Consider the following 57,671-nt stretch of genomic DNA (forward strand, 5'->3'; position numbering starts at 1 on the left):
ATTGCCATTGCATTTTTACTTCCTGCAGCTATATCAATCCTATCAATAAAGTCATCTCTAAAGGCAACACCAGAATAACCTAATAAATTAAAATTATCTTGATCATAACCTGCAGCAGTAATAGTTTCAGTAGAATCTCCTGGTATCGTTATTGTTCCATATATATCACTATTTAAAAATCTTGTTTTTGAGTTTATTAAGACTCTTTGAGGAATCCATGCATTTATGGTAGAATTTTTTCCCTTTTCTAATGTAGTTCTGAATTTCCATATTCCAGGTTTTATATTATTCATAGCTATTCTTATCATCTGATCTCCAGTAAAAACTTCTGGGACAAATTCTGTATAAAGAATATGAGTTTCCTCTAACACAAATGAAAGCTCTTCAGCAAATTCTATACTTCCAGAAGTACTTAAAACACCTGATTCCTCCCCTGAAGGTGATATTATATTTACATTAACTATATCTGGAACATTAGCCCATATATCTAATATTATATTTTTATCTTCCTCTGCTATATTAAGCTCAATAACTTCACTATCTCCTACATTCTCAATAACAGATAATGAATGACCTCCAGCATCTCCTTCATTTCCTGTTCCAGTAACTATTACTATCCCAACATTACTAGAAATAGTCTTTATATATTTGTCTAATATAGAATTGCCTCTATGATTACCAAAATTACTTTCAATAGGTAACAAAATAACCATTGGCTTAGAATTAGTTAGCACATAATCCTTTAAATATTCTAAAGAAGGAAATATTGTAGTCAAATTATAAACTGGCACCTTAATATCAAATTTTTTTTTAAGAGCTGTATCTTCATTCAACTTTATTATCCCATACCTACATTTCGAAGCTATTCCATATATTTGATTCGCATTATAATCCATTCCTCCAACTAATGATGCCATATGAGTTCCGTGTCCAACTTCATCTCTACTCGGAACTATATCATATGGATTATCTCCACTCCTATATGCATTAATTGCTCTATTAATATCATCTGATGTATATATAGTTCCATAAGGAATATTATTATTTTCATTTTCTTTTGTATTTACTCCTTGATCCCAAATAAACTCAATTCTAGTTTTTCCAGTTTCATCCATAAAGGTGTTATTTAGATAATCTATTCCTGTATCAATAATACTAACAATAACCCCTTCTCCTTTTAAGTTAATAGAATCACTACCTTGAATATATTCAAAATCTGTTGCCACTAATGGAGTAATTTCTTGCAAGGTATAGGGATCAAGAATTTTGAAAAATGATATACTATCAAAATTACCATTATTTCTTATTATTAAATTTTTAATATATTTAAATTCATTGCTAATTCCTATTTCAGTATTTTTAACTGTAAGAATAGCATATTTATCATTAATTTTACTTACATATAAATCCGGCACACCTTTTATTTCAGATTCAATATCTCCTTCATATTGAATTAAATATTTATTATAATCACCGCTTGTATAAACAAACTCCGGAATATCATCAGATTTTTTCAACTAAACAAATCTCCTCTCTTTTCAAAAGTGTCATATATGCCTTTATCCATTACCACAATGATTTGTTGTCTATTCTTCCCTTGTCTACTACCACTCTCTAACCTATATACTCCCCCAATAAATTCAAATGTATTTTTTATATTTAAATATCCAAAACCATTTTCTCTATTAGGATAAGTGTCATTATTCTTTCTATTGGCTCCATAAATCAAGTAACTTCTTACTTTAGTTGAGAACATCTGAATATCATTTTTATCTACTATACCCCATTGAAGCATTAATGAACATACACCTGCAACAATTGCTGTAGCAACCGAACTACCGCTTACTGCTTGTATATTACCTCCTGGTGTTGTAGTTAATATATTTACTCCCCCTGTTGTAATATCAGGATTAATTGATCCATCAACATTATATCCTCTTCCTGATTCCGCCACTGAGGTATCATTATTACTATTATAATAAGCTACGGTTACCACATTTACAGCAGTAGATGGAATTGTTAATGTATTATATGGATTTGGTTTTAAAAACTTTGTTCCTTGTGGCAATAGTTTGCTTGGATACAACCAAATATGAAATGAACAATTTAAAACATAATCGCCTCTTAATCTAATAGTCCATATTCCCTTTTTTATATTATCAAACCTAAGCATTATAACCTGATTTCCAGTATATATATCAGGATCATAATAATTAACTCTAAGTGATGTATTTATAAGTATATATCTTACCATTTTCTCTTTATTAACTTGAGAACTTATATATTTAGATTCCTCACCAGATGGCGATATAACATTGATAGCCATTTTGCTAGGTCTTGATACCCAAACTAACATAGTAAAATACTTCATTTCTTTTGCTATATTTAATTCTATTTTATTTTCTTCTCCTGTGTATTTAATGATATCTGAATAATGACCCTCACTACCTCCTTCATTTCCTGTTCCTGCTACAATTACTATACCTCTTCTATCTGATATATTCGTTAAATACCTAGATATAATATTGTTAGCATTATGGGCCCCTATAGTAGTTCCAACTCCTATAAATATCACTATTGGTTTCCTTACCTTTAGAGCATATGCATTTAAAAACTCAATTCCAGATAACACCTCACCAGAATTGTAAACAGGAACTACAGGTACTCCATTCTCTCTTAATTGTTTCTCAAAATTAGGAGAAGGTATTAATTTTACTACTGCATAATTAGAATTATTAGCTATCCCCCTTATTTCGCTCTTATACCCTCTTGCACCGATTATCCCAGCCATCTTAGTTCCATGCCCATTTTCGTCCTTACTTGGAACAATATCATATGGGTTTTCTCCATTTCTACTTCTTTGAATTGCTTTGTTTATATCATTATTGGAAAATTCTGTTCCTACATAATAATTTGAGTTTTCAACTTGAACTGTCTGATCCCATATAACTTCTATTCTAGAGGTACCATCCTCTCTAATAAATTCTGGGTTTAAATAATCAATACCTGAGTCTATCATCCCAACTAAAACTCCAGTGCCATCTAAATTCAAATAAGGATTTACTTTAATTGAACTTATTTCATCAATTGATTCTGGCGAAATGTCCTGCAATACATAAGGGCTTCTTACTTCTATATAAATAATAGCTGGAACATCTAACTTTAATCTTTCTATATCTACCTCATTTACAGACACTACAGCCAAAGTATCAGTAATGGTATTACCATCTGCATAATCCACTTTATCTATTTGATCTTTAAATTTTCCTCTATATTCTACTAAGTACCCCTCAGTATTTTCATCTAAGTATGGGTTATAATAATTAACTCTTATATTTATCCCCCTTTACTAACTAAATATTTTTTCGGATTATCACGCACAACCATTACAAGTATATTAATTAAGAAATTCTATTATTCTATACAAAAGAAAGAGCTGTTACAAAACTCATAATAGTTTTTATAACAACTCTTTTTTATCTAATATACTATTTTAATTTAATTAATAACTCTTCTATATCTAATCCATGAACCATACAAGCCTCTTGTAATGTTTCTCCTTGAGAAGCTGGACATCCAAGGCAATGCATTCCTGCAGACATTAATACACTTTCTGCATTTGGGTTTATTTTTAATATATCAGCAATAATTGTATCCTTTGTAATTTCAGTACTTTCTTTACTTTCAGGGAAGAACATATTCATATCTTCCTCTACTGTTGAAATTCCACCAATTCCAAAATTCTCAACTAATACATTTGCTACATTTGGAGAAAGGAATGCAGGTAATGTTGGTCCTAAGTGAATTTCTTTTACTCCAAGATATAATAATGATAGTAATACAATTACAGCCTTTTGTTCATACCAAGCTATATTATAGATAATTGGTAATTCATTAATATCAGCTAGTCCAAATACTTCTTTTAACTTAAGAGCAATTAATGCTAATGAGTAGGAATCATTACATTGACCAGCATCTAATACTCTTGGAATACCACCAATATCTCCTAAGTTTAATTTGTTGTATTTATATTTTGCACAACCTGCAGTTAAAATAACTGTGTCCATCGGAAGTGATTTTGCAAAATCAGTATAGTAGTTTCTCTTAGAAGCTCTACCGTCACAACCAGCCATAACTACGAATTTCTTAATTGCTCCTGATTTTACTGCTTCTACTACAGTGTCAGCAAGTGCAAATACCTGTTCATGAGCAAATCCACCTATGATTTCACCTGTTTCGATTTCTGTTGGAGCTGCACATGTTTTTGCTAATTCAATAATTTCAGAGAAATCTTTCTTAGATCCAGCTTCACCTTCGATGTGTTTACATCCTGGGAATCCTGCTGCACCTGTTGTAAACATCTTATCTTTGTATGAGTCTTTTGGTGTTACTATACAGTTTGTTGTCATTAAGATTGGTCCATTGAAGCTTTCGAATTCTTCTTTTTGCTTCCACCAAGCGTTACCATAGTTACCTACTAAATGAGAGTATTTCTTTAATTGTGGATAGTAGTGTGCTGGTAACATTTCTGAGTGGGTATAAACATCAACTCCTGTACCTTCTGTTTGAATTAATAGCTGTTCAATATCTGCTAAATCGTGACCAGATACTAATATACCTGGATTTTTACCAACACCTATATTAACCTTTGTAATTTCTGGATTTCCATAAGTAGATGTATTAGCCTTATCAAGTAATGCCATACCATCAACGCCTACCTTACCTGTTTCTAATGTTAATGCTACTAAATCATCTACTGTTAAGGAATCATCTAATAATTTTGATAATGTTTCTTGCATAAATGCATCTATTTCTTCATTATCATATCCTAATGCATTTGCATGCTTAGAATATGCAGATAAACCTTTTAATCCGTAAGTTATTAATTCTCTTAAAGAACGAACATCTTCATCCTTAGTTGCTAACACACCAACTTCTTCAGATTCTGCTTTTTCCTTTAACATTGCATTTACTTCTTTACCATCATTGTTTCCTAAAACTATATTTTTAAGTGTGTTTAAAAATCCATTATTTTCATTTTCTTTTACATCCCAAGTTGCTACTTCAGATAATCCTTCTTTATTTGAAAGCTTCTCTAATAATTCATTTTTCTTTAAAAGTGTTTCTTTTACTCTTTCATAAAATACTTCATCATCAAAATTTGCATTTGTAATTGTTGTAAATAAATTTAAAGTTACATAATGATTTATATCCTTAGATACTTCTTTTCCTTCTTTACGTAATCTTGTTGTAACTTCTGATAAACCTTTTGTTACATATATTAATAAATCTTGCATATTAGCTAAATCAGCGCTTTTACCACACACCCCAACTTTTGTACATCCTTTATTTTGAGCTGTTTCTTGACATTGCATACAGAACATATTTTGATTCATATTCTTATCTCCTTTACTTGTGTATTTATTATCTGAGTTAATAATACATTGAAATAAAAAATGAGTCTGTAACAAACGTTACAAACTCATTTTTTAATATATAAGAAAATAATTTTATATTTTCCTTACCTTTAGTATGAGTGGAGTGGATATTTGTTTTGATGTGACTTGGAGCTTGCGACGGAACAATCAAAATAAATATCTACCTACTTTTTTTATTTAAAGAGTTCCTCTTCTAATGCCTCTAAATTCAATATATTTATTGATGACCGATCAAATTCTATTAATTTATCTTCTCTTAATTTTATTAATTCTCTTGAAAGTGATGGTCTTGGAATTCCTAAATATGATGCTATATCCTCTTTACTGCTCTTTAATTTAACAAGATCATTTTGCTGACTTTTTTGTAATTCCAATATAAAATTTATTACCTTTTCTCTTACACTTTTAAATGCTAAACTTTTTACTTTATTATTTAACATAAAAACTTTATCACTTAGTAATGATACAAAGTTCTCTAGTATTTTTTCTTCTCTTAAACATAATCTTAATATTTCATTTTTATTAACAAATAAAATTTTACTATCGGTTGTAGATATAATTGTAGCTGGATATGTACTCTCTTTTGAAAAAACTAGAGCTTCTCCAAAGACATCACCACACTTTAACCTCTTTACAATTATACTGTTACCACTTGGATAAATTCTTTGTATTTCTATAATTCCCTCTAAAATTAATCCTATGCTACTACAATCTTCCTCCTCGTTTGCAATTACACTACCTCTTTTATACTCTTCAAAGGAATATTTAACAGATTCTAATATTTTCCCTATTTCTTCTGCTTTTAATCCAATAAAAAATTCATTCTTCTCAAGTAAATCTATATTCAATATATCACTCCTATAAATAATTATTCTTTTTTAATAAAGACAATTTTAAAATTTTCCTTTATAATATCATTATATAAAACAAAGGAGGAATTTGAAATGGGTTGTGGATGTTTAACAAAAGCTAATAATGGTAATGATGGAAAAGCCATCGTTGATTTAGTAAGAAGTAAGGGTAAAGATAATTTTCCTTTAAGATATCTTTATAAAATAGATTGCTCATGCGGCAATACATTTACAATGAAAACTTTAGTAGATAAATGTGTTCATTGTAACATGACATACGGTGTTACACCATGTGGACAAAACGATAAAAATAACGTTAAATCAGCTGGTATTAACTACTAAAAAGAAAATTATTATCCTATACATAAAAAAGATGAGGAGCTTATCCTCATCTTTATATTTATCTTTATCTTATTTTTAAAGCTTCCTCATATTCAATATATGAATTTCTATCTACTATATTTCTTAAAATAAGAACTTGGACAAATGCAACTACAACATCCATAATTACATGTTGTTTAATAAATAATGTAGATAAAATAATTAAATATCCTACAATAATTACTGTTGATTTTAAAATTTTATTTTCTGAAACTCTACAAACCCATATACTACAAATTAATGCCAAGGCTACATGAAGGCTTGGACAACAATTCACCGGTCTATCATTTGCATATATATTTCTTATCATGTTTGAAAATACATCATCCCCAACAATAATTGGGCGGCTTACACTAGTTTGAAAAAATATAAATATTACTAGAGCTGATAACATAGTTAACACTATACACTTAGCAAACTTATAAAATTCCTCATTATTTTTCGCATAAATATATATAAACGAAAACAAAACAAGTGCATACCACATATAGTACGGAATTACAAAATACTTAATAAGAGGTATTTTACTATCCAACGTTGTTGCTAAAGATACACTTGGTATATTTAATCCATTTACAAGTTCATAACCTATTATAGTAATTAGATATGCTATTACTAAAAATATAGCTTTTCTATCTTTTATAAATCTTTTGGCTATATCTATAATCATATATTATCTCTCCTCTTAAAATAAACATAATAATTCATCCTTTTACCACTACTAATTATACCACCTTGTCCAAATTTATTATCTTAATTTTATATTAATATTTCCTTAGTTATGTATATCTGATAAAATTTAATTAAACATTCAAATTTAGGAGGATTTATGAAAGTTGGGATTATTGGAATAGGTGACATATGCAAAAAAGCCTATCTTCCACTTATAACATTAATGGATGATTTAGAAATTGTATTGTGTACAAGAAATACCACTACATTACAAGAAACTAAATCAAAATATAAAATAAATAAGGCAGTTTCTAGTGTAGATGATTTAATTAATGAAGGAATAGAGTGCGCTTTTATTCACAGCTCTACAGACTCACACTATGATCTTTGTAAAAAGCTTTTATCTAGTGGAATCCATGTTTACGTAGATAAACCTATAAGCTATAACTTAGATCAAGCTTTAGAATTAAAGGATTTAGCTATAAAAAACAATTTAATACTTAAGGTAGGTTTTAATAGACGTTTTGCTCCTATGATAAGTTCATTGAAAAATTTAGGGGAAGCAAATATAGTGCTAATCCAAAAGAATCGAGTAAATTTACCTGGACAGCCAAGAATTTTTGTATATGATGATTTTATTCACGTTGTAGATACCCTAAGATTTTTAATGAATGGAGCTTATGATAATTTTACTGTAGATGCAAGAATAGAGGATAATTTATTACAAAGCATTACTTTAAAACTATCTAATTCTAAAACTACAGCTATTGGTATAATGAATAGAATAAATGGAATTACCGAAGAAATAGTTGAATATATGGCTCCTGGTAAAAAAGCCATTGTTCGAAATTTAACTCATACAACTCTTCTAGAAAACAATAGTACCTCAATAAAAGAATTTGGGGACTGGGAAAACACTCTTAACAAAAGAGGTTTTAATTCAATTATTTCATCATTTATTGATGATGTTAAAACTAAGAATCTCAATTATGATATGCTAGAAGATTCAATAATTACACATAAACTTTGCGAAAAAATATTAAAAGAAATCCCTAGAAATTAATCTAGGGATTTTACTTTTAATTATCTTTAACAAGGTTAATATACACTCTTCCCTATCCCACACAAGCTAAAACCATATATAAACCTCATTATTATTTTCTTATTACACCAATTGCTTTTCCTAAAATATAAAACTCTTCATCTGGTGTAACAACTATAGGCTCATAATCATCATTTTCTGGTAACAATGTTATTGTAGTCTTAGTTAAACTTAATGTTTTTAATGTTGCACTTCCTTCTATATTTACAGCTACTATATCTCCATTCATAGGAGCTTGGGTTTGCTCAATTACAACAAGGTCACCATCATTTATGTTGGCCTTTATCATAGAGTTTCCCTTTACTTTTAATATAAACTTCTTGTTTCCACCCTTAACCCAATACTTAGGTAAAGTGAAAGTATCTTGTTGCTCTGGAGATATAAGAATTGGCTCCCCTGCTGCTATATTGTTGAAAACAGGAATTTGTTCTAATTCATCATCTGAGTACTTTTCATCTAACTCTCCTAAGACCTTTTCCTCAAAACCTGTATTTTCAATAGAAAAATCAAAGTTTCTTCTATGTTTTAAATCAAAAAACTTGTATTTTTCTTTTATATTAAACTCTTCATTAATTACTTGTTTATTATTTTTTTCTACTACATCCACTTTAAAATTGTATATCTTTTTATTATTACCAAATACCTTTTTAGCGTAAACTCTTCCTTTCTTTACAAGTTCAGAATAAATATTTTCTCCCTTATCTACGTCAATTCCTAAGGTAATTGTTCCATAAGACTTGTCCTTATATAAAGCTAATAAAAATTCTAACTCTAATTTAGATAGTCCCTCTACATTATCTATAAAAAGATGAACATATCCACTATCTTCCTTATTTATATTTTCAATAGCTAATCTTATTCTATCCTCTTCATCCACTAATCCCTTTTCTTTAAGAGTTCTATTATAGTAACTATATAGAATGAACATTTCTGCCCTTGATGGAGAATTCTTTCTTAGCTTTAATGGTCCTCCCATTAAAGTCATAAACTCTTCAGCCTTCTTTATATTATTATTCTTCATATACTTTATTTCATTTAAAATTAAATATAAATTATCATTATTTAATTTATTGCATCTTTTAAAGCACCCTATTTTTATCCCTTCTTTAAGGATATCTAATCTCTCATTTTGCTTTGCTAAAATAGAACCATTGGAATACCTTAATATAAGCTCATTTAAAGTAATAAACTCAGGCTCCACATTTGATGATAATAAGGATATATATTTATAATTGTTATCAAGTTTAACTTTATTAAATCTGCTTTTTATTTTATCTAATAAGCCTTTTTCCTTTTGAACAAATAAAATTTTATCCTCTTTTTCAAAGGCAAAATTATTAACTAAATTTAATATTCTATGTAAAAACGCTTCAGTTTTTCCTGTATTGCTTCTTCCTTTAACTATACTATTTTTGCAAGGTTTGCCCTCTATAAATTTATTTTGTATCTTAAGTAATTTCATATATTCTGTCCTCTTCTAAAAAAAATCTTATATTTATATAATAAAGGAAAATGATTATCTTTTCAAAATTATTTTCACCTTCAACTTATCTTTCTCTTCTTTCCCTTAAAGAAAAAATACTTCCTAAGAAAATAGTTAAACAAATAATACTTGTAACAGATATTACTATAGCCATAAATTTAGCCAAGTTAGATACAGGGCTTATATCCCCAAACCCTATTGTTGTGAATGTTACTATAGTATAGTAAAACAAATCAAAATTATTAGGATTTGAAGAAAAAGCTCCTTTATCTATTATATTAGTTAAAGAAACCCCTAAAAATAGGTTTATAACTATCATGGTAACTATGGACATTGCTGCAATAAATACTTGAAAAAATCCACCTCTATCTTTTCTATCGAACTTTATATACCTTGGATTTCTCATTATTTTTAGTAACAACTTCATATTCAAAAAGTAGCTTATTATAATTCCCAATGCACCAGATAAAGTATATTTATTTAATTCATTTGGAAAAACTATAAGTATCATCACATAAGAGGATATTATAAAATAGGTAAGTAAAAAGTCTCCCTTTATACTTTTATCCACTCCCATACTCATATACCTATGAAGGTTAGAACTTAATAAAAGTATATATCCCATTAAATAATGCACAATTATAACTCCTACTATAATAATAGTAGTTTTAAAAATCACATCTACTTCTATTGAAAAATGTAATTTAACATACTTTAATACAACGTTATATATGGAAAGTAAATTAAATATTTCTGTAATAATTATCATTCCACCTTGAGTTATCCTTACAAGGAAATCCCCCTCAGTCCATAGACTTTTATAAGTAAGATTAATTCTCTTAATTCCATACTTTAAATATTCTTTAGTCCTATCCACATTATCAAAAGCTGTTAAAATAAATATAATTATTGTTAATATAGTAATTATTACAATCACATGCCTCACCTCCATGTGCAAAGTTACACATGATATAATATGTGGGGATGCCTTAAAATATTTCTTTTATATGTTTTATCATCTTTTCTTTGTTATCTTCATATTGCTTTTTTCTATTCCCATTTGCACCAGAAGGATGAGGGAATCCTTTTAAAACATATTTTTCATCTATTCTTCCTTCTTTTATAAATTTATCTAACACCTCTTCTACAGCTTTTCCTAGTGGAATAATTAAAATCTTACCTAAATTTGATAATTCATCTAAAAAAATATTCTCTATATAGTTCATAAGAATTGGAGTTTTTAGAATCTTTGGGGTGTGCCCTGTATAATTCTTACCATCTACAAAAACTGAATAAGGTATAAGGGAAATTGTATGTAGAAGATAGTCTTTATCTTTAAAAAGCTCACTGCAACTATTTATTCCTAATGCATCATTTAAATATATTCCATCTAACATACTTATTATATTATTTCTTAGACTCCCACTAAATCTAGCTGCCACCTTGCAATTATAACTTATTTCTTCTATAGATACTCCCTTTTCTATTCCTTTTCTTGCTTCTACAATTGCTGCATTCATCTGTTGAAATCCTGGTGTTATTCCTACAATAAATACCTTGGCCTTTGGGTTTATATACTCATTATGAGGAGCATAGTATATTTCAACCTTTCCTTCTTTTTGGATTAAGAAATCATTTATTAACAATTCTTCTTTTGAATATTTGCTTTTAATAGGTAACTCTTTTATAGCATCAATATAGTCTTTTAAAAATTTTCTCATATATTATCCTCCTATTGTTTATACTCTTTAATAATATAATTTCCATTAAATAAAAAAGCATTTATAAAATTTGAATAAGATTATGTAACATATTATTTAGTATAGAATAATATGTATTATAGATTTAAATTTAACTTCATTAATAATAAAATATATTAATATTTCCCAATTAGTTTCTCCAACATCTACTACTCTCAAGATTTTTGTGGGATAAATATAAATTATCCCACATTTAACAATCATGTATATGTTTACAGTATATATAATCTTATGATACTCTATTTATACAAATATCATTTAGGGGGACTTATATATGAGACTTATTGTAAACGGGGATGACTTTGGTTATAGTATTGGACAAAATTTAGGTATTTTAGAATGTTTTAAAAATGGGGTTATGACATCTACCTCATTAATGGTAAATATGCCTGGATTTAATCACGCTATTGAATTAATGAAAAATAACAGTGAATTAAAGGTGGGAATCCATTTAGTTATGACTGTTGGTAGCCCAATCTCTACAGGTCTTAAGGAAATAGTAAACAAGGATGGTATCTTTGATAGAGATATGGCTAAAATTGAAACTGCCAATATTGAAGAAATAAGAAAGGAATATAGAGCTCAAGTAGATAAATTCTTATCAACAGGATTTACTCCAGTTCATATAGATTTTCACTACGCTGTAACTAATGAACAATACCAAGTTGCTATGGAAATCGCTAAAGAACTAAATATTCCTGTAAGAGGAATGGATAAAGTTTGGGAAGATAAACTTGATGAAAATAATATAAAACACTCTAAAAACTTTAACTGTGACTTTTATAATGAAGGTGTATCTTTAGAAAATCTAATTTCAATTCTTGAAAATAATTTAGATAAGGACTATATGGAGCTAATGAGTCATCCAGCTTATGTTGATTCAACTATTCTTAGAAATAGTAGCTATAATACCAAAAGAGCTTTTGAACTAGAAATTCTTACAAGCAATGAAATAAAAGAATACATAAAAAATAATGATAATATAGAATTGATTTCTTATAAAGATTTATAAGAAACATAAAAAAACTGCCCTAAGGCAGTTTTTTTGTTTGTTAATTACTATTACTCTCTAAGTAAATTATGAATTACTTGTGTAGCATCCATATATTTAGCTATAGACTTACCACTATGTAATCTATTTACTATTCTAGCTAAGAATTCTGACATATCTACTCTTTCAAACCACTTAGCTTCTAGTAATTGTTCTGGTATATATGTTAAGTTAGTTGAATAAATCTTTGATATAGTACCATCTTGATAGTACTTATTGAACTTCTCTAAACCTTCTGTAAAGAAAGCAAATGTAGCAGCTACATATACATTTCTAGCATTTCTCTTCTTTAATTCTCTAGCTATGTCAAGAACAGATTCTCCTGAAGCTATCATATCATCAACTATTAATACGTCTTTTCCTGCAACGTCTCTTCCCATATATTCATGTTGAACTATTGGATTCTTTCCATTTATAACAGTTGAATGGTCTCTTCTCTTATAAAATAAACCTACATCTACACCTAATACACTTGAATAATAAATTGCTCTATCCATGGCTCCTGTATCAGGACTTATAACTAGTAACTTCTCTTTATCTAATTCTAAATCTTTTTCTTGTGATACAAGTGTTTTAACTATATCATATGTAGGATAGAAGTTTTCAAATGATAATAAAGGTACTGCATTTTGAATATTAGGGTCATGAACGTCAAATGTGATTATTTCATCTACCCCTAATCTTTCAAGCTCTTGAAGTGCTAAAGCACAATCTAAAGATTCTCTTCCTTTTCTTCTATGTTGTCTTGATTCATAAAGTAATGGCATGATTACTGTTATTCTTGCAGCCTTACCTCTTATTGCAGCAACAGTTCTCTTGATATCTTGGAAATGTTCGTCTGGTCCCATGTTATGCTCAAATCCAAACATTTTATATGTACAACTATAGTTTCCGATATCACATAAAATATAAATATCTTTACCTCTTACAGTTTCAGATATCTTAACTTTACCTTCACCATTAGCAAATCTTACTTCATTTAAAGGTATGATATAAGAGTCTTTGTTATCTCTCTCTTCTTGTATAAATTTATTTACAGCATCTCCTAGTTCGACACAGCTTTTTAGTGCTATTATGCCAAGATCATGATTCAATTCACTCATTGATTTCTCTCCTTTTCATTTAAATCCCAAATATATTATATATCAAAAAATGCTGTAATGGAAATAATTATGTACGAAATTTTGACAAATTATCCTACAATAACTCCAAATCCCAATACTACAATAGCTAATACCCCAATCATTATCATTAATGGTAGTATAAATTTCAACCATTTATCATAGGTTATATTAACCATGGCCAGAGAAGCTAATATTAACCCTGTAGGGGTTATAAATCCCATTAATCCTTGCCCAAATTCATAGGCTGAAACAATTATATCCCTATTTACTCCCACAATATCTGCAAGAGGTGCCATTATTGGTATAGATAATACTGCGAGTCCTGATGAAGAAGCTATAAAAAATCCTAAAATAATATAAACAAAGAAAATTACAGTTGAGAATACCACCCCACTCATACCAGAAATCCCTTTACTTAAATAAAATAGAATGGTATCACTAATCATTCCCTTTTCCATAATTATAGTTACTCCACGTGCTAATCCAATGATTAATGCTACACCTAATAAATCTGAAGCTCCTACTACAAATTCATTTACAAACTCTTTTTCTTTTAATCCCGCAAATAAATACATAATAAAAGTTACACCTAAAAATAAAGCAGTCATCTCTTGGAACCACCAGCCAAGTTCCTTTACTCCATAAATCATAATTCCAAAAGATAATACAAATATTATAAGCATGGCCTTTCTACCGAAGGTAAATTTAGGAGTATCTTCTTTGCTACTAATCAAATATTGTTTATCTATTTCTTCCTTCTGGCTATATATTAGTGATTTACTTGGGTCCTTCTTTACCTTTTCTGCATACCTAATTACATATATAATACATGTTAATAATCCTAAAACAAGTAAAGAAATCCTTACAAATATTCCATCTGTAAAATTTATTCCTGCTGTATTTGATGCTATTACTGTTGCAAAAGGATTTACTGTAGAAGCCATAGACCCCATTGCTGAGCCTAAATATACAGCCGCAATAGCTACTAAAGCATCGTATCCTGATGCTAAAAAAACTGGTATAACTATTGGGTAAAAAGCTATTATCTCCTCTGCTAATCCAAAAGTTGTACCCCCAATACCTATTAGAATTGTAATAAGAACAATTAACCACTTTTCTTTTCCCTTTAATATTTTTGAAAGACTATTAATACCTGCTGTAAATGCCCCAGACTTATTTACTACCCCTACAATACCTCCTATAACTAAAACAAATGTAATAATGTCTATAGAGTCATATAACCCTTCAACTGGAGCTTTAAAAAATGATACTATCCCATTAATTATAGATTTATTTTCTTTTTCTATCCCCTTATAACTCCCAGGAATAGCTACTGGCTTTGTTATTGATCCATCCTTAAACATTCCTATATTAATTTTTATCCCAAGCTCATCTAAGGTCTTTTGTGTACCTTCTAACTCCACCTGTCCCCCAAAAGGATCCTCAACTACAAATTTTCCACCCTCCATAACATAACTTAAGGTACTGTACTTTCCTGAAGGTATTACGTATGTTAATAAAAGAACAATTAGCATTACAGCCAATATAACTGTATATGCTGTTGGAAACGAAAACTTCTTTTTCCTTTTCATAAAATCACCTTTTCTTTTGTTTAATATTCACATATATTATGTACAAAAAAACAGGTTCATATTTATGAACCTGTTAGTCATCACTACATACACAAAATGAATGTTGAAGTGCTACATATTCCTCTTTTGATAAGCTTTTTAAATACTCATCAAAATGATCCTCTGAGCAAAAGTTTCCTATTTTGTTAGAAAAGTAATCTTCCTTCAATCTCTTATTGCAATATAAACACTTTTTCATCCTACTTCCTCCATATTATTTTTTCTTTTATTTTCTACATTATCAAAACAAGTATTCACTATTAAATATATATTAAAGTTCAGTTTTTCTTTATATTTTTTAATAGAATTATAATATCTCCCTATATATTTATTAAAATGTAAAAGAATGATTATAATCTACAATTTACAGTAATTTTATTATAAAATATTGTACCATAGTAGTTTTTTACAAAGGAGAAACAACATTGAATAAACAAATTACTAAAGAAGAACTATCAAAAATTTACGGAAAGATTAGTCCTTTTGAACTAAAAGATAAACTTATATCCCTTGCTAAAGAAAATAATAAAAATATACTAGATGCTGGTAGGGGAAATCCTAATTGGACAGCCTCAACTCCTAGACAAGCCTTCTTTACCTTTGGGCAATTTGCAGTAAAAGAAACACAAAGAACTTGGCAAAAAGAAGATCTTGCAGGAATGATACAAAAGAATGGAATATACCAAAGACTAACAGAGTTTATCAGTGAAAATCACAGTTTACCTGGAATAGAATTATTAAATGAAATAATTAATTATGGAATAAATACCTTAGGTTTTAAAGAAGATGATTGGGTATTTGAATTAACTGATGGAATAATTGGAGATAACTACCCTTTTCCAGATAGAATTTTAATACATATTGAGAAGATTGTTCATGACTATTTAATGAAGGAGTTATGTACAAATAAAGAATTTAATACACCTTTTGATGTATTTAGTGTTGAAGGTGGAACTGCAGCAATGTGCTATATATTTGATTCATTAGTAGCTAATTCCCTTTTAAATCCTGGTGATAAAATAGCTTTAATGACACCTATATTTACTCCTTATTTAGAGATTCCACATTTACCTCACTATAATTTTGATGTTATTAACATTCATGCAAATGAAGTAGATAATGAGGGAAATCCTACATGGCAATATCCTAAGGAAGAACTAGAAAAGCTTAAGGATAAAAACATAAAGGTAGTCTTTGTAGTTAATCCAAATAATCCTGCATCTATTGCTCTAAGCAAGGAGTGTAAAGATAACTTAAAAACTATAGTAGAAAATCATAATCCAAACTTAATGATTATAACTGATGATGTTTATTGTACCTTTGTTGACAATTTTTCATCATTAATAGTAGATATTCCTTATAATACATTAGCAGTATATTCTTTATCTAAATACTTTGGGGTTACTGGTTGGAGACTTGGAGCTATTATGCTAAACCAAGATAACATATTTAATAAGTTAATTAAAGAACTTCCTAAAGAAACTAAAGAAAGACTACATGAAAGATATAAACATCTTTCATTAAAGCCTGAAAATCTTTCCTTTATGGATAGAATGGTGGCAGATAGTAGACAAGTTGCTCTTAATCATACAGCAGGACTTTCTACCCCTCAACAAGTACAAATGGCATTCTTCTGTGCCTTTGCCTTAATGGATAAGGAAGATAAATATAAAAAACTAACTAAGGATATATGTAAAAATCGTAAGAGATTATTATTTGATGGTTTAGAAATAGAAATAAAAAATCACCCCCATGATGCTGCATACTATACTGAAATTAATCTGCTTGATTTAGCAAAATGTAAGTATGGGGAAGATTTTAGTAGATATATAGAGAAAAACTTCAAACCTTTAGATATGATTTATAACCTTGCTAATAATTACTCAATAATATTACTTAATGGGGATGGATTTGCATCATCCCAATGGTCACTAAGAGTATCCTTAGCAAACTTAAGAGATGATTCTTATTTTATTATAGGTAAATCCCTTAAAAATATGATTGATGATTTATCTTATGAATGGAAAAATAAACTTGAATTATCTATGTAAATAAACTCAAGCATTACGCTTGAGTTTTTTACTATTCCTTCACCCAGTATGCACTACAATCATTTGAACGTTCAATAAATCCATACTCTATTAATGCTCTTCTAATTGTTACATAATCATCGTATACTCTCTTTAATATTTTATTAATATCTTTCTCTGTATATTTTCTTCCCTTAACAAAATTCTTAGTAACTTCCCCAAGAATTATAATCTTCTTCTTCTCCTTAGATGGATAAGTTTTTATACCACCTGTTTCATCCATATAGTTCTTTATAACTGTTTCTCTTTCCTTCTCTGTTATATTATATCTATCATCTATAGTTGTTGCTGTTTTATGGGCATCGCAAAGTTGTTCATTATCTAACTTTGTAATCTTTTTATTTGTATTACTAGATAATAGCTCCATCATAGCAAGAAATAATCTAGCTTGCTTTTCCTTTTCTCTTAACTTATATCTATGATTTCTTATAGTAGACTGGGCTACCCCCATCTTTATAGCAATTTCTTTATCAGATAATCCATTAGCCATTAATATTATTAAATCTCTTTGTACCTCAGAAATACCAATAAAATTATTATTCATATTTAACAAGTATTGCAACATAGAGCCATGCTTATCTCCTATATGAATTTCAGTTGCCTTTTTTGCATCATATAGATTTTCATTCAAATTATATATTCTTCCTTTTTCAAACTCATCTTCGCAAACAAGGCATCTATAACAATTTTCTTCTTCCATATACCCTTTTTTAACCTCTTCAATTGATGCCTCCCAAAATAATTCTTCTCTACCCTTATTCATAACAATTCTTCCTTTCAAATTTAATCCTTTAGTTATAATTATAGTTATTTTTATATTTTTGTCTATATATTTATAAACCTTTTTTCGCTTAGTTTATTATTTTTAAATTTTACAATTTCATAAAACAAAAAAGGAAATTGATATTTCAACTTCCTTTTTTGCACACAATATTAAAAAATAACTCTTATATATTAAACTTAGCCACTAATTCAGTTAACTTTTGTGCTGACTCAGCCTGTGTCTGAGCTGTCACTGCAACTTGCTCCATAGCCTCAGTTGCTTCTGAAATATAATCCTTTATAGAAGATACATTTTCAGCAGAATTTTGTGCCATTCCTGCTACTTCCTCTACAGCAGAATTTATATCTTTAGTTGTTTTATTTATTTCTGTACTCATAGATGCAATATCACTACTCATTTTATTCATGAATATTCCATCCTCTTCATAATCATTTCCTAATTCTAATAATTTATATCCTTCTTTAGAAACATCTTCACTTATAAAAGTAAGCAGCTTATTACTACTACCAGCAATTTTATTAAATGCTTCACGTACATCCTTTATAGTAGTTTGTACATCTTTAACAGCCTCACTTGATTGTTCTGCTAACGTTCTTACCTCGTCAGCTACAACAGCAAAACCTTTTCCTTGTTCACCTGCTCTAGCTGCTTCTATAGCTGCATTCAAGGCTAACAGATTTGTTTGTTCTGCTATTTCATTTATAGTATTAGCCATTACCATTATTTCATCGACCACTTTTGCCTTATTCATGGCTTCAATAATTTCTTCTTTAACACTTAAAAATACTTTCTCATTATTATCTAATAATGCCTTTGTACTTACTTTAGTATCGTAGGCCTTCTTACTTATTTTTTCTGCATTTCCTCTTCCTTCATTAGCCTTTTCTTCTAATACTATAGTCCTTGAAGATACTTCTGATATTGAAGCATATAACTCTTCTGCAGTTGCACTAGTTTCTTGAACCGTAGAATTAATATTGTTTGCCGAAGCACTTATTTCCTCAAGTTGTGATGTCATTTCTTCAACAGTAGCATATAATTCCTCGCTACCTGCACTCATATCCTCTGTGCTTTCAATTAAAACTTTTAATAATTCTTTTATATTATCTTGAGCTTTATTTAAAGAATTTGCTATAGTACCAAACTCATTCTTTCTCTCTATATTTATTTCTTCTGATAAATTATACTCTGCCATTCTATTTGATAATAATCCAATCTTCTTTAGGTATCCTCTTATTTCTTTAATAATTAGAAAAGAACATACTATAGAAAAAATAATTGCTAAAATTAAATACGTATTAGATATGAAAACACTTCTTTTATATCTCACTTTACTCTCTTCTACAGATTGAACTGCCCAAGTTTCATTCATATCTACAATTTTATTTAAATCCCATGTATAAGCTTCTTTTTGCCTATTTAACTCTGGTATTAACGCCTTAGCACCTTCTTTGTCCCCCCTCATAATTAGTGCTACTATATCATCAACAACCTTATTATACTCACCAAAAGAATTTAAAAATATATTAGTGTATAGGGTGTCCTCATAATCTCCAGAAATTGTTTCTTTATACTTTTCAATATAGTCATTGCATTTAACCCTATTTTCTTCAATAGTATTTATTATTTTCTCTTTATCTCCACTATTTTCATCATTACATAAAAAATTAGTTATTAAATAATTTTCTAATGCTATTTCACTAACCTTACCTATATATAATATTCCCTGTGTATCTTCGTTATATAAAGTTAATAATTCATCATTTGATACTTTCATATTATAAGTATTAAATATTGTTAAAGAAAACATCAATAATATTATTACAGAAAAAACCGCAATTAACTTTTTTGATATGTTAGTATTTCTTATTATGTTCATATTATTCCTCCTAATATATTTTTTTCATATGTAACCATTTTTAAACATAAGCATTTGTCATTATATCAAATTGATATAAATAATCAAATATCATTCTATTAAATCATTCTCGTTTTTTTCACATTTTTTTATTATTTATTTAATTATCACCCATTTATTTTAATAATTTACCATCTTATCATTATCTTCTACTTTGAACATAATTTTTTTGTTTTATTTGTAATTATTTTTTTCAACAAATAAACACTATATTTATATTAATTTTGATATAATTCACTTGAGGTGTTGATATGAAAAATTTAAAGATTTATTTTACTTCAGATATGCATGGCTTTGTATATCCAACAGACTATACTAATAATGATGATAAGCATATAGGAATGCTAAATGTAATTAACTCTTTCACAAAGGACGAAAACACTTTAATAATTGATGGAGGCGATACTATTCAAGGTTCTCCATTTACAACCTTCATATCTAAAAAAGATTTTGAAGTTCATCCAATTGGGAAAGTTTTAAACCAAGGTAAATATGATTTTGTTACATTAGGGAATCATGATTTTAACTATGGATATGATTATCTTGCTAAATACCTAAATACACTAGATGCAACTTGTGTTTGTGCTAATGTAGAAGATAAAACAGGTAAACTTCCTATCCTTCCATATGCAATTAAAACACTAGGAAATGGATTAAAAATAGGTATATTAGGTTTTACAACAGATTTTATAAATATCTGGGAACAGCCACAAAACCTAACAAACTTTAATATAAATGATACCTATACTTCAGTAAAAAAAGTATTTGATGAAGTAAGATCTCAAGTTGATATTTTACTTGGAGTTTATCATGGTGGTTTTGAAAAAGATCTAGATACCGAGAAGATTTTAAGCACAAGTAATGAGAATATAGCTTATAAGATTTGTGAGGACTTTAACTTTGATATCCTATTAACTGGACATCAACATATGGATATTGGTGGACAATATATTAATGGAACTTATATAGTCCAAACACCACAAAATGCATTTAGGTTTATAGAATTAAACTTAGAGTATGAAGAAAAAATTATTTCAATTAAATCAGAATTAAAGACTGCAGAAATAAATCCAAATAAAGAAATGTTCAATGAATTATTACCTTATGAAAAAGAAGTTCAAAAGTGGTTAGATAGCCCTGTAGGATTTTTAGATATTCCACTTAATCCTTCTACTCACATAGAAATGGCTTTATCAGGCTCAAATCTTGCTAACTTTATAAATAGAATTCAATTAGATGCAAGTGATGCTGATATAGCATGTACATCCTTTGCTAATAGCATAAAAGGATTTAATACTGATGTAACTGTTCGTGATATTGTTTCAACTTACGTTTATCCAAACACTTTAGTTGTATATGAAGTTACTGGAGAAATATTAAAGAAAGCCTTATCAAGAAGCGCTGAATATTTTTATTATGACGGAAAAGAAGTAAGAATTTCAGACTCATTCTTAAAGCCAAAGGTTGAACATTATAACTATGATTATTTTTCAAATATAGAATATACATTTACTTTAAATTCTAATGGAAGAAATAGTGTAGATGCTGTTAAATTTAACGGAAAAGAAATAAGTGATAATGATAAATTCACATTAGTTATGAATAATTACAGAGCTAGTGGTGCTGGTGGATATGAATTCTTTAAGGATTGTAAAATCATAAAAGAAATTCAAATAGAAATGCCAGAGATTATAATAAATTATTTTGAAAAGCACAAAAAAGTTATTGTAGATAAAACCAAATACATCCATGTTAAGCTAAATAAATAATTTTAGAATAGAATGAAGGAGTTGTAGCAAGCTTTATTCTATGAATATTTATATAAACATATATTTATATAAATGTATATTTATATATTTATTGTACAAAGGACCCTATTAAATAGATTTTTTATTCTCTACTTAATAAGGTCCATTTTAATATAAATATGTATGTATAAGATTAAATTACAGCTCTACTATCTTCAGCATAGTTAATTGCTTCCACTGCACTCCAAAATATTTTGTCTTCTCCAATCTTATCCTTAAATCCTGACTTTTCTATTGTATCCTTAACTCCTTCCTGTAATCCACATAAAAGAAGTCTACAATCATTGGATATAAGTTCCTCCATTATTTCTTCCAGTGCTTGAATCCCTGTAATATCTATTAAAGGAACTCCTCTCATAGATAGTATTAAAACCTTAGCATCCTCTAATGATTCAATTTCTGATCTAAGCTTGTCCACAGTACCAAAGAATAATGGCCCAGTAAAATAAATTACCTTTGTTCTTCCTAAGAAATTATTTTTACTTATATTTCTATTTAATTTGTTCTCATCAACGTCACTAATAAAGATATCTGCATTTGATATTTTCACCATAAACAATAGACTCGCAAAAATTACTCCTATTAATATAGCTTGTGTTAAATCAAAAACTATTGTTGCCATCATGGTTATAAAGAATTTCATAATAGATCCCTTAAATCTTTTAGTGAACATATATTTAATATTTTCCCACTCATTCATTCTCCAAGCAGTAACCATCAAAACTCCTGCTAATGCTGATAGAGGAATTTTTGACATTATAGGTGCTAAAACAAACATTGATATTAATAAAAATATAGAGTGGAAAATACTAACCAACCTAGTTTGAGCACCTGATTTTATAGCTACACTTGTTCTTGCTATTGCAGCTGTAGCAGGTACCCCTCCAAAGAAAGGTATAATCATATTTCCAATCCCTTGAGCAACAAGTTCTCTATTAGGATCAAAGGATTCTCCCTTCATTTTCTTACCAACTTCACCACAAAGTAAACTTTCAATCATGGCTAAAGCAGCTATACTAATAGCAGGAACCACTAATCCCTTAATAGATTCTAAATTAATACCTGCAAAAGTTAATCTATCATCTAAAATCAATTTTTGTGGGATATCTCCTATAACATCAACTGGTAAATTAAATAACATATTAACTATTAAAGCTACTATAAGTCCAATTAAGGATGATGGAACTTTTGCATTCCACTTTTTAGGCCATAGAATCATTATAGCTACTACAAGTAATCCAATTAGTATTGCATACATATTAGGATTTATAGGTCCTCTTACAAAGTTAAATACCTTTATAATTGCACTATCAGAAGTTTTTGTAGTTACTCCAAAAAAGTTATCTAGTTGTCCAATTGCAATAGTTAATGCGATACCAGATGTAAAACCTGTAATTACTGGTAGTGGAATATAAGATACCACTTTTCCTAACTTAAATACACCTGCAACTATTAGAATAAGACCTGCTATTAAACTAGCTACCCATATTCCTTCTAATCCATATTGTTGTCCAAGCAATATTAATATTGCACTCATAGCTCCAGTTGGTCCTGAAATTTGAAAGGAACCTCCAGAAAGAGCACCAATTACTAAACCAGAGATTATTGCTGTTATAATTCCAGCACCAGCTGATGCTCCACAACTTACACCAAAGGCTAATGCTAAAGGAAGTGCAACTGCTGTAACAGTTATCCCTGCCATTAGGTCCTTTTTAAACTTTCCTCCATTGTAGTTCTTAAACTCTTTGATTAAATCATTTTTGTAATTAGTAAACATTTTTTGCCCCATTTCTTATACTTTTTTTAAAACACATCAACTATTCTATACCTTAATGTAAATAAAGACAAGTTTTACATAGAAGAATAAAAAAAGTGGGAGATATTTATTTTGCTTGTTCTCAAAACAAATATCTCCCACTACTACTAAAAGTAAGAAAATTATAAAGCTATTATTCTTGATTTTATATATGTTACTATACGGCTTGAGTTTCAAGATCAATAACTAGCTTTTTGCATTGTTGGCAAACATAAGCTTCACTTCTAGGTCTTCCAAAAGCTGAATTAGTCTTTAACTTTATGCCCCCTGTTGACCATATACCTGCTACTAGCTTCTTATCTTCTGCTTGCCATTTTAGTGCATATCTATCACCAAAAAGATTTCCCTTTACCATTTCATTACCACAACTTGAACAAACCATCTTTTTTCCTCCCATAATATATAAAAAGTTAATCACTTAATATATATTATTTATGTCCCCTAATAATAACATCTAATTTCTTGCTTTTAAGTGAATGGCTAGTCCATGATTACAATATTACCTATATAGCACTTGATACTACATCTATTTCATATTTACTAAAATCTTTCTTTATTAGCATAATCTTTACTTCCCTTTTTTCTCCTGGCTTTATATCAGTTTCATTTGTAAATGAACTCTCAATAGTAACCCCACTACCATCGTATAACTTATAATTAAATTGGATGTAATCTATTGTTTCACCTGAAGTATTCTCAAACACCCCTACGATTTCACTTGAATACTCCCCTTTTTTAACTTCCCAGTTAACCTTCTTTGCCATCTCATTATATAATTCATCTTTAGATTTTTTGTCATCTTCCATTTGATTTATTGTGTCAGAGGCTGACTTTGCCATTCCCCCCATTAATGCTGTACATCCTCCAACTAAAACAATAAGTGTTATTACCACCCCAATTAGAATCTTCTTCATTATTATTCCTCCTTTAAAACCAAAAATGATACTTGTCCATTTTCTTGGACTAGTATCATTATAAAAATAATAAAAGTTTTATTGGTATGCTGTCAGCATACACCTATTGAAATATATTTAACATCATGCCAGCAAAGATTATAATTAATATAGTATAAATAGTAAATCCTACTTTTCTCATACTTTTATTATTCCCTTTTAACAAAGGTAACATAGATTGTATATTATTATAGTTTCCATAAAGAAAAGTTAACCCTAATAATGCTATAACCATACTGATATCACCAATAATATAAGAAAAACTTTTTGTACCTATATCAATAAAAATAGCAAGTACTAAAAATATGTACCATAATGATGCAGCTAAAATATAAGAAGGCTTTCCTCTTCTAAATCCAGGTAAGTTTCTAATAAACACTTTACTCTTTCTATATTTTATTTGTTTGCCACTACATAACTCTAGATCTTCCTTAAGTTCAAGGCATGTTTTATATCTTTCATTAGGAGAAATCTTAACACATTTTTCAATTATATTAGCTAATTTTTCATCATTCTTTTTATCCCTTGGTAGTTTTCCTGTTGTTAAAACATTCATTAAAACACCAATGGAATAAATATCACTTCTACTATCTGTTTGGTTAAACCCAAATTGCTCTGGGGATGCATATCCTTCTGTTCCTAATATCTGAGTATCCCTATTTTCATCACTTTTATGTATTCTTGACACATCAAAATCTATTAACTTAACTATACCATTATTATCTACAATAATATTAGATGGCTTTATATCCCTATGTATTATTGGACTATTTAAATTATGTAAAACCTCTAATATTTCGCAAATCTTTATACTATATTCTATAACCTTATCCTCTGATAATACTCCTTCCCCCTGGATTTCCTCTAGAGTTTTACCATTAATAAATTCTTCAATTACATAAAGTATCCCCTCATCCTCAATAACTTCATAAACCTTTGGAATACCTATATTATCAATATTCTGTAATTCTTTAAAAACCTCTATTTTATAATTTGACAATATCTTTTTTACATATATCTTATTATCCACTATATTCTGAACTAACTCTATCTTACTTTTATCTGATTCATTTATTACCGTTAGTTCTTTATATAAGGATAATTTATAACCAACATTATAATTCATCTCCATGTCCCACCTAAACTTTCACTTAACTATAATATACTATATAATATTATTATCTCATTTTTTATTTAAGGATGGAATAACTATGAATGATAAAAAGACTTCTGAATTATTAAATACTCTTAATTCTATAGATAATTATAAAAGTTTAAAAACATATATTTCTAAAGATTTAGATGTTAAGGAACTAACTATTTCTGAATACTTAGTTAACCTTTGTAATAAAAAAGGTATAAGTAAAAGCACTTTAATTGCTAATGCGGATATTGATCGTACATATGGATACCAAATTTTAAATGGAAGTAAAAATCCTAGTAGAAATAATATAGTTAAGCTTTGCTTATCCCTACAGCTTACTTTAGATGAAACGGATAGAGCTCTGACTATAGCTAAAGAAGGAAAACTTTATCCTAAGGTTATTAGAGATACTTTTTTAATATTTGCTATAAATAACAAGCTTAGTGTATTAGATACAAATATATTATTAGAAGAAAATGGACAAGATATCCTATAGATATCCTGTCCTTTACTTTTAAAAAATATAAGTCATATTTTGGGGTTCATAATAAGATAATCCATGTTGTTTAGCTAACCCCTTAACCAAATTATCAATCTTTTCTGCATCTTCAAGTAAACATCCAATAATTACAAATCCTTTACTCTTGTTTACATCCAACTTTTCTCCCTTTGATATTAAATCTTCAAAGAACTCATCTATTATCCCAATATCTCCAACAAGAGAATCTTCCCCTTGGCATAACTGCTCATATAAAAACTGCGCTCCCATTGCATTACTTACCTTATCACTGTTCCATACTGCACAATACCACTCCATAAAATCCCTCCATTTATCTAATCTATATTAAATAACTAATAAACATAGTTGCAAGTCCAAGGAAGAAGAAAAAGCCTAAAACATCGGTAACTGTTGTTACAAAAACTGCTGATGCTAGTGCAGGGTCCACCTTAAGCTTCTTTAATATTACTGGAACTATAAAACCTGACATTGTTGCTACCATCATATTTAATATCATTGCAAGACCAATTACAATACCAAATACAAAGTTTCTTTCCCACATAAAGCCTAAAACTGCTATAATAGCTCCAATAACTATTCCTGTTGTAAGCCCCACTAATAGCTCTTTTATAAAAATTCTCATTCCATTGTCTTTATCTAATTCACCTAATGCAATCCCACGAACTACTATTGTTAAGGATTGAGTTCCTGCATTTCCACCCATTCCTGCTACAATAGGCATAAAGGTTGCAAGAGTTACAACTTGACTTATAGTTCCTTCAAAAACTCCTACTACAGAAGCTGCAAGAATTGCAGTAATTAAATTTACTATAAGCCATGGCAATCTACTTTTTATAGAGTCCCTAAGGGAACCATCTACCTTTTCCTCTTCATCTACACCACCAAGGCGATGAATATCTTCTGTAGTTTCCTCCTGCATAACCTCAACTATATCATCTACAGTTACTATTCCTAAAATCTTATTATTTTCATCTACAACTGGCATTGTCATAAATCCATACTTTTCAAACTTAATAGCAACTTCTTCTTGGTCCATATAGTAAGGAACTGATATTACATTAGTATTTGTTATTTCAGATATCTTTGTATCAAAGTCATTACATACTATATCTCTTAAAGATACTACACCTTTTAAAACATTCTCCTTATTAATAACATAAAGATAATATGCAGATTCAGCATCTGGAGCTTCCTTTTGTAAATACTTTAGGGTTTTTTCAATAGTTTTATTTTCTCTTATTGATACAAACTCCGTTGCCATAATACCGCCAGCTGTATCTGGCTCATATGAAAGAAGCTTATAAACATCTTTTCTATCTTCTTCATTTATTTTCTTTAAAACACTTCTTGTTTCCTCTTCATCTAAAGCTCCAACAAGGTCTGTTAACTCATCAGAGGACATTTCACCCAAAATCTTCTTTTGCTCACTTTCAGAAAACTTCTTTAAAATTTCATACTTTTCTTCATCCTCTTCTTCTTCAAGGATAGCTGCAATAAACCAGTCTGGAGATCTTTTTAATATTTTAAAGAAATCATCTTCGTTATCATGAAGTAAATCTAATACATCAGCAGGATGAATATCCTCAATCTTCTCTTCTAGCTCCTCCTGAGTATAATTTAATAATCTTTCTAATAAATCTTTTTCATTTAATTCTTCCTTCATTATAACTCCTCCTTATATAAGAGGATAAAGCACCCTATACGGCGAACAAACTTCATCCTCATCCTTTATTTTGTTTCCAGTCTTAGCTTTTATACTCCTACTGGCGTCAGATTCCATTTGATTCACCACCTTATTTTATAAATATAAAAAGACCTTTTAACCCTACGTTAAAAAGTCTTAAAAATAACACAATTTAATTGTAGAGCTTTAGCACTATAAAGCTTTGACATTTTCTCGTCAGCTACGTTAAAAATTACCTTGGCGATAATTATTGTTAACCCATTGGAATCTCTCGATTTTTCTGGGCAGCAGCATCTATCTTTATAGGAGCCTCACCTAACAAATTTTCTTACTTTATACTATTCTTTTATTTAATATAAGTCAACAATTTTGAACTAATATTCTAAATTTTTAAGCATTAGTCCTTTCCCTGGAACTTTTAAGCCCGAATTTTCTCTATTCTTAGAATCTAGTATTTCTTTAATGTCCTCTGGCTTTCTTTTATGAAGTCCAACCTCTACTAATGTACCAACAATTATTCTTACCATATTTAACAGGAATCCGTTTCCACTTACCTCTATTTGAACCAATCCATTATTATTTATTATTTTTATATCCCTTATAGTTCTTATAGTAGACTTTTTATCCTTCTTTACTTTCAAATTAGTAAAACTCTTAAAGTCATGAGTACCTATAAGATACTTTGCACCTTCTATCATACTTTCTATATCTAATTCTTCTTCAACATGATAAGAAAATCTCTTGGAAAATACATCTTGATATTTTGTGTTTTGAATTGAATATACATAGGTTTTTCCCTTTACATTTAACCTAGAGTGAAACCTATCACTTGCCATCTTAAGTTCTTTAACCACAATATCCTCTGGTAAATATTCCTGAAGATAATTCATCATTTCCTCTAAAGTCATAGCTGAATTAGTAAAAAAATTTGCCACATAATTATCTGCATGAACCCCAGAATCTGTTCTTCCACAGCCTATTACTTCTATCTCCTCCCCTGTCATTTTACTTAAAACATTTTCAATTTTACCTTGTATTGTTACAACAGTATTCCCTTTTTGATTCTGCTTTTGCCATCCCTTATATCTTGTTCCATCATATTGTAATAACATTTTTATGTTTCTCATATTTCCCTCCTAAAGAAAAAAGAATCTAGATACTATTTTACCTAGATTCTTTAATTGCTACAACATATGCTAACTCAAAAGTTCCTTTTATTTTTTTACTTTTCTTTATTTTAAAACCATTACTTTTTATAAACTTAATATATTCATCAGTTGTCCATTTGCTATAGGCCTTAAACCCTACAATAGACATAAGTTTCGTTAATACTTTAGATTTTATACTACTCTTATGGGCAAAGGTTGGTGCTATTAAAATGCCATCATCCTTTAATACTCTTTTAATATTACTAAGTGCTTCTTCAGGCTTTGGCATTATATGAAGTGCATTAGATATAAGTACACAATCAAAGGTTTTAGAACCATAAGGCAAATTACATGCATCCTCTACTGAAAAATTAAGATTATTGGGTCTCTCTTTTTGTTTTGCTTCTTTTATCATTTCTTCAGAAAAATCAGTAGCCTCCAAATACTTCACCTTATCTGCTATTCTTAAAGCAATTAACCCTGTACCTGTTGCAAGCTCTAACATTTCCATTTTAGAATTTACATCTCTTCTAATAAGCTTAATCATCTCTTCATAAGCTTGTTCATCTTGTTTAATTATAAGGTCATATTTACTAGCAAATCTATTCCAAAACTTTTTATTTGAATTATCCTCTTGATTCACCATATTCTCACCAGCCTCATCAAATTCCACTGCTCGTATACATTTTACCATAATTATCCTTATTAGCAAATCTAATTTATAACATCATATGCTATACTTAATACCTATATATTTGACTATAACCTTATTAAATGATATCATTACTAAGCAATTGGAATCTGTATTCCAATTAGGATAGAGTTTGAGTGTCTGTCAGCTGATGCCAAACTCTTATTTGTTTTACATGAAAGGATGATTAATTATGGCTTTTAAAAGCTTAGGAATAAATGAAAATATAGTTAATAGATTAAATAAAAATGGAATTAAAACTCCAACTCCTATACAGGAGGAAAGTATTCCTCATATTCTACTAGGAAAAGATTTAATAGGTGAAGCAAAAACTGGTACTGGAAAGACTCTAGCTTTCTTGATACCAATATTCCAAAACCTATCACCAAAATCTAATGCTACACAGGTGCTTATATTATCTCCTACTAGAGAATTAGCAATACAAATTACTGAAGAAGCTAAGAAATTAAATGTGAATGAAGAAATTAATATTTTAGCTGCATATGGAGGCAAAGATATTGGAAGCCAACTAAAGAAGCTTAAAAACAATATTCATATGATAATAGCTACCCCTGGAAGACTTTTAGATCATATTGAAAGAAAATCTGTTGATTTATCTAAATTAAAAACTATTGTAATTGATGAAGCTGACCAAATGCTTCTTATGGGATTCAAAAATGAAATAGAAAAAATTATGAAGGTGTGTTCTAAAAACCACCAAACACTTTGTTTCTCAGCCACTATGGATTCCCAAGTTAAAAAGTTAGCCTACAGATATATGAAGGAACCAGTATTTATAGATATAAAATCCCCAACTATAGCAGTAGATAAAATTAAACAAGAAGTTGTAGAAGTAAGTGATAGATGGAAACAAGAAGCCCTTTGTTCTACATTAAATGAAGACAATCCATTTATGTCTATTATTTTCTGCAGAACTAAGCGTAGAGCTGATGCTTTAGAATTAGCTCTTCATCAAAAAGGTTACAATTGTCAAAAGATACATAGTGATGTTCCTCAACCAAAACGTGAAAGAATAATAAAGGCTTTTAGAAATGCAGATATTCAATATTTAATTGCAACCGATGTAGCTGCTAGAGGTATTGATATTTCAGGCGTAACTCACATATATAACTACGATACTCCTGAAACTCCTGAAAGTTATATTCACCGTATTGGTAGAACAGGACGTGCAGGTGAAGATGGATATACATGCATGTTTGTTGCACCAAAAGATGAAAATCAGCTAAAAGAAATAGAAGAAAAAATAGGTTTTAAAATAAATAGACGTGAAATAAAAAAGGTGTAGCGGATATTTATTTTGCTTGTTCCGTCGCAAGCTCCAAGTCACATCAAAACAAATATCCACCCCACCCGTACTAAAGGTAAGGAAATTATAAAATTACTATCCTTTATTTTATATTTTTTAATATGAAAATATAATGATACCTTTGATTTATAGCTAATTGAAATTTTATACTTTCCTAGACAGTAAAAAAGATAAGTTGAATAATCAACTTATCTTTTTACAATTTTATAATCCAATTCCTTGTTGTAAACAAGTTTTTAAATCATCATCTGGTTGACTTATTTGTTGTAAATTAAATGTATCAACTAAATATTGAAGTACATTAGGACTTAAAAATGCCGGTAAAGTTGGTCCTAAAAAAATACCTTTTATACCTAAAGAAAGTAAAGCTAAAAGGTCTGCAACTGCTTTTTGTTCATACCATGATAAAATAATAGATAAAGGTAATCCATTTACATCGGTATCAAAAGCATCTGCAAGTGCAGTTGCAATTCTAACAGCAGAATAGGCATCATTACATTGGCCAACATCTAATAACCTTGGTAAACCTGCCACCTCACCAAAATCTAATTTATTAAATCTATATTTACCACATGCTAAAGTTAAGATAACACAGTCCTCTGGAACCTTTTGAGCAAATTCTGTATAATAACTTCTTCCAGGTCTTGCTCCATCGCATCCACCAATTAAAAAGAAGTGTCTTATCTTTCCATCCTTTACTGCATTAACAATTTCTCCAGCATGACTTAGAGTTTCATGATGGCCAAAACCTACTAAAATTTCATGTGGTTCTTCTGATTCAGTGAAACCACCAAGTTCTAGAGCTTTTTCAATTATTGGAGTAAAATCTTTATATCCATCCTTATCAGCAGGAATATACTTAACACCATCCCATCCTACTACACTTGTTGTAAATATTCTATCTTTATAAGTTTCCCTTGGTCTCATTAAACAGTTAGTTGTCATTAAAATACATCCTGGTATTCCATCAAATTCTTTTTGTTGATCTTGCCATGCTCCACCATAATTTCCTACAAGATGTTTATATTTTTTCAATTCTGGATAACCATGAGATGGTATCATTTCACCATGAGTATATATATTTATTCCTTTTCCTTCTGTTTGTTTTAATAACATCTCTAAATCCCTTAAATCATGTCCTGAAACTATAATAAAAGGTCCTTTTTCTCTCTTAACATTAACCTTATGTACTGTTGGATTTTTATAAGTATTTGTATTTGCTTCATCAAGTTTTTTCATTACAGCAACGCTCATATCTCCAGTTCTCATAGTCATACGAATCATTTCTTCTACACTTAAATTATCATTAGTAGTACACTCTAGTCCTCTAAAATAAAAGTTATCAACTTGGTCATCAAAATATCCTAAGAATCTAGCTTGGTGTCCATAGGCACTTATCCCCTTTAATCCATAAACAATTGTCTGCCTTAAAGATCTTATATCTGCATCTAGTGTTTGATCAAACATTATTCCTGCCCTTATTGAATCTTTAAGCATTTCTTCTTTTGTAGAACTAAGATTATATGTAGCTTGTTCAGGATATTCTTTATTTTTAGAAGCTTTTTCTCTTAAAGCTTCTTTTATCTTTTGAGATTCCTTAAGCATTTCAACATGTACTTCTGCATCAAAATTCACATTAGTTAATGTAGTAAATAATGAATTTTCAACAAAACTAACAATACTCTTATCTATGATTTCGCCCTTCTCAATTAGATCCACTGCATAAGCGCTTATTCCTTTACATTGATAAACTAGTAAATCTTGAAGATTAGCTACTTCTGGTGTCTTCCCACATACACCCATTTTAGTGCAGCCTTTTCCTCCTGCTGTTTGTTCACATTGATAACAAAACATTGGATTTTCATCCATAATAAATCACTCCTCTAAACTAAATAGATAATAGTATTATTCTCTAAAAACACTAAATAATTCACACCAAAAAAGAAATACTGCTGTAGCAATATTTCTTTTACTTACACCTATTATTAAATTTCTACTCTTTTCTAAGCCATCCAGCTGGAGTTCTATGGCCTCCAATATAATAATTATTTCCATCCTTCTTTAGTTCAAACTTATCTCTTGTATGAGTCCCCATATTTTGCTGTATTACTTCAATATAGTCTTCTCCAACTTCTGAAATAATTACTATATGACCATATGTTGTATCATTAAATATTAATATATCATTTACCTTAGGCATCTCATTTCCGCCATTCCTATATTGAACAAGCCCTCTTTTCTCATTTACTTCTCCCTGTGGAATACTATCATCAAAAAAGTCCTTTGCGTTACCATATCCATCTGGCATCTCATGCCCTAAATAATCATAATAATATCTTTTTATAAACTCAACACACTGCCACTCATATCCATAATAATATCCATCCTTACTATAATGTTTTCCATGAACATTACCATATTCTGAACCATTATAGTATACCTCTACCCCATTAAATACATCAATTGTCTCTCCAATTCCATTTTTATTATCTTCATATTTTTTATAACCTTTATATGATGCATATCCTATAACGCAACATAAAAATAGAAATATAATAATGAACTTTAATACCCTTTTTTTCTTCACAATCACCACTTCCAATCTCATGGTAATTATATCCTAATTGTGTATTAAAATACTTCCTTTTTGGATATTTGTAATAATTTTTTAATTTTCTAATTTACTTCAATTATACTTATGAATCTATCTATCTTTTCACAGTTAAGCTTTTTATTATATTTCATAAATTCACTTTCAAGCTCATCTATATATGAATAATATTCATCTTTTATTTCATCTACTTGTGCTTCTGTTAACTCTTTTAATATTCCCTCTTCTTCAATTCTATTTTTAAACATTAAATCTCCTATTACTATCTTCCCATTATCTTTTAAAACTCTTATCATCTCTTTAATAGCCAATGATTTTTCTTCAGAATTTAAATGATGAAATGCATAAGTTGATACAATTATATCAAATACTTTATCATTAAAAGGTATCTTTAGAAATTCTCCTAATCTCACTTTTAAATTAGGATATTTATGTTTTGCTACTCTTAACATTTCTCTAGATTGATCTATTCCAACTACTCTATAGTTATTTTCTAAAAACCTTTTGGCTAAATTTCCTGTTCCTACCCCAATATCTAATACTGATATACCCTCTCCAGCTATAGTAGATTTCTCATACACTTTATTCAAAACTTTATTATAGTTTTCATAAATCTTTAAAACTCCCCTATCAACCTTCACATCTTCATCATAACTATCTGCCCAACTATTAAAGTTCCACTTATCCTTCCATCCCTCTCTAATAGATGCTACCTTATTTCCTTTCTCAATAATAGGAAAAATTTTATCAGAGTTCATTTTCTCATCTTCATATAATATATCTATTATTTTTTCAAGTGATTCTCTAATAGTATTTAATCTATGCATCTCATCATTCACCATAATCCATTGTCTATTAAAGTGCTCCAAATAATCTATACTATCATTACTTTTAATTATTTCCTTTATAGTTTTAATTGATAGTCCTATAGATCTGTATAATAGCACTGCTTGAAGTTGCATAATATCTTTCTCTCTATAAATTCTATAATCATTTTCCTCATCTCTTATAGGATTAATTAATTCCTGTTTCTCATAATATCTAATTTTATTGGTTGTTATATTAAATAACTTCGCTACTTCCTTTATATTATATTTTTTACTCATGTTCTTTCCCCCTTTACAACTAAGTTTAAACCTTAGTCTTAGGTTAAAGTCAATAAAAAAATCACAGCAATTTTCATCACTGTGAGTTCTAACTCTTATATAACCAAACTATCTATATCTACGTAATAATTTTCTGCTTTGTTACTGCACTCATTACATACTGGAATGCTATAAACAATTTTTCCTTCTTCCACATCATTTATTTTTACATTTGATATTACATCTGCCTTTTGTATACAGCCCTTACAAGAACATAACGTAACCTTTTCTCTTTTCTTTTTTTCCCAAATCTCTTTTTTCAATATTTTGCTCTCATTAATATTATGTACCTTTATAAAATTCATTTTAATCCCCACCTTATTATATATAGTTATAATTACATGTCTATTTTCATTGTACTCCTATTCCAGTTTTTACATTATTTATTCAGAAAATTAAAATTAGTAACAAAATACAAATTATTCTATAATTAGAAAAAGCCTACACAATAGTATGTAGGCTTTTATACATAAGTATTTAATTTTTAGTGAGAACATCCATCATGATTACATACATGAGTACTAGGAAACTCTTTTAACTTATTTTCCTTAAATGCTTCTAGATTTTTTTCCAAATCTCCTTGAATTGCTTGAAAAACTTTTATTCCCATAGAATTTAATTTATTAATAGCTCCTGCACCAATGCCTCCAACTACTACTGCATCTACTTCTTCACCTGACAATGCTTTCATTGGTTGGCATTTGCCATGTTCATGACCTAAATCACCATTGCCTACTGACTTAACTTCATTAGTCTCTAAATCACATATTACAAAAAGTGGTGCTGTACCAAAATGACCATATGGTATACTTTTTACTCCTTCATTTGATTCAACTGGAAAACAAACTTTCATTATAGGTTCCTCCTTGATTTTTTTATTACTAGCACATTTCATATGCTTACATCCATTTAGACATTTTAAGCTTGCAATATTTGTTGTACTAGTTTTTTCATTATCTATTATTGATTCTAAAAACTTAATTGAAGAATTTATTTTTTCTTCATTTAAGTCGTAGATAATATGATAACCAATTTTATATCCTTGAATTAAACCAATATCTTTAAGTATTTTTATTTGTTGAGATACTGCTGCTTCACTGATTTCAAGATGTCTTGCTATACCTTTAGCACACATGCCTCTATTTGAAATTAAAAGCAATATATTTACTCTAGTTTCATCCCCTAGTGCCTTAAAAATCTTTATAAACTCTTCCATTGCTCCTCCATTTTTAATTAAGTAGTTGCTTAACTAAAGCTTAGCACTATTCTATGTTAATTTCAACCATATTATACGATATATATAAATACCTATATATAATATTCACTTTTATATTTTCTAAAATTATTTACTATACAAAATAAAAGAAGTGCATAAAGCATATACACTTCTTTTAGCTACTTATTTAATTACTACATTTATTTTATAAGAATCCTCTACTATTGGATTTTGAGCTTTTTGCATAGCAATCTTATATTTCTTGTTATTATCTACTACTGGCAACTCTACCAATACAAGATTATTTTCAGCATCAATCATAGGTTCTTTTCCATTATTTAAATCCATTTCATAGTAGTTGCTATCCTCATCTAACAATACAAAACTAGATAACAAACAATATGAATAGTCTCCATCTACTTTCATAGTTATTAAGGTACTATCTTCTAATGTTTTAATAGAATCTACTTTAACATTTGTATCTCTATTTAGCTGAATATTTTCACCTACTAAATCATTAAGATATAAGTACTCTTTATTATCCATACTAAATACCTTTACTACCTCATCATAAGCATAACCCGATTTCTTTTCTTCTACTGTAGCTTTTCTACGATTCTCTATAATAATTTGTTTTTTATCAATATCATTTACATTGCATTGATATATATTTGCTCTATATTCACCTATGCTTTTATCTATTTCATTATCTTCATAGTCAAGGATAGGCACTATAGAAATACCATCAACATTCCATAGATTATTTAATATTTCAAATTTTCCACTATACTCAATATCACTTGATGTACTACCAGCAAACTTTACTCCTAAAACTTTCCCATTATTATCAGTTACTCTAAATCCTTTTATTTCAGGGTTTTTACTTTTACTCTTCTCATAGTAAGTACCTGAATAATTAATAGAGCTTCCAAAAGGACTAATTACTACATTCTCAATCTTTAATTCACTTGTTGGTAACTTAATATTTTCATTTACTTCTATAGTTTTTGATATGCTATTTGTCTTTTCCTTATTTGTAGAGAATTTAAGATTCCAATCTCCTTTAATATTATCAACATACTTAAAGTCGATTTCAATATTTACTTCATCACCTAATTTTATATCAGAAACATTACCATACAAAATATACTCTGTTGTTTTATCATCTATTTTTACATATTTATTATTTCTACTTTTCATTAAATGACCATCTAAATATATATTACCCATTATTCCCTTAGCTCCATCTATATCTTCACCTACTATAGTTGTAGTAATAGCTAATATATTATTATCTAGAGCAATATCATTTACTGTAACCTTTACGCCATTGCTTTCAACAGTTTTATTTACACTTTGAGAAAAATCTTCAAACTTATCAATTTTATCTACATCACTAAAATGGCTAAAAATTGACCCTATTAATGGAATTGCACTAACTGCCTTTGGATTCATTATACCTATTACACTTACTAATACAAATACAGCAGCTATCCCTCCCCCAATCTTTTTTAATCTTACGTTCTTTCTTCTATATTTATATTTTTCTCCCCTTTTTATTGAATCTTTTATAATATTATTTAATTCATTTGTTGGAACATCTATAGAATTTTTCAAATTATTAATATCCATAACTCAAACAATCTCCCTTCCAATATAAAGTCTTAATGCATTTAGCCCTTTATTTAAATATGTTTTAATTGTACCTTCTGGCTTATCTAAAACCTTTGAAATCTCATTTATAGTTAAATCATCAAAATACTTTAATATTATTACTTCCTTATATCTTTCATCTAATTTATCTATGGCACATAAAAGGTCTAATTTTTCATCACTATCCTCTTTCATTGCTTCCATATTACCTAAAGCTTCTTCTTCTAAGTAAATAACTCTCCCTCTCTTTTTATTAAAAGTTATTGCATTGTTAATTAAAATTCTAGTTATCCATGTTTTAAAAAGCTTTGGATTTCTTAACTTATCAATAGATATAAATGCTTTATAAATAGTATCTCCAACAATATCTAAAGCATCTTCTTTACACTTCACATATGCATATGCCGTTCTATATAAGTTATCTTTTATACTATCAATTAAAGATGAAAATGCTTGTACATCCCCTTTTATAGCCATATTGACTTTTTCATCCATATTGTTCCTCCTTAAATGTCTAAATTATCGATAATTTATCCTTACATCCATTAGACTAAGTAAACATTAAAATGGTTTTATATTTTACATATTATGATAACATAAAAATCCACATGGACTTTTATCTCCATGTGGATTTAATCTTTATACTATTTATTTTTCTTTCCTTTTAAAAGAAACAGACTTTAGCTTTCCATACATTTTATAAAGCATTGGATTTTTTTCTTCTTCTTCTTTTTCATTAATAAACTTTATAAGCTCCATAACAGGCTTAATTCTATTCATTGTATCCTTATATCCTTCATTAATTCTAACTCTTTTAGCATCAGTATCTAAATTCAAAGTACCATTAATAGTATTTTCATCTAGATTTTCAGGTGCTATTATAATTAACTTAGAATGAGGATATAAATCTCTATCAATAGTTGCTTCTTTTGAAAGCAAAACAACGATTATAACATCACACTTTTCACCATAAACGGGCTGTATAGGTGTATTATCAGCAATACCACCATCAATATATTTTTCTCCTACAACCTCTGTACTATCGTATATAAGAGGAAGAGATGCAGATGCTAACACAATTTTCTTCCTTGTCTCTTCATCATAATCATTCAATCTAAAATACTTAACATTATAGTTAGGTAATTCTGTACAAGCTGCAAAACAAACCTTATTAGTATTGTCAAAAACACTACAATCTAGATATTTTTCTATAACCTCTACAGCACCTTCATTACTTATTGCTCCATGTTCTATCTTATCACTAAGAAATCTCTTAGCTAACTGAAGATTCTTCCCCCCTAAGTATAACCCTATTCCTCTTTTTATTAATTCTACCTTACTAAGAGGAACTAATTTATCCATTGTTACTTCTTCCCATAACTTATCTGCTTTTTCCATGTTATCCATAGCAAATAGCACTGAATTAAATGCACCTATAGATGTACCTGAAAAGACAGATATGTATTTACTTATTCCTAATTCCTTTAGAGCTCTCCAAACGCCTAACTCATAAGCGCCTTTTCCGCCACCACCAGAAAGTACTAATCCTATTTTCATAATTCCCCCTATATTTATAAATACTTTATTTTATATACCATAATGAATTATATATTTTCCTTTTATCTTTGCCTCCATAAGAAGACAAGTTAAGTCAGTAAGCTCTTGTGACTTCTTAAACCTATTTAGTGTTGATGCTATATCATGCAAAAACATTAAAGAAGTATCTGGTATCAAGGTTACTCCAGTATATGCAAATCCAAAACTTGGGTTGCTATAGTTATGATGATATGTTCTTAATCTCTTGAGATACTTTATCATCTCAGTTACTAATTCATCATCTACTTCTATACAATTATATTCTTTAGGATCATAATTGCTATAATCTTTTTCTTTATCAAGCTTATCTATTATTCCAAACTCATGTTTTGCCATATATTATCACCTGTGTTCTTTATTCATCTTATTATTCATTATTATAACAAATTAACTCTATATATGAAAACAGGATTTCTATCTATTTAATGAAATCCCGCTTTAACACTTTAAACTTATTAAAATAAATGTAATCCTATTTAATTTCCTTAAGACTTAAGCTTTATTATATTAGTATCTCTAGTAAAATTAATAAAATTATACAATACTAATACATTATCAAAGCTATTATTATTTATATATTCACTAACAGATTCAGAGAAACTTCTTAAATCTATAACATGAATTTCTTCAAAATTTTCAGTTAAAAATGGAACAAAAGAATTAGCATAAGAGTCCTTAAAGATAACTAACTTCTTTCCATTTTTCAAATTAGAATTATTAATTATAGTCAATGGATTATTTCCATATAAAAATAATGAATATTTATCTCTTATATCTAACTTAGAATAATCATATAAAGAATTATATAATTTATCATCTATCTTCATTGTTATTCCTGAAAAGTCATAATAAGTTAACTTATCCGAGGCAACATTAAAAGGTTTTGCCTTTGAAAAATAAGTTCCAAAAAAACCTTCCACCTCATTCTTATTATACTTATCTAAATTTATAGCTTTGTAACCTATACTTTCTATAAAATCTCTATAAGCTAAGTAGGCTCCTTTTGTAGTCCAGTGATGGTCAGTTTTATAATATAAACTTTCTTCGCTTTTCTCTATAAACTTTTCAGTAAGATTAATCTTATTTTCACCGTTAATACCTATATATATCTTCTCTAGCTCATCCCTTTGATTAATTACAGGAGCGCCTAAGGGCAATTTTTCTTTATATACTTCATAGGAATTTGGCGCTATTAATATACTTACAGGTGTCTTGCTATTCTCTATGAGCTTATTAATAGAATCTATATTAATGGTAACTCTTCTTTTATCTAACTCTGTAAACTTTTCAAAAAGATATCCATCTTTTCCATAAATAATATTATTGTTTTCTAACTTTCCTAATAAGTACTCACTTCTTGATTTTAAATCTATCCAGTTATCTCTTAAAATAAATTGATCACTCATATACTCCTCATACTTTTTAGGATAACTGCCATCAAAATACTTTTCTAAGGAAAACTCAACCTTTCCTCTTAAATTTCTATTTTCTAACTCTGAAAATCTCTTATCCTCTTTACATATATCTATAATAGTAATTCCTAGAAGGAAAATAAAAAAAGTATATAATAAAGGATTTCTTCTCATATTTAATACCTCCTAGAATCTAAAATAAAGGAATGGATTATATGTTGCATCAACTAAATAAGCAACAGATATTATAAAAATACCCATTAGAATTATTGTCTTTATCCATTTAAAGTTTTCTATCTTTTTATAAAACATCGAAACTAATGGTAAAGAAAAAATAATTGCAATAATTAGTGAAACTCCATAGTTTCTAAGATAATAAATCCACTCTTCTCCATTTGAATAGAAAAACAACTTACTAAGGTATTCACAGATACCATTAAAATCGGTTATAGCAAATAAAGTCCATCCAATTAAAAGTAAAAATATTGTGTATATGTGTGAAAATACTCTATGCTTATTTAAAAAATTTATAAGCCCTAACTTTTCAATACTAATAAGTAAGAAAAAGAATAATCCCCAAAGTAAAAAATTATAACTTGCTCCATGCCATAACCCAGTTAAAGCCCATACAATAAATAGATTAAAAGTAACCCTAACTTTACCTTTTCTATTACCACCTAAAGGTATATAAACATACTCCTTAAACCATGAACCTAGAGTAATGTGCCATCTTCTCCAAAATTCAGATATGCTTCTTGATATATAAGGGTAATTAAAGTTTTCTGGAAAATTAAATCCTAACATTTTACCCAATCCAATAGCCATTAAAGAATATCCGCTAAAATCAAAATAAATTTGTAAGCCAAAGGATATAATCCCAAGCCAGGCTAGCGGTGTTGAAATATTTTCAAACCCTATTCCTTCAACTTCTGTCCAAAGCATTCCTATATTATTTGCTATTAGAACCTTTCTACCAAGACCTAAAATAAACTTTTCAATTCCTACTTCAACATTATCCTTAGTAATAACTCTCCTACTTATCTCCTTATTTATATCGGTATACTTTACAATTGGACCAGCTATAAGCTGTGGAAATAAGGTTACAAATGCTGCAAAATTAATAATGTTCTTTTCAGGAACTACCTTGCCCCTATAAACATCTATACTATAGGACATTGTTTGAAAGGTATAAAAGCTTATTCCTAAAGGTAAGGTTATCTTTACTCCTTTTATAGCAAAATTAAAAATATTATTTATGTTGTCTATAAAGAAATTAAAATACTTAAAGAAGAATAATAGACCAAGATTAAATACTAAGGAAATACACAAAACTATAGTTTTTTTCTTAATTTCATTTTTATATCTATAAATAAGCCTTCCAGCTGTGTAATCAATAATAATTGAGGCAATCATTATTAAAAAATATTTGCCTTCCCCCCAAGAATAAAACACTAAACTTAATAGAGTTAAAATTAAGTTTTTATATTTCTGAGGAGTTATATAATATAGTATTAGTGCAATAGGTAGAAACCTAAATATAAATAAAATACTACTAAATATCAAAACTTTTCTCCTTTTTAACTAATTATCCATCTTGCTCTTTATAAAAATAAAAAAGGTGTGGCGGATATTTATTTCCCTTGTTCCGTCGTAAGCTCCAAGTCACATGGAAACAAATATCCCCCCCACGCGTACTAAAGGTAAGTAAATTATAAAATTACTATCCTTTATTTTATATTTTTTAATATGAAAATGTAATAATACCTTTGATTTATAGCTAATTGAAATTTTATAATTTACTAGACAGTAAAAAATTAATGCTTTAAGAATGTTTCCATTCCTAAAGCATATTTGACTATTTTAGAGCTTCTTCAAAAACTTTTGCTGCCTTTTCAGCATTGTTTTGTCCTTCTTCGTAATCTGGGATAATGAAAAGTCCTACATAATTTCCATTTACCTTTAATTGTGCTGCTTCAACTGCTTCAGGCTCTCCTGGATAAAATGCTGATGCCTTCTTATCCTCAATAACCTTTTCTAATGAAGCCTTTACAGCATCAACCTTTCCCTCTTTAGCTTTAACAACTGCAACTACTTCTAATCCGGTATTAATGACACCATTTTCTACAGTTTGCTCTTCTACATCATCAAGATTTAAATGGAATTTTTCTGTTAAAAGTTCTCCTTCAACTGTTCCTAATGCTCTCATTTCCACTTTTTCTTTAATACTTTCAACAATTTCACTTGTTGGAACATTTTTAGCTTCTTCCTTTGCTCCACAACCTACAAATGTTGCTCCTACCATTAAAGTAGCTAATAAAATTGATAATTTCTTTTTCATAATACCCCTCCGTCATCTTTTGTATTCCTTTACAATGTATCACATTTTTTTCACTTTGAAAAGTTTCAAAATCATTACAATGTTAGTACTCCTACAAAACTTTTAACTATATTTAGTTACTCTTATACTTTTTTTCATAAATACTATATAAAATTAATGCAACCACAGAAAAACTTATTGGTCCTGCTAGCATCATTATAGTATCAAATATTTTTCCCGATATTGCTGGTTCTATTATTGTAAATATGTTAGCAAAGCCCACCATTATACATATAATAACTGCTACAAAAATTGAAGCTCCATAGGATTTATAAAATTCATAGGCTTTTGGAACCTTTCCTTCTAATTGCTTCTTTTTAAACTTAGGAAAAGCTCCTGCTAAAAATAAATATGGTATAGTCATAGCAACATTGGTCATTAAAACTAGTATCCTAAAGAATTCTTTTGCACCCTTTCCTCCAAATGATACTAAAAGTATTATAAAAATTACTATAACTGCTTGAACGCACATAGCATTTATAGGCATTCCATTTTTTATTTCTCCAATTTTTCCTGGCCAAATTTCCTTTGGTGCTCCTGAAATTAATGTTTTTAGTGGGGAATATGTTAATGTGAAAAATGCCCCAGTTAAAGCTAATAACATTGATAAACCAACAAATCTAGCAACCCAAATGCCAATTTGTAAAGAAACTGTTTCACTTAATCCCATTGCATTTCCAAGTTGAACTCCAAAGTTATTCATTAGAATATAAGCTACATTACTTAAATTAACATCTTGAGATGATAATACATCATTCCAATTAGTAAAAACTCCACAGGCAAATATTCCTATAGCATACCCTACTGAAATAACAAGAGCAGAAACAATTATTGCCTTAGGAAAATTCCTTTCTGCATCCTCAGTTTGGTCAACCAATCCTCCTAATACTTCAAGTCCTCCAAATGCAAAAATAGCAAAAGTTACAAAAGACAAGATTTGTATTATTGATTGATAATCTGGATTGGGTGAAACAAAAAATGCTTTTACTCCATTGGTAATTGGTTCTGAAAACTCTCCACCATTTAAGGCAAATACTATAATAGCTCCTACAATTAAAACTACATTTAATATTGCTATAAAGGTTCCTCCAACAGATGTAATCTTAGTTATTTTCTCTATCCCCTTGGTAGATATAAATGTAACAAAAATTATCCATAGCACTCCTAGTATTCCTAATGTTTGAGTTGAATTTAATCCTAATAATGACCATGTAGATGTTAAATCCTTTCCAAAAAAAGCATTTGATAAAGGAATCCATATAGATGATGCCACATTTACCATCCATACTATATAAGATGCATACCACATAAAGGTACCAATAAATGCATACTTAGGTCCTATAGACCCTTCCATCCAAGAATATATTCCACCACTTTCTTTCTTAAAGGCAGAACCATATTCAGCCATAATAAAAGCATATGGTATAAAAAATGCTATTGCACTTATTATATACCATGGAATAGCTGCATATCCCATTAGTAAGAATGACCTTGGCATATTAGCAAATCCAAATACAGATGTAAAAATCATAAGTATTAAAGCCATTAATGTTAGTTTTTTTGTATTATTGTTCATTCTATCACCTCTATTTAACCTATCTACAATAGGTTGAACAAAATGAAGGGATATTATTTATTAAAGATAAGAAAAGCTATAAAATTCATTAAAACTGAATTTTATAGCTTTCTATTACATTACTATCTTAAATTACATCAAAGAAACTTACCTGATCACTTTCTGATAATCCATTTAAGCAACCAAATTTTCTAAGTAAATCTACTGCAGAATTACCTATTTTAGCACGTTTCTTTAAATTATCAATTGAACTAATTGGAGTTTCTTCATGAACAGCATTAAATATAGCTTCTGCTGCCACATTCCCCATTCCCGAAATACTATTTAAAGGAGGTCTAAGGGCATCCTCTTCTACTTTAAATTTATCCCAATCTGATTTATATAAGTCTATTGGTAGGAACTTAAAGCCTCTTTCATACATCTCTAATACAATTTCTAAATCATCATACATATCCTTATCCTTTGGAGCTGCATCATTTCCTTGTAAGCTGATTTCCTTCATTTTTTCTCTAACCTTTTCTTTTCCAAAAATCATATATTCTGCATCAAAGGCCTTAGCTCTTATAGAGAAATATGCTGCATAATATGCTAAAGGAATATGTACCTTAAACCATGCGATTCTAAATGCCATCATAACATAAGCTGCTGCATGGGCCTTAGGGAACATGTATTTTATCTTTCTACAAGAATCAATATACCATTCAGGTACATTATTATCTCTCATCATCTTTTCATACTCTGCCCACTTTTCAGGATCCTTTAAAGCCTTACCTTTACGAACAAGCTCCATTATCTTAAAGGATGTATTAGGTTCAAGCCCCATTTTAATTAAGTAAACCATAATATCATCTCTACAACATACGGCATCACTTATACTTGTAATTACTCCTCCATCAATTAAATCCTTAGCATTTCCAAGCCATACATCAGTACCGTGAGATAATCCAGATATACATAATAAATCTGAGAAACTCTTAGGAAGTGTATCTAAAAGCATTCCTCTAACAAACTTTGTACCAAACTCAGGTATACCAAAGGTACCAACCTTAGAATTTATTTGTTCAGGTGTTACTCCAAGGGCTTTAGTCGATGAGAAAATAGACATAGTTTCTTTATCATCTAAAGGTATTTTTTGAGGGTCTACCCCTGTAATATCTTGAAGCATTCTAATTACTGTAGGATCATCGTGTCCTAGTATATCAAGCTTAAGTAAGTTTGAATCTATTGAGTGATAATCAAAATGTGTTGTTATAATATCTGAATTAGGATCATCAGCTGGATGCTGAACTGGACAAAACTCAAATATCTCTCTTCCCTTAGGAACAACTATTATTCCACCAGGGTGCTGACCAGTTGTTCTTTTTATTCCAGTACATCCCTTTGATATTCTAGTAATCTCTGCTTTATTAGCTGAAGTATTTCTCTCTTCAAAATACTTTTTAACATATCCGAAGGCTGTTTTTTCAGCTATTGTACCTATTGTCCCAGCTTTAAATGTTGTACCCTTACCAAATATAACTTCAGTATATCTATGGGCCTTTGCTTGATATTCTCCAGAGAAATTCAAGTCAATATCAGGCTCCTTATCCCCATTAAATCCAAGGAAGGTTTCAAAAGGTATATCCATCCCATCCTTATCCATCATTTCTCCGCAAACAGGACAAGCTCTATCAGGTAAGTCAAAACCATTCTTAGCTCCATAATCATTAAAATCTGAATGTTTGCATTTATGACACCTATAATGTGGAGGTAATGCATTAACCTCTGTTATACCAGTCATATAAGCAACAACAGAAGACCCAACAGATCCTCTTGAACCAACTAAGTATCCATCATCATTAGATTTCCATACTAGCTTTTGAGCAATTATATACATTACTGAAAACCCATTTTGAATAATAGAATTAAGTTCCTTATCTAATCTTTCCTGTACAATATCAGGTAGTTCTTCTCCATATAACTCATGTGCCTTACCATAAGCTATATCCTTTATTTCCTGCTCACATCCCTCAATGTGAGGAGGACACTTTTCAGGAGATATTGGACTTATTTGCTCACACATATCTGCAATTAAATTTGTGTTTGTTACTACTACTTCATAAGCCTTATCTCTTCCTAAATAAGAGAATTCTTCAAGCATCTCTTCAGTAGTTCTTAAATATAAAGGTGCTTGATTATCTGCATCCTTAAAACCTTGACCTGCTTCTAAAATACGTCTGTAGATTTCATCCTCTGGGTCCATAAAATGAACATCCCCAGTTGCTACAACAGGTTTATTTAGCTTTTCAGCAAGTTTAACTATGGTTCTGTTTATCTCTTTTAAGTATTCTTTATCAGGAACTTCTCCATTTCTTATAAGATAATCGTTGTTACTTAAAGGTTGAATTTCTAAATAATCATATTCTCTTGCTATAGCTTCAATTTCTTCATCAGACTTTCCAAGTAGAATTGATTGATAAAGCTCTCCATCACTACAAGCACTACCTATAATTAGACCTTCAGAATACTTCTTAAACATACTTCTTAATATACGAGGTTTTTTATAGAAATAATCTAAATGAGAATAAGATACCAACTTATATAAATTCTTTAAGCCCACATAATCCTTAGCAAGAATAATAGCATGATGAGTTCTTAACTTCTTAAAAGCTTCCTTTTTAGCAGTTTCATCAGATGCATAAATTTCTATATCCTCTAAGGTCTTTACTCCTCTTTCCCTTAACATATCAAGCATTACCTTAAACACTTTAACTGTTGTATCAACATCATCTAAGGCTCTATGAGCAACATCAACCTTTATTCCAAGGTTTTTAGCTATTCTTCCTAACTTATAAGTTTTATACTCTGGGAATAACTCATAAGCTAGTGATAAGGTATCTAAATATGTAAAGTCAAATTCATAACCTAACTCTCTTGCAAAATGTCTTAAGAACCCAACATCAAACTCAGCATTATGGGCAACTAAAACGCTATCTTTTATAAACTCTAAAAGTTTAGGAAAAACCTTATCTATAGTTTCAGCATTTCTAACCATATCATCAGTTATGCCAGTTACTTCAACAACTCTTGGAGGTATTGATTTCTCTGGATTAACAAAACAACTAAACTTGTCGATTACCTTGCCATCTTGGTACTTCATTACACCTATTTCAGTTATTTTTTCTAATCTAGGTGAAAAACCTGTAGTTTCTAAATCTAATACACAATAAGTAGTATCAAGACTTTGCCCCTTAATATTTCTCACAGAAGGCTTTTTATCTGGAGCAAGGTAAGCCTCCACCCCATAAATAACCTTCATATCAGGATTATTTCTTCCTAATAATTTATGTGCTTCTGGGAAAGATTGAACAACACCATGGTCAGTTATAGCTATAGACTTCATTCCCCAGCTCATTGCTCTCTTTATTAAGTCAGCTGCACTGCTCATACCATCCATTTGGCTCATTTTAGTATGAAGATGAAGTTCAACTCTCTTAACTTCTGACTCATCTCTTCTTACTACCCTTTCAAGTCCCTTTGTTTCAACTATAGTATTTGCAATCATCTCAACTTCCCCAGAGAAATTACTAAAACCTAAGTTACCACAAAGCTTAACTCCCCTAGCCTTTTTAAGCTTAGATATTACGTCATCAGCTTGCTCTGGCTTAAGGAAGGACTTACAAGTAAGAGAACCTGTTCCATCATATAAATCAAAAGAAACTAATATCTTACCACTTCTTAATTCCTTTGTTTCCATATTAGATAGTTCACCATATAAGGCAACTCTTCCCTCTTCAGGAGAGGCATCAGATATTCTTATTAAGGATTCTTTAATATTAGAATTTCTACCTAATATTAAGAAAGGATTATTCATCTTTCCAGACTTCTTATCATCTTTACCCTTTTCCCCTTCACTAGGAACAGTTGGGGTAGTATCCTTAGGAATAGATGGTCCAGTAGACCTAATTTCATTCCTAATCATTGACATTCTCTTCTTCTCTTCTTCTACTTGAAGCCTAATTAATTCATCTGCATCTACATTATCAACAAACTTTATATTATAGGATTTACCATAGAAGCTTTTTATACCTTCCCTAATTTCCCTATCATATTTTAAGTCTCTAAACATTGTTGATACAGGCACTCTAAACTTTAATGTTATTGTATTACCACTTATTTCATAATCACAATTGTTAACAGCCACCCTAAGAAAAGGATGTTTATTAGAAACATAAGATATTATATTCTTAATTTCCTCTTCTATAGGCTTCATCTTAACTTCTTCAGTATAATTTACAGCAATCTTTGAATGCTCTAAATAAAACCTTCTTTTAATGAAGTTATTAAGTTCTTCAATTTCCTGTATTTCTATGTATCTATCTGAACTTATTGCTAACTCTAAAGTTTTAGATTTTTTCTTTAAAACTGCACTTTCAACCAAGGCAGTACTTATGTTGCTTCCAGTATTAAAATCACTAAAAACTTCATTTATCCTTTTCATAATACTTTATACCTTTCCATAACTTCAGTATGATTCTATTATATATAATTCAGCTAATAATTGCACATACAAAAAAAGGTATAGAGTTACATATTTTTATATAAACTCTATACCTTCTATCTTTTCAAATAATATTAAATACTTCTTCTTTTTCTTTTAAATATGAACATTGCTGATAAACTCATTAGTGCTACTAAATATAGTATTGCTGTATTTGTTATATCACCAGTTTTAACACTGTTAGAATCATCTACATCATTATCTGATGTATCTTCAGATCCTCCAATATCAGTTTTGTTTTTCTTTAAATTATCAAAAGACTTACTTAATTTTTCCTTTGCTTCATCAATTTCATCTTGAGTACTTTCCACATTATCTTTTACATTAATTGCTTCATTTAATGCTATTTCAAAGTCACTCCAACTTTCAGATGTATATTCATCCTTATTAAGACCTGATACTTTATCAATTAATTCTTCTAGTTCACTTCTATCAATTAATCCAGCCATATTATCAATTTCACTTAGCTTGAATTTTGCTTGTTTTATATAACATAAGTCTGTAGTTACTCCACCTGTCCAACTATTAGAGAACTCTTCATCCCAATGTCCATAAGAATCCATAATAAATGTACCATCATCTAAAACAACAATACCTGCATATCCAGTATCTCCTGATTTAGCACTCTTAGAATAATCTTTACTTATTTCAATGCGGTATTGTCCATCTCTTTGTTCCATAAGATCTTCATAAGTTCCAACCCATGCAATCCATTCTCCAGCAGTCCAATCAGCATCACCATCAAAAGTGTTATTTCCGTTTAAATCATATTGAATTTCACGGAATGATATCACTAAACGACCACTAATTGGGTCATATGCTGCTTTATGACGCTCTCCTGCAAGAGAACCTGGTAAATCCATTGGTTTACTCCATGTCTTTCCTTCATCATCAGAATAAATCATAGTTGCAGGATTATTATGAGATTGGCTACGTGCTAATCCAACAATACGTTTTCCATCTGGTGATCTGAACATACCAATTTCACACATTTTATACGTACTTTCAATATTACGATAATCACTTAAATATGGTTCTGGTTCACTCCATTGTTCTTCACCATTTTCATTAAATGTTAGGTATGTTTTATAGTTTACATAATCATAGTCATGGTATACTCCCATCCACTTTTGAATGTAATTTCCACTTTCATCTTTTAATTGAACTAAAGATGCCATACCTACAATAGATTTATTTTCTTTTCCATTTTCATGTTTAGAATACCAATGTTTATATTCTGTCCATGTATCTCCGTTATCATCAGAATATGAAGTGTTCCATCCAGTTTTATTTCCATTTGAATCTGTTCCCCATCCAGGACATGCTGTAATCATCATAATACGTTCTTTTCCATTTTCTAATGGTAAGACATATAATGTAGGAGTTTCTTGAGAACCTATCCAACTACTAGGGGTATTATTCTTTTCTATCCATGTTTCTCCATTATCATCACTAATTTGCATTATAATAGGGCCTTTTCCATGTCCTTTTGGATATGCAGTAATTAAACGACCAGTGCTAGTGCGTACCATATCTGGTTGTCCAAGATATTGACGATCTCCACCAGGTGATCTTTCAATATCAGTTACTCTATTTGCTGGTAATTCATAAGTTTCTAAAGTATTTGAAATAGTTAATTTCTTACTTACTTCAATAGTTACTTCTTCCTTATATCCACCTGCTTTATTCTCTACTGTAATAGTAGTTAATCCACGATCTTTAGCTGTTACTACACCATTTTTATCTACACTTGCAATATTGGGATTACTAGATGTGTAAGTAATTGTTTTATCCTCATTATCACTAAGTAGATTTGTTTCAATTGTATAAGTTTCACCAATATACAACCTCTTATAGTTTTCTGTAATATTTAATCCTTTAACTAACATTGTAGAAGCTATTTCACTAGGATTTAATACCTTGTTATAAACCTTAACCTCATCAATTAATCCAGTAAATCCTGTACTCCCTATAATATCCATTGGGAATTTTACTGTATTCTTTTTTGTCCAGTCATTTTTTTGTATTAATTGACCATTTACATACATGCTTAAACCATCTGTTTTACTTTGGGTCCATGCTATATGATACCAATTATTAGGCTTAAAATCATACTTGAATGTTAATACATCTCCATTTCCTTTTCCTACACGGAATCCACTATCACGATTCTCTGCCATTTTTAATGATGCTGCAAAAGCCTTATCCTTATCACTAATAACAGATATTTCTTTATTAAACTCAGCATCCGTATTTACCCAATAAGTAATACTCCATGCATCATTATCCGCAATTTTAGAATCTCCTTCTAAAGTCACACTATTTCCCTCTTCTGTTACTTTTAATGCATTATTAGACTTACCTTCTCCAATAGTTCCTTCATTGATTCCATTTCTAGAACCCCATTCATCAAATACTTCTCCATCTTTATCCTTATCAAAAGAATAGTAAGAAACTTGTGCTGATTTATCAATTGTAACTGGTGATACTGTAACTTTAATAGTTGCTTTTTTGCTTTCATCTTGAACTGATGTAGCAGTAATAGTTACACTACCTAGCTTATTTGCTGTAACTACACCTTTATCATTAACAGATGCAATTCCTTCATTAGAAGATGTCCAAGTTACACGATTATTTAATAGATTATCTGGTTTTACAACTGCTTTTAATTGAACTGTACTACCTAACATGATTTCTTTTTCATTGCCATCAATTGTAACAGATTCAACTTCATTAGTTCCATTTTCCTTTAAGTTAATATAACGTTCTGTTAATTTATTAATTCCTTCAGTAAATTTTTCTACTTGTTGTGATAATTGATTTACTTTATCTTCACTTAAATATGAACGACTTGTAACTGGAGTAATTGTTATATTATCATATAAAGCATCAATTTCACTTTCTAAAGAAGCAACTTCTTTTTCCATAATTAGAAGTTTGTTTACATCACGAACACCCTTTGCCATAATTTCTAAACGAACTGAACTTTTACTTGTAGGATTTTTTGCATCTTTTTCATCTGGATAAATTAAGAAACAATCTCCTGGTTCAAATGCATTATGAGTTGTGTCACGTAAAGGATCTTCTACCCATGCATCATATGCCCATCTTAAGAATCCTGCTGTTTCACTTTTTCCAGCATTGATAATTGACCAATAACTTTCTACTGGTGCACTTAATGAGAAGTTTCCTGGTTGATGCTCTGTACAAGAATATAAAGTTGTACGTAACCCCAATGACTTACGCTCTTCTAGTAATTTTTCAAACTCTTGTGGATGGGCTGCAGCAGCTGTATCTCCAACATTTAAGTCATATACTCTAAGTGCTAAATCCTTCTTGTTTACAAAGCCATCCATTGCTCCTGCTGTCTTTAAAGATTTTCCATGAATATTTTTTACAGAGTCAACAATATCAAAAGCCGCATTACTAAATCCTCTTTCATCAATACCAATATATGAGTCTTCAAACCATCCCATATCAGTTAAATGATCCACTAAATCTTGCAAGAAATCTTTCCAAACCTTTGTATATCTATCATCTCCAACATTATATTTTTCATATACTAGCTTATCACCTTCCCAATAAGCAAAGCTATTATGCCATGGAGCAATACTATATAATACAATTTTATCTCCAATTCCAAGCTCTTTATTAAATTTTACCCATTTATCGAAATGAGTATAGTCATATTCAAATGTTCCATCTGCCTTTTTAGTCCACTTTATCATTGATGGATAATGCACATCATTTTTACTATATGTTTGCGCATTCCATGCCTCTTCTACAATTGATGTTGTAATAGCATGTCCACCAATTTCTTTGTATTTTAACATACTTGATTTCATTATTTCTAAATGTTTTTCTGAAAATGGTTCTACATTATAGTATTCTGCACTACTATATGGATATTGCCATAATTCAATATCAAATCCATTTTCAAACTCTTTTGCATCAGGAAGTTCTGCATCTTGTACATTTAATGTATAAGTAAATTCTAATGGTTCTTTAATTCCATCTGCAGTTACTTTTAATTTTCCAGTATATGTTCCTGGCTCTGTTCCTTTTGGTACATTAACTTCAACCCAAACATTTTGTAATTTGTTGAATCCAATTTCTATTGGTGTTGTTTGGTATAACACATCATTAGATTCACTACGATTTGTTTCAGTTTCTGCTGGTACTTTACGATTTTTATCACCATATCCTAAATATTCACCATTATAAGCTTTTACAGACTTAATAAATGTGGCTTTTATATTATCCGACTTTAAAATCTTTTCACCATTTTTAAAATCACTAACTGAAATACTTACATTACTTAATTTGCTGTCTTTTGAATATAATGATATTTCACTAATTGCCTTATCATTTTTCCATGCTGTAAGAGTTGCAGACGTAGTTCCTAGTTTCTTAACCTCTTCATAGCGATCTTGTGTATACTGAGTATTTACGTCAACAATACTTCCTCCAATTCCTGGAACAGCTTTCTTTACATTTACTGTTATTTCTTTCTTAATATTTGCTTTTTCACTAGATACAGTTATTTTTGCAGTTCCTTCTTTTACAGCTGTAATAACACCTTTACTGTTAACTGTAGCAATATCTTTATTTTGGCTTTCAAAAACTATATCATTTACTGTTACATACTCTGGTGTTAATGTATACTCTATTTGTTGCATTGCTCCCTCTGACATTTCATAGCTTTTTTCTGCTAATATAATATCTTTTATAACATAAGGAGCATGAGAAATCTCTGCATATGCTACTTGATTAACATAGTTACTGCTACCTGAATTCTTTTTATTTTGCATAACTGCTTTTAATGTATGATTTCCTTCTTCTAAACCACTAATTTTATATACAGATTGTGCTTGTGTTCTAGTAGAATTATAAAGATCTACTTCTTTATCGTATTTACCATCTATAGTAAATTTCACAATACCATGGTTATGATTTTTATTAGCAAATATCTCAATTCCATTTCCATAAAACGGAACCTCATAGTAACATTCTTCTGCCTTAGATACATCACCATTTGTATCTATATATGCTTCGCTGCTAGAAAAACTCCACTTAAAACCATTTGGATTATTATAAGTAAACTTATTTGTTGTTCCATCTACTTTAGTAGGTATTATTTTCTCTATTTGATTATCAGGATTGTCATGAGACGCTCCAATTACTTTTGCATAGCTCACCTGTAAACCTTTACCCTCTTCTGCTAAAGTAACCTTTACTGTATGCTTGCCTTTTGTTAATCCAGTCTTACTATATAATTTTGTTGGTGTATCAGCTTCACCTTCAATTTTTACCTTCTCTATTTGACCATTATCTAACTGGAACATGTTATATTCATCACTTTTTACACCCCATAACTCTACTCCAGTCCCCTCAAAGGTAAATGTATAAGTATGCTTTGCAGCCTCTTTAGAATCATTATTCCATACCCAGTGCTGTGTCTGCGCATACTCTTCACCTTTAATTGATGATTTCTTATCTGATGCCCATCCATTTTTTCCGCTAGTATCTGTTTCTTCAGTATACGTAAAATAATGTACACCAGTTGTTACAGTGTCATCAACAAGCATTTCATTCTCTGCAGCAAATATATATTGTATATTTACTGGCATTATACTCATGATAAATGTAACAATTAATCCAATTGAAATCTTAAAAAATCTCTTTCTCATAATTTCTCCTTTCTTTTAAAATCTATAAATTTGATTATAACTTACTACATCCCTCCTTTTATATAAAATTCCCCTTTCTACAAATAATAGATTTTAATTAAATAAAACCTATCCCATTATTTACAATTATCTCATTCCATACTTTTTTAATCTTTACAATTTTTATCATTGATTTTATACATTTTAACTTTAAAAAAAGAAATTCAGCAACGCTGGATTTCCACCTTAATTTTTATTACTCACAAAGTACTTTCTATATATTAATATTCAGGCATTTCTATTATCCTTTTTATACATTTCTATAACTTCAGTATGATTCTGTTGTATATAATTAAGTTCATAATTGCACATACAAAAAAAGGTATAGAGCTACATATTTTTTATATAAACTCTATACCTCCTATCTTTTCAAATAATATTAAATACTTCTTCTTTTTCTTTTAAATATGAACATTACAGATAAACTCATTAGTTCTAACTAAATAAATCCACGACATTTCTATCGTGGATTTATTGGTGGAGGCGAAGCGTACACTACATCCATCCCTTTCTATAAATATAAGACTCTATTATTTTATTATCTCACCCATCACCCTTTTTACCCTCTTATTTAAATCAAAAAAAGAAATCCAGCCCAGTTGGATTCCCCCTATCTCTCTTATCCTTATTATCCCTATTACTCTTTTTACCTTGTACCTCGTACCTTCTTACCTATTCAAATATCCCTATATCTTTCCTACAATAAGCTCCCATAAAGTCAACAAGCTCAACATTTCTATAAGCCTCTTCCCTAGCTTCCTCTAAAGTCTTACCTGTACCAATTACAGAAAGAACTCTTCCCCCACTAGTCTTTAAAACTCCTTTTTCAAGCTTTGCTCCTGCTAAAAAGACATTATCTTTTATACTTTCATCCATTGTAATTGGGAATCCTTTTGTAAAATTTCCTGGATATCCACTAGATGCAAGAACTACGTTTATACAAACTTCATCCTTCCACTCTACTTGAATTTCATTTAATCTTTCATCCATTGCAGCCTCAATAACTTCATATAAATCACTTTCCATTAAATGAAGCACTGATTGAGTTTCTGGGTCACCCATTCTAACATTGTACTCTAGCAGGTATACTCCTGTATTAATCTATACAGCATGTATTGATTTTCTACATCAAGGACAAATTTAATGAAATCATAAAATATAAAAAGCAGCATATCGTGTTATGCTGCTAAATTTTCTTAACTCATAGTTTTTTATTTTTAATTTTCTGAAAGAACCAGTTTTCATACACTCAACATTGTCTTATAATTTGAATTATATTTGCCAATTCATCATCGTTAAATTCCACGCAAAACTCTTCTTCAATTAAATGTAAAAGCTCTTTCAAATCATTGTATAGACGTTTATTTTTCAAAATAATGTGTTTAGTTTGTCCATTTTTTACAGATTTATTTTCATTTTGCAAACGATAAATAGAACAAGCAATATGCATAAATAAACCTACTTCTTGATCAGATGATAGACCATGCACTATTTTCTTTATTTGGCGAATGACCTTTGGTAAAACTTCTTTTAATGATTTAAAATCAAATCCCTCTAACTGCTCTTGAAGATATGCATAAATAGCATCATAGTTGACTGACATAACGGATTCTGCTGTCTCTAAAGATAGTAAAATATCCAGTTTATCTGGGGAAGTATCAAACAATTTAGAAATAGGAATATATGGTATTCCATATAACTCTGGATTATAAGCTCCAATAACGCAAGCAATTTTTTGACTTTTTTGAATTTGATTTACTTTTTTTAACAGATATTCATGATCAGAAATAGCTAAAGGTATGATATCTGTATTTTCCAAATAAATATGTTGTTCAATATAATTTTTTATTTGTATTGCTGCTCCCTCTCCTGTCATGCATAAAGTAATAATAACTTGAGGTTTCTCTTGTTTCTGATAAGATTGTTGAATTTCTGGATACATTTGTTGATAAGAGTCCATAACTGATATATATATATCATCTAACGAATTATAACAGCTTGCTTTACGAGAGCAATCCAAAGCAATTAGAGTAGCTGGTATACAAACAGTTTTAATATCAATTCCAGTTTCTAAGCTTATCATTTCTGCCATAGACCTTAAAGAACCCATATCATATAACATCAATACTCCTTTTCCTTGATGAATTTCTAAAATTGTTTGGCTTAATTCCTCATAAACCTTTTGCATATCCTTATCTAAATAAAGGTCAAAGGAATAAATATTTCCATCTCCAACCAATGTGTTTGCTACTTCAACAATACTAGATGCAGTACTACTTCCATGCATTGCTACCAAAACAACTGGTTTATTTTTTGATGTTTCACTAAAATTGTCCTGTGTTATAAACATTGTTAAAAATACCACTTCATAAATAGAAAATTGTACATTAAATTCTTTTTCTAGTGTAGTTGTAAATTTAGAGCAAAAAATGTATTCTTC

The 57,671-nt window shown here is 29.3% G+C and carries 44 protein-coding genes, 1 pseudogene and 1 riboswitch (2 of these 46 only partly in view); of the genes and pseudogenes, 7 read left to right on the forward strand and 38 right to left on the reverse strand.

Annotated elements, in window-relative coordinates:
• The 4 genes from I4V16_RS04235 to I4V16_RS04250 all read right to left on the reverse strand — a co-directional run.
• Positions 1-1,517: the 5' portion of a S8 family peptidase gene (locus I4V16_RS04235; RefSeq protein ID WP_195573256.1), read on the reverse strand. 244 nt of this gene lie to the left of the window's left edge; only the first 1,517 of its 1,761 coding nucleotides appear in the window; it begins with the start codon at positions 1,515-1,517; the stop codon falls past the left edge of the window.
• Entirely contained in the window at positions 1,514-3,241 is a 1,728-nt protein-coding gene (locus I4V16_RS04240; protein ID WP_195573254.1) for a S8 family peptidase, read from the reverse strand. Before I4V16_RS04240 ends, I4V16_RS04235 begins: the two co-directional genes overlap by 4 nt.
• Before the next feature lie 247 nt (positions 3,242-3,488).
• Positions 3,489-5,396 carry a hydroxylamine reductase gene (hcp, locus tag I4V16_RS04245; protein ID WP_049180229.1) on the reverse strand — a complete coding sequence of 636 codons (1,908 nt, stop codon included), beginning with the start codon at positions 5,394-5,396 and terminating at the stop codon, positions 3,489-3,491.
• A gap of 215 nt (positions 5,397-5,611) precedes the next feature.
• Positions 5,612-6,286 carry a Crp/Fnr family transcriptional regulator gene (locus tag I4V16_RS04250; RefSeq protein WP_207745407.1) on the reverse strand — a complete coding sequence of 225 codons (675 nt, stop codon included), beginning with the start codon at positions 6,284-6,286 and terminating at the stop codon, positions 5,612-5,614.
• Positions 6,287-6,382: 96 nt separating this feature from the next.
• Between I4V16_RS04250 and I4V16_RS04255 the strand changes: the two genes are divergently transcribed.
• A complete protein-coding gene (locus tag I4V16_RS04255) occupies positions 6,383-6,631 on the forward strand; it encodes a hypothetical protein (protein ID WP_049180226.1) in 249 nt (82 codons plus the stop codon).
• 64 nt (positions 6,632-6,695) lie between these two features.
• Here the strand turns inward: I4V16_RS04255 and I4V16_RS04260 are convergent, their stop codons facing one another.
• A complete protein-coding gene (locus I4V16_RS04260) occupies positions 6,696-7,340 on the reverse strand; it encodes a phosphatase PAP2 family protein (protein ID WP_049180225.1) in 645 nt (214 codons plus the stop codon).
• A 159-nt stretch (positions 7,341-7,499) separates the two neighbouring features.
• Here I4V16_RS04260 and I4V16_RS04265 point away from each other — a divergent pair, with 159 nt between their 5' ends.
• Positions 7,500-8,405, forward strand: coding sequence for a Gfo/Idh/MocA family oxidoreductase (locus tag I4V16_RS04265; RefSeq protein ID WP_195573250.1), 906 nt, complete (start codon positions 7,500-7,502; stop codon positions 8,403-8,405).
• 91 nt (positions 8,406-8,496) lie between these two features.
• On the opposite strand, the gene lexA is transcribed toward I4V16_RS04265, so the two are convergent.
• From lexA to I4V16_RS04280, 3 genes are all read right to left on the reverse strand, one after another.
• Positions 8,497-9,906 carry a transcriptional repressor LexA gene (gene lexA, locus I4V16_RS04270; protein ID WP_195966536.1) on the reverse strand — a complete coding sequence of 470 codons (1,410 nt, stop codon included), beginning with the start codon at positions 9,904-9,906 and terminating at the stop codon, positions 8,497-8,499.
• A gap of 85 nt (positions 9,907-9,991) precedes the next feature.
• Positions 9,992-10,864, reverse strand: coding sequence for a potassium channel family protein (locus I4V16_RS17635; RefSeq protein ID WP_049180219.1), 873 nt, complete (start codon positions 10,862-10,864; stop codon positions 9,992-9,994).
• A 52-nt stretch (positions 10,865-10,916) separates the two neighbouring features.
• Positions 10,917-11,648, reverse strand: coding sequence for a hypothetical protein (locus I4V16_RS04280; protein ID WP_195966537.1), 732 nt, complete (start codon positions 11,646-11,648; stop codon positions 10,917-10,919).
• Between the two features lie 313 nt (positions 11,649-11,961).
• Between I4V16_RS04280 and chbG the strand changes: the two genes are divergently transcribed.
• Positions 11,962-12,699 (forward strand): chitin disaccharide deacetylase, encoded by a 738-nt coding sequence (chbG, locus tag I4V16_RS04285; protein WP_195573246.1) that lies wholly within the window; start codon positions 11,962-11,964, stop codon positions 12,697-12,699.
• Positions 12,700-12,749: 50 nt separating this feature from the next.
• Here the strand turns inward: chbG and I4V16_RS04290 are convergent, their stop codons facing one another.
• From I4V16_RS04290 to I4V16_RS04300, 3 genes are all read right to left on the reverse strand, one after another.
• Entirely contained in the window at positions 12,750-13,841 is a 1,092-nt protein-coding gene (locus I4V16_RS04290; RefSeq protein WP_195573244.1) for a ribose-phosphate pyrophosphokinase, read from the reverse strand.
• A gap of 89 nt (positions 13,842-13,930) precedes the next feature.
• The gene (locus I4V16_RS04295; RefSeq protein ID WP_195573242.1) at positions 13,931-15,454 is read right to left on the reverse strand and encodes a YfcC family protein; all 1,524 of its coding nucleotides are present in this window, start codon (positions 15,452-15,454) and stop codon (positions 13,931-13,933) included.
• 73 nt (positions 15,455-15,527) lie between these two features.
• Positions 15,528-15,692, reverse strand: coding sequence for a hypothetical protein (locus I4V16_RS04300; RefSeq protein ID WP_195542195.1), 165 nt, complete (start codon positions 15,690-15,692; stop codon positions 15,528-15,530).
• A 226-nt stretch (positions 15,693-15,918) separates the two neighbouring features.
• Here I4V16_RS04300 and aspD point away from each other — a divergent pair, with 226 nt between their 5' ends.
• Complete coding sequence (aspD, locus tag I4V16_RS04305) at positions 15,919-17,544, forward strand: aspartate 4-decarboxylase (RefSeq protein ID WP_195966538.1); 1,626 nt, start codon at positions 15,919-15,921, stop codon at positions 17,542-17,544.
• 31 nt (positions 17,545-17,575) lie between these two features.
• On the opposite strand, the gene I4V16_RS04310 is transcribed toward aspD, so the two are convergent.
• Together I4V16_RS04310 and I4V16_RS04315 are read right to left on the reverse strand one after the other, a co-directional pair.
• Positions 17,576-18,346, reverse strand: coding sequence for a DUF2087 domain-containing protein (locus I4V16_RS04310; protein ID WP_099329612.1), 771 nt, complete (start codon positions 18,344-18,346; stop codon positions 17,576-17,578).
• 184 nt (positions 18,347-18,530) lie between these two features.
• Positions 18,531-20,246 (reverse strand): methyl-accepting chemotaxis protein, encoded by a 1,716-nt coding sequence (locus I4V16_RS04315; protein WP_195573238.1) that lies wholly within the window; start codon positions 20,244-20,246, stop codon positions 18,531-18,533.
• A 290-nt stretch (positions 20,247-20,536) separates the two neighbouring features.
• Here I4V16_RS04315 and I4V16_RS04320 point away from each other — a divergent pair, with 290 nt between their 5' ends.
• Complete coding sequence (locus I4V16_RS04320; protein ID WP_195573236.1) at positions 20,537-22,054, forward strand: bifunctional UDP-sugar hydrolase/5'-nucleotidase; 1,518 nt, start codon at positions 20,537-20,539, stop codon at positions 22,052-22,054.
• A 172-nt stretch (positions 22,055-22,226) separates the two neighbouring features.
• On the opposite strand, the gene I4V16_RS04325 is transcribed toward I4V16_RS04320, so the two are convergent.
• The 4 genes from I4V16_RS04325 to I4V16_RS04340 form a co-directional block, all read right to left on the reverse strand.
• Complete coding sequence (locus I4V16_RS04325) at positions 22,227-23,870, reverse strand: SulP family inorganic anion transporter (protein WP_195573291.1); 1,644 nt, start codon at positions 23,868-23,870, stop codon at positions 22,227-22,229.
• 196 nt (positions 23,871-24,066) lie between these two features.
• Positions 24,067-24,291, reverse strand: coding sequence for a PF20097 family protein (locus I4V16_RS04330; protein WP_049180201.1), 225 nt, complete (start codon positions 24,289-24,291; stop codon positions 24,067-24,069).
• A 121-nt stretch (positions 24,292-24,412) separates the two neighbouring features.
• Complete coding sequence (locus tag I4V16_RS04335; RefSeq protein WP_049180199.1) at positions 24,413-24,823, reverse strand: FxLYD domain-containing protein; 411 nt, start codon at positions 24,821-24,823, stop codon at positions 24,413-24,415.
• A 103-nt stretch (positions 24,824-24,926) separates the two neighbouring features.
• Positions 24,927-25,988: a serine/threonine-protein kinase gene (locus I4V16_RS04340; protein WP_195966539.1), complete on the reverse strand. Its 1,062-nt coding sequence runs from the start codon at positions 25,986-25,988 to the stop codon at positions 24,927-24,929.
• Between the two features lie 85 nt (positions 25,989-26,073).
• Between I4V16_RS04340 and I4V16_RS04345 the strand changes: the two genes are divergently transcribed.
• Positions 26,074-26,502 carry a helix-turn-helix transcriptional regulator gene (locus I4V16_RS04345; protein ID WP_099329608.1) on the forward strand — a complete coding sequence of 143 codons (429 nt, stop codon included), beginning with the start codon at positions 26,074-26,076 and terminating at the stop codon, positions 26,500-26,502.
• An 18-nt stretch (positions 26,503-26,520) separates the two neighbouring features.
• On the opposite strand, the gene I4V16_RS04350 is transcribed toward I4V16_RS04345, so the two are convergent.
• The 4 genes from I4V16_RS04350 to I4V16_RS04365 all read right to left on the reverse strand — a co-directional run bounded on the left by I4V16_RS04350 (position 26,521) and on the right by I4V16_RS04365 (position 30,052).
• Complete coding sequence (locus tag I4V16_RS04350; protein WP_099329607.1) at positions 26,521-26,823, reverse strand: hypothetical protein; 303 nt, start codon at positions 26,821-26,823, stop codon at positions 26,521-26,523.
• 22 nt (positions 26,824-26,845) lie between these two features.
• Positions 26,846-28,189 (reverse strand): magnesium transporter, encoded by a 1,344-nt coding sequence (gene mgtE / locus I4V16_RS04355; protein WP_049180192.1) that lies wholly within the window; start codon positions 28,187-28,189, stop codon positions 26,846-26,848.
• Positions 28,190-28,374: 185 nt separating this feature from the next.
• A riboswitch (M-box (ykoK) riboswitch) is annotated at positions 28,375-28,540 on the reverse strand.
• 44 nt (positions 28,541-28,584) lie between these two features.
• Positions 28,585-29,337: a tRNA pseudouridine(38-40) synthase TruA gene (truA, locus tag I4V16_RS04360; protein ID WP_049180189.1), complete on the reverse strand. Its 753-nt coding sequence runs from the start codon at positions 29,335-29,337 to the stop codon at positions 28,585-28,587.
• Between the two features lie 37 nt (positions 29,338-29,374).
• Positions 29,375-30,052: a class I SAM-dependent methyltransferase gene (locus tag I4V16_RS04365; protein ID WP_242974252.1), complete on the reverse strand. Its 678-nt coding sequence runs from the start codon at positions 30,050-30,052 to the stop codon at positions 29,375-29,377.
• A 190-nt stretch (positions 30,053-30,242) separates the two neighbouring features.
• Between I4V16_RS04365 and I4V16_RS04370 the strand changes: the two genes are divergently transcribed.
• A complete protein-coding gene (locus I4V16_RS04370) occupies positions 30,243-31,355 on the forward strand; it encodes a DEAD/DEAH box helicase (RefSeq protein ID WP_049180187.1) in 1,113 nt (370 codons plus the stop codon).
• 225 nt (positions 31,356-31,580) lie between these two features.
• On the opposite strand, the gene hcp (I4V16_RS04375) is transcribed toward I4V16_RS04370, so the two are convergent.
• The 17 genes and pseudogenes from hcp (I4V16_RS04375) to I4V16_RS04455 all read right to left on the reverse strand — a co-directional run.
• On the reverse strand, positions 31,581-33,245 hold the full coding sequence (hcp, locus tag I4V16_RS04375; protein ID WP_080351884.1) for a hydroxylamine reductase: 1,665 nt from the start codon (positions 33,243-33,245) through the stop codon (positions 31,581-31,583).
• Positions 33,246-33,369: 124 nt separating this feature from the next.
• Positions 33,370-33,963, reverse strand: a complete 594-nt coding sequence (locus tag I4V16_RS04380; protein WP_242979726.1) for a CHAP domain-containing protein — start codon at positions 33,961-33,963, stop codon at positions 33,370-33,372.
• A gap of 89 nt (positions 33,964-34,052) precedes the next feature.
• The gene (locus I4V16_RS04385; RefSeq protein ID WP_049179882.1) at positions 34,053-35,093 is read right to left on the reverse strand and encodes a methyltransferase domain-containing protein; all 1,041 of its coding nucleotides are present in this window, start codon (positions 35,091-35,093) and stop codon (positions 34,053-34,055) included.
• Positions 35,094-35,188: 95 nt separating this feature from the next.
• Positions 35,189-35,437 carry a hypothetical protein gene (locus I4V16_RS04390; RefSeq protein ID WP_049179883.1) on the reverse strand — a complete coding sequence of 83 codons (249 nt, stop codon included), beginning with the start codon at positions 35,435-35,437 and terminating at the stop codon, positions 35,189-35,191.
• Positions 35,438-35,616: 179 nt separating this feature from the next.
• Entirely contained in the window at positions 35,617-36,348 is a 732-nt protein-coding gene (locus I4V16_RS17640; protein ID WP_080351885.1) for a metalloregulator ArsR/SmtB family transcription factor, read from the reverse strand.
• A gap of 183 nt (positions 36,349-36,531) precedes the next feature.
• Entirely contained in the window at positions 36,532-37,980 is a 1,449-nt protein-coding gene (locus I4V16_RS04400; RefSeq protein ID WP_111937599.1) for a DUF4179 domain-containing protein, read from the reverse strand.
• Between the two features lie 3 nt (positions 37,981-37,983).
• The gene (locus I4V16_RS04405) at positions 37,984-38,496 is read right to left on the reverse strand and encodes a sigma-70 family RNA polymerase sigma factor (RefSeq protein WP_049179886.1); all 513 of its coding nucleotides are present in this window, start codon (positions 38,494-38,496) and stop codon (positions 37,984-37,986) included.
• A gap of 153 nt (positions 38,497-38,649) precedes the next feature.
• Positions 38,650-39,558, reverse strand: coding sequence for a patatin-like phospholipase family protein (locus I4V16_RS04410; RefSeq protein ID WP_049179888.1), 909 nt, complete (start codon positions 39,556-39,558; stop codon positions 38,650-38,652).
• Between the two features lie 30 nt (positions 39,559-39,588).
• A complete protein-coding gene (locus tag I4V16_RS04415) occupies positions 39,589-39,933 on the reverse strand; it encodes a hypothetical protein (protein WP_049179889.1) in 345 nt (114 codons plus the stop codon).
• Positions 39,934-40,082: 149 nt separating this feature from the next.
• Positions 40,083-41,183 (reverse strand): DHHW family protein, encoded by a 1,101-nt coding sequence (locus I4V16_RS04420; RefSeq protein WP_049179891.1) that lies wholly within the window; start codon positions 41,181-41,183, stop codon positions 40,083-40,085.
• 12 nt (positions 41,184-41,195) lie between these two features.
• Entirely contained in the window at positions 41,196-42,572 is a 1,377-nt protein-coding gene (locus tag I4V16_RS04425) for an MBOAT family O-acyltransferase (protein ID WP_049179892.1), read from the reverse strand.
• Between the two features lie 292 nt (positions 42,573-42,864).
• Positions 42,865-43,347, reverse strand: coding sequence for a DUF4358 domain-containing protein (locus I4V16_RS04430; RefSeq protein ID WP_049177065.1), 483 nt, complete (start codon positions 43,345-43,347; stop codon positions 42,865-42,867).
• A 112-nt stretch (positions 43,348-43,459) separates the two neighbouring features.
• Complete coding sequence (yjeM, locus tag I4V16_RS04435; RefSeq protein ID WP_111937561.1) at positions 43,460-44,962, reverse strand: glutamate/gamma-aminobutyrate family transporter YjeM; 1,503 nt, start codon at positions 44,960-44,962, stop codon at positions 43,460-43,462.
• Positions 44,963-45,089: 127 nt separating this feature from the next.
• Entirely contained in the window at positions 45,090-49,442 is a 4,353-nt protein-coding gene (gene polC, locus I4V16_RS04440; protein ID WP_099329598.1) for a DNA polymerase III subunit alpha, read from the reverse strand.
• Positions 49,443-49,576: 134 nt separating this feature from the next.
• On the reverse strand, positions 49,577-55,192 hold the full coding sequence (locus tag I4V16_RS04445; RefSeq protein WP_195966540.1) for a glycoside hydrolase domain-containing protein: 5,616 nt from the start codon (positions 55,190-55,192) through the stop codon (positions 49,577-49,579).
• Between the two features lie 711 nt (positions 55,193-55,903).
• A pseudogene (locus I4V16_RS04450) lies at positions 55,904-56,323 on the reverse strand (phosphoribosylglycinamide synthetase C domain-containing protein); the annotation flags it as partial.
• A gap of 157 nt (positions 56,324-56,480) precedes the next feature.
• On the reverse strand, positions 56,481-57,671 hold the end of the coding sequence (locus I4V16_RS04455; protein ID WP_195966541.1) for a PRD domain-containing protein. Its footprint extends 1,437 nt past the window's final position; 1,191 of the gene's 2,628 nt are visible here — the last part of the coding sequence; its start codon lies beyond the right edge, outside the window; it ends in the stop codon at positions 56,481-56,483.

It is taken from the genome of Clostridium sp. 1001283B150210_160208_E6 (assembly GCF_015669365.1).
Classification (GTDB): domain Bacteria; phylum Bacillota; class Clostridia; order Clostridiales; family Clostridiaceae; genus Clostridium; species Clostridium paraputrificum.

What these genes read in the sequence shown, in the direction of transcription:
- I4V16_RS04420 (WP_049179891.1), bottom strand. Translation starts at nt 41,183, where the DNA reads ATGAGAAGAAATCCTTTATTATATACTTTTTTTATTTTCCTTCTAGGA.
- I4V16_RS04260 (WP_049180225.1), bottom strand. Translation starts at nt 7,340, where the DNA reads ATGATTATAGATATAGCCAAAAGATTTATAAAAGATAGAAAAGCTATA.
- I4V16_RS04445 (WP_195966540.1), bottom strand. Translation starts at nt 55,192, where the DNA reads ATGAGAAAGAGATTTTTTAAGATTTCAATTGGATTAATTGTTACATTT.
- I4V16_RS04325 (WP_195573291.1), bottom strand. Translation starts at nt 23,870, where the DNA reads ATGTTTACTAATTACAAAAATGATTTAATCAAAGAGTTTAAGAACTAC.
- I4V16_RS04365 (WP_242974252.1), bottom strand. Translation starts at nt 30,052, where the DNA reads ATGGTAAAATGTATACGAGCAGTGGAATTTGATGAGGCTGGTGAGAAT.
- I4V16_RS04255 (WP_049180226.1), top strand. Translation starts at nt 6,383, where the DNA reads ATGGGTTGTGGATGTTTAACAAAAGCTAATAATGGTAATGATGGAAAA.
- I4V16_RS04310 (WP_099329612.1), bottom strand. Translation starts at nt 18,346, where the DNA reads ATGAATAAGGGTAGAGAAGAATTATTTTGGGAGGCATCAATTGAAGAG.
- lexA (WP_195966536.1), bottom strand. Translation starts at nt 9,906, where the DNA reads ATGAAATTACTTAAGATACAAAATAAATTTATAGAGGGCAAACCTTGC.
- I4V16_RS04350 (WP_099329607.1), bottom strand. Translation starts at nt 26,823, where the DNA reads ATGGAGTGGTATTGTGCAGTATGGAACAGTGATAAGGTAAGTAATGCA.
- yjeM (WP_111937561.1), bottom strand. Translation starts at nt 44,962, where the DNA reads ATGAACAATAATACAAAAAAACTAACATTAATGGCTTTAATACTTATG.
- I4V16_RS04340 (WP_195966539.1), bottom strand. Translation starts at nt 25,988, where the DNA reads ATGAATTATAATGTTGGTTATAAATTATCCTTATATAAAGAACTAACG.
- I4V16_RS04315 (WP_195573238.1), bottom strand. Translation starts at nt 20,246, where the DNA reads ATGAACATAATAAGAAATACTAACATATCAAAAAAGTTAATTGCGGTT.
- I4V16_RS17640 (WP_080351885.1), bottom strand. Translation starts at nt 36,348, where the DNA reads ATGGAAGAGTTTATAAAGATTTTTAAGGCACTAGGGGATGAAACTAGA.
- chbG (WP_195573246.1), top strand. Translation starts at nt 11,962, where the DNA reads ATGAGACTTATTGTAAACGGGGATGACTTTGGTTATAGTATTGGACAA.
- I4V16_RS04370 (WP_049180187.1), top strand. Translation starts at nt 30,243, where the DNA reads ATGGCTTTTAAAAGCTTAGGAATAAATGAAAATATAGTTAATAGATTA.
- I4V16_RS04405 (WP_049179886.1), bottom strand. Translation starts at nt 38,496, where the DNA reads ATGGATGAAAAAGTCAATATGGCTATAAAAGGGGATGTACAAGCATTT.
- I4V16_RS04335 (WP_049180199.1), bottom strand. Translation starts at nt 24,823, where the DNA reads ATGAAGAAGATTCTAATTGGGGTGGTAATAACACTTATTGTTTTAGTT.
- I4V16_RS04320 (WP_195573236.1), top strand. Translation starts at nt 20,537, where the DNA reads ATGAAAAATTTAAAGATTTATTTTACTTCAGATATGCATGGCTTTGTA.
- polC (WP_099329598.1), bottom strand. Translation starts at nt 49,442, where the DNA reads ATGAAAAGGATAAATGAAGTTTTTAGTGATTTTAATACTGGAAGCAAC.
- I4V16_RS04390 (WP_049179883.1), bottom strand. Translation starts at nt 35,437, where the DNA reads ATGAATTTTATAAAGGTACATAATATTAATGAGAGCAAAATATTGAAA.
- truA (WP_049180189.1), bottom strand. Translation starts at nt 29,337, where the DNA reads ATGAGAAACATAAAAATGTTATTACAATATGATGGAACAAGATATAAG.
- I4V16_RS04330 (WP_049180201.1), bottom strand. Translation starts at nt 24,291, where the DNA reads ATGGTTTGTTCAAGTTGTGGTAATGAAATGGTAAAGGGAAATCTTTTT.
- hcp (WP_080351884.1), bottom strand. Translation starts at nt 33,245, where the DNA reads ATGGATGAAAATCCAATGTTTTGTTATCAATGTGAACAAACAGCAGGA.
- mgtE (WP_049180192.1), bottom strand. Translation starts at nt 28,189, where the DNA reads ATGAAGGAAGAATTAAATGAAAAAGATTTATTAGAAAGATTATTAAAT.
- I4V16_RS04400 (WP_111937599.1), bottom strand. Translation starts at nt 37,980, where the DNA reads ATGGATATTAATAATTTGAAAAATTCTATAGATGTTCCAACAAATGAA.
- I4V16_RS04300 (WP_195542195.1), bottom strand. Translation starts at nt 15,692, where the DNA reads ATGAAAAAGTGTTTATATTGCAATAAGAGATTGAAGGAAGATTACTTT.
- I4V16_RS04295 (WP_195573242.1), bottom strand. Translation starts at nt 15,454, where the DNA reads ATGAAAAGGAAAAAGAAGTTTTCGTTTCCAACAGCATATACAGTTATA.
- I4V16_RS04290 (WP_195573244.1), bottom strand. Translation starts at nt 13,841, where the DNA reads ATGAGTGAATTGAATCATGATCTTGGCATAATAGCACTAAAAAGCTGT.
- I4V16_RS04280 (WP_195966537.1), bottom strand. Translation starts at nt 11,648, where the DNA reads ATGAGAAAATTTTTAAAAGACTATATTGATGCTATAAAAGAGTTACCT.
- I4V16_RS04345 (WP_099329608.1), top strand. Translation starts at nt 26,074, where the DNA reads ATGAATGATAAAAAGACTTCTGAATTATTAAATACTCTTAATTCTATA.
- I4V16_RS04415 (WP_049179889.1), bottom strand. Translation starts at nt 39,933, where the DNA reads ATGGCAAAACATGAGTTTGGAATAATAGATAAGCTTGATAAAGAAAAA.
- I4V16_RS04265 (WP_195573250.1), top strand. Translation starts at nt 7,500, where the DNA reads ATGAAAGTTGGGATTATTGGAATAGGTGACATATGCAAAAAAGCCTAT.
- I4V16_RS04430 (WP_049177065.1), bottom strand. Translation starts at nt 43,347, where the DNA reads ATGAAAAAGAAATTATCAATTTTATTAGCTACTTTAATGGTAGGAGCA.
- I4V16_RS04410 (WP_049179888.1), bottom strand. Translation starts at nt 39,558, where the DNA reads ATGAAAATAGGATTAGTACTTTCTGGTGGTGGCGGAAAAGGCGCTTAT.
- I4V16_RS04385 (WP_049179882.1), bottom strand. Translation starts at nt 35,093, where the DNA reads ATGAGTAAAAAATATAATATAAAGGAAGTAGCGAAGTTATTTAATATA.
- hcp (WP_049180229.1), bottom strand. Translation starts at nt 5,396, where the DNA reads ATGAATCAAAATATGTTCTGTATGCAATGTCAAGAAACAGCTCAAAAT.